Annotated in this window: 35 protein-coding genes; 25 read left to right on the top strand and 10 right to left on the bottom strand. The window is 34.2% G+C overall.

The features are described 5' to 3' along the window. Nucleotides 1-101: 101 nt before the first annotated feature. Nucleotides 102-545: a peptide-methionine (R)-S-oxide reductase MsrB gene (msrB, locus tag HRU49_RS02610; RefSeq protein WP_363146176.1), complete on the bottom strand. Its 444-nt coding sequence runs from the start codon at nucleotides 543-545 to the stop codon at nucleotides 102-104. Between the two features lie 246 nt (nucleotides 546-791). On the opposite strand from msrB, the gene glgA reads away from it, so the two are divergent. The 10 genes from glgA to HRU49_RS02560 all read left to right on the top strand — a co-directional run bounded on the left by glgA (nucleotide 792) and on the right by HRU49_RS02560 (nucleotide 15,836). Next, the gene (gene glgA / locus HRU49_RS02605; RefSeq protein ID WP_296353865.1) at nucleotides 792-2,003 is read left to right on the top strand and encodes a glycogen synthase; all 1,212 of its coding nucleotides are present in this window, start codon (nucleotides 792-794) and stop codon (nucleotides 2,001-2,003) included. Beyond that, entirely contained in the window at nucleotides 2,000-3,268 is a 1,269-nt protein-coding gene (locus HRU49_RS02600; RefSeq protein ID WP_296353863.1) for a glucose-1-phosphate adenylyltransferase, read from the top strand. The genes glgA and HRU49_RS02600 overlap by 4 nt, the downstream gene beginning before the upstream one ends. Before the next feature lie 126 nt (nucleotides 3,269-3,394). Further along, complete coding sequence (locus HRU49_RS02595) at nucleotides 3,395-5,335, top strand: alpha-1,4-glucan--maltose-1-phosphate maltosyltransferase (protein ID WP_296353861.1); 1,941 nt, start codon at nucleotides 3,395-3,397, stop codon at nucleotides 5,333-5,335. Next, nucleotides 5,336-6,970: a trehalose synthase gene (locus HRU49_RS02590; protein WP_296353859.1), complete on the top strand. Its 1,635-nt coding sequence runs from the start codon at nucleotides 5,336-5,338 to the stop codon at nucleotides 6,968-6,970. A 6-nt stretch (nucleotides 6,971-6,976) separates the two neighbouring features. After that, nucleotides 6,977-8,887, top strand: coding sequence for a 1,4-alpha-glucan branching protein GlgB (gene glgB / locus HRU49_RS02585; protein WP_296353857.1), 1,911 nt, complete (start codon nucleotides 6,977-6,979; stop codon nucleotides 8,885-8,887). Between the two features lie 149 nt (nucleotides 8,888-9,036). Then, nucleotides 9,037-10,008 carry a T9SS type A sorting domain-containing protein gene (locus HRU49_RS02580; protein WP_296353855.1) on the top strand — a complete coding sequence of 324 codons (972 nt, stop codon included), beginning with the start codon at nucleotides 9,037-9,039 and terminating at the stop codon, nucleotides 10,006-10,008. Between the two features lie 188 nt (nucleotides 10,009-10,196). After that, complete coding sequence (locus tag HRU49_RS02575) at nucleotides 10,197-12,611, top strand: glycoside hydrolase family 31 protein (protein ID WP_296353853.1); 2,415 nt, start codon at nucleotides 10,197-10,199, stop codon at nucleotides 12,609-12,611. An 84-nt stretch (nucleotides 12,612-12,695) separates the two neighbouring features. Further along, entirely contained in the window at nucleotides 12,696-13,526 is an 831-nt protein-coding gene (locus HRU49_RS02570; RefSeq protein WP_296353852.1) for a M48 family metallopeptidase, read from the top strand. A 68-nt stretch (nucleotides 13,527-13,594) separates the two neighbouring features. Further along, nucleotides 13,595-14,896, top strand: a complete 1,302-nt coding sequence (locus tag HRU49_RS02565; RefSeq protein ID WP_296353851.1) for an MFS transporter — start codon at nucleotides 13,595-13,597, stop codon at nucleotides 14,894-14,896. 19 nt (nucleotides 14,897-14,915) lie between these two features. Further along, nucleotides 14,916-15,836, top strand: a complete 921-nt coding sequence (locus tag HRU49_RS02560) for a hypothetical protein (RefSeq protein WP_296353849.1) — start codon at nucleotides 14,916-14,918, stop codon at nucleotides 15,834-15,836. 69 nt (nucleotides 15,837-15,905) lie between these two features. Here HRU49_RS02560 and HRU49_RS02555 read toward each other — a convergent pair whose 3' ends face one another. The 4 genes from HRU49_RS02555 to HRU49_RS02540 are packed head-to-tail and all read right to left on the bottom strand — an operon-like array spanning nucleotide 15,906 to nucleotide 18,843. Next, entirely contained in the window at nucleotides 15,906-16,622 is a 717-nt protein-coding gene (locus HRU49_RS02555) for a head GIN domain-containing protein (RefSeq protein ID WP_296353848.1), read from the bottom strand. A gap of 35 nt (nucleotides 16,623-16,657) precedes the next feature. Next, the gene (locus HRU49_RS02550; protein WP_296353846.1) at nucleotides 16,658-17,746 is read right to left on the bottom strand and encodes a hypothetical protein; all 1,089 of its coding nucleotides are present in this window, start codon (nucleotides 17,744-17,746) and stop codon (nucleotides 16,658-16,660) included. Continuing rightward, the gene (locus HRU49_RS02545; RefSeq protein ID WP_296353844.1) at nucleotides 17,724-18,281 is read right to left on the bottom strand and encodes a hypothetical protein; all 558 of its coding nucleotides are present in this window, start codon (nucleotides 18,279-18,281) and stop codon (nucleotides 17,724-17,726) included. The genes HRU49_RS02550 and HRU49_RS02545 overlap by 23 nt, the downstream gene beginning before the upstream one ends. A gap of 10 nt (nucleotides 18,282-18,291) precedes the next feature. Next, on the bottom strand, nucleotides 18,292-18,843 hold the full coding sequence (locus HRU49_RS02540) for an RNA polymerase sigma factor (RefSeq protein ID WP_296353842.1): 552 nt from the start codon (nucleotides 18,841-18,843) through the stop codon (nucleotides 18,292-18,294). 229 nt (nucleotides 18,844-19,072) lie between these two features. Between HRU49_RS02540 and lon the strand changes: the two genes are divergently transcribed. From lon to cmk, 4 genes are all read left to right on the top strand, one after another. Beyond that, on the top strand, nucleotides 19,073-21,526 hold the full coding sequence (lon, locus tag HRU49_RS02535) for an endopeptidase La (protein ID WP_296353841.1): 2,454 nt from the start codon (nucleotides 19,073-19,075) through the stop codon (nucleotides 21,524-21,526). Beyond that, nucleotides 21,510-22,298, top strand: a complete 789-nt coding sequence (locus HRU49_RS02530) for a LysM peptidoglycan-binding domain-containing protein (RefSeq protein ID WP_296353839.1) — start codon at nucleotides 21,510-21,512, stop codon at nucleotides 22,296-22,298. Before lon ends, HRU49_RS02530 begins: the two co-directional genes overlap by 17 nt. Nucleotides 22,299-22,371: 73 nt before the next feature. Next, nucleotides 22,372-23,403: a type IX secretion system protein PorQ gene (porQ, locus tag HRU49_RS02525; protein WP_296353838.1), complete on the top strand. Its 1,032-nt coding sequence runs from the start codon at nucleotides 22,372-22,374 to the stop codon at nucleotides 23,401-23,403. Further along, nucleotides 23,387-24,085: a (d)CMP kinase gene (cmk, locus tag HRU49_RS02520; RefSeq protein WP_296353836.1), complete on the top strand. Its 699-nt coding sequence runs from the start codon at nucleotides 23,387-23,389 to the stop codon at nucleotides 24,083-24,085. Before porQ ends, cmk begins: the two co-directional genes overlap by 17 nt. Before the next feature lie 40 nt (nucleotides 24,086-24,125). Here the strand turns inward: cmk and HRU49_RS02515 are convergent, their stop codons facing one another. Continuing rightward, the gene (locus HRU49_RS02515) at nucleotides 24,126-24,503 is read right to left on the bottom strand and encodes a LysM peptidoglycan-binding domain-containing protein (RefSeq protein ID WP_296353835.1); all 378 of its coding nucleotides are present in this window, start codon (nucleotides 24,501-24,503) and stop codon (nucleotides 24,126-24,128) included. A gap of 282 nt (nucleotides 24,504-24,785) precedes the next feature. Here HRU49_RS02515 and rpsA point away from each other — a divergent pair, with 282 nt between their 5' ends. The 5 genes from rpsA to HRU49_RS02490 all read left to right on the top strand — a co-directional run bounded on the left by rpsA (nucleotide 24,786) and on the right by HRU49_RS02490 (nucleotide 29,478). Further along, entirely contained in the window at nucleotides 24,786-26,621 is a 1,836-nt protein-coding gene (rpsA, locus tag HRU49_RS02510; protein ID WP_296353833.1) for a 30S ribosomal protein S1, read from the top strand. Between the two features lie 127 nt (nucleotides 26,622-26,748). After that, nucleotides 26,749-27,288, top strand: a complete 540-nt coding sequence (pyrR, locus tag HRU49_RS02505; RefSeq protein ID WP_296353830.1) for a bifunctional pyr operon transcriptional regulator/uracil phosphoribosyltransferase PyrR — start codon at nucleotides 26,749-26,751, stop codon at nucleotides 27,286-27,288. Between the two features lie 12 nt (nucleotides 27,289-27,300). Continuing rightward, nucleotides 27,301-28,233, top strand: coding sequence for an aspartate carbamoyltransferase catalytic subunit (locus HRU49_RS02500; RefSeq protein ID WP_296353828.1), 933 nt, complete (start codon nucleotides 27,301-27,303; stop codon nucleotides 28,231-28,233). A 3-nt stretch (nucleotides 28,234-28,236) separates the two neighbouring features. Continuing rightward, nucleotides 28,237-28,569, top strand: coding sequence for a ribonuclease Z (locus HRU49_RS02495; protein ID WP_296353826.1), 333 nt, complete (start codon nucleotides 28,237-28,239; stop codon nucleotides 28,567-28,569). Nucleotides 28,570-28,572: 3 nt separating this feature from the next. Continuing rightward, nucleotides 28,573-29,478, top strand: coding sequence for a ribonuclease Z (locus HRU49_RS02490; RefSeq protein WP_296353824.1), 906 nt, complete (start codon nucleotides 28,573-28,575; stop codon nucleotides 29,476-29,478). Here the strand turns inward: HRU49_RS02490 and HRU49_RS02485 are convergent. Then, nucleotides 29,475-29,888 carry a hypothetical protein gene (locus HRU49_RS02485; protein ID WP_296353822.1) on the bottom strand — a complete coding sequence of 138 codons (414 nt, stop codon included), beginning with the start codon at nucleotides 29,886-29,888 and terminating at the stop codon, nucleotides 29,475-29,477. The two genes, HRU49_RS02490 and HRU49_RS02485, sit on opposite strands and share 4 nt — an antisense overlap. A gap of 82 nt (nucleotides 29,889-29,970) precedes the next feature. Here HRU49_RS02485 and pdxH point away from each other — a divergent pair, with 82 nt between their 5' ends. Together pdxH and HRU49_RS02475 are read left to right on the top strand one after the other, a co-directional pair. Next, on the top strand, nucleotides 29,971-30,618 hold the full coding sequence (gene pdxH / locus HRU49_RS02480; protein WP_296353820.1) for a pyridoxamine 5'-phosphate oxidase: 648 nt from the start codon (nucleotides 29,971-29,973) through the stop codon (nucleotides 30,616-30,618). A gap of 200 nt (nucleotides 30,619-30,818) precedes the next feature. Beyond that, on the top strand, nucleotides 30,819-31,316 hold the full coding sequence (locus tag HRU49_RS02475) for a CAP domain-containing protein (protein WP_296353818.1): 498 nt from the start codon (nucleotides 30,819-30,821) through the stop codon (nucleotides 31,314-31,316). A 379-nt stretch (nucleotides 31,317-31,695) separates the two neighbouring features. On the opposite strand, the gene HRU49_RS02470 is transcribed toward HRU49_RS02475, so the two are convergent. The 3 genes from HRU49_RS02470 to HRU49_RS02460 are packed head-to-tail and all read right to left on the bottom strand — an operon-like array spanning nucleotide 31,696 to nucleotide 38,667. Beyond that, entirely contained in the window at nucleotides 31,696-33,600 is a 1,905-nt protein-coding gene (locus tag HRU49_RS02470; protein WP_296353817.1) for an OmpA family protein, read from the bottom strand. A gap of 12 nt (nucleotides 33,601-33,612) precedes the next feature. Continuing rightward, nucleotides 33,613-34,548 carry a type IX secretion system membrane protein PorP/SprF gene (locus HRU49_RS02465; RefSeq protein WP_296353814.1) on the bottom strand — a complete coding sequence of 312 codons (936 nt, stop codon included), beginning with the start codon at nucleotides 34,546-34,548 and terminating at the stop codon, nucleotides 33,613-33,615. A 9-nt stretch (nucleotides 34,549-34,557) separates the two neighbouring features. Beyond that, complete coding sequence (locus tag HRU49_RS02460; RefSeq protein WP_296353812.1) at nucleotides 34,558-38,667, bottom strand: gliding motility-associated C-terminal domain-containing protein; 4,110 nt, start codon at nucleotides 38,665-38,667, stop codon at nucleotides 34,558-34,560. Nucleotides 38,668-38,990: 323 nt separating this feature from the next. Here HRU49_RS02460 and HRU49_RS02455 point away from each other — a divergent pair, with 323 nt between their 5' ends. From HRU49_RS02455 to HRU49_RS02440, 4 genes are all read left to right on the top strand, one after another. Further along, the gene (locus HRU49_RS02455) at nucleotides 38,991-39,479 is read left to right on the top strand and encodes a histidine phosphatase family protein (protein ID WP_296353810.1); all 489 of its coding nucleotides are present in this window, start codon (nucleotides 38,991-38,993) and stop codon (nucleotides 39,477-39,479) included. Next, a complete protein-coding gene (gene ppk1 / locus HRU49_RS02450) occupies nucleotides 39,476-41,530 on the top strand; it encodes a polyphosphate kinase 1 (protein WP_296353808.1) in 2,055 nt (684 codons plus the stop codon). The genes HRU49_RS02455 and ppk1 overlap by 4 nt, the downstream gene beginning before the upstream one ends. Nucleotides 41,531-41,533: 3 nt before the next feature. After that, nucleotides 41,534-42,439 carry an exopolyphosphatase gene (locus HRU49_RS02445; RefSeq protein WP_296353804.1) on the top strand — a complete coding sequence of 302 codons (906 nt, stop codon included), beginning with the start codon at nucleotides 41,534-41,536 and terminating at the stop codon, nucleotides 42,437-42,439. A gap of 107 nt (nucleotides 42,440-42,546) precedes the next feature. Then, the gene (locus HRU49_RS02440) at nucleotides 42,547-43,077 is read left to right on the top strand and encodes a porin family protein (protein WP_296353802.1); all 531 of its coding nucleotides are present in this window, start codon (nucleotides 42,547-42,549) and stop codon (nucleotides 43,075-43,077) included. Nucleotides 43,078-43,091: the final 14 nt, after the last annotated feature.

Here is a 43,091-nt window from a genome sequence, read left to right as displayed (position 1 = left end):
AGCTATAGTTTTATCCCCTAATCTTCTATAATATTCAAACTGTTTTAAAACACTGTATAGAAAAGAGCTTTTCATGTATTGAAAACATTAATTTATAGATGTTATTCTTCGAATTTTTCTTGCCATTGCTTAACAATTTCTGGTAATTCTTTTCCTTCTTCAACAAATATTAATGCAGCAGAATTCATGCAGTATCTCAGTCCTGTAGGAGGGGGGCCGTCATTAAATACGTGGCCTAAATGTGAACCACTACCACTATCAATCACTTCGGTTCTTACCATACCATGACTTCTATCTACAAGTTCCAGAATGGCGTTGTCATCAATTGGTTTATAAAAACTTGGCCATCCAGTTCCAGATTTAAATTTGTGCTCTGAACTAAATAATGGTTGACCTGTAGCAGCAGAATAATAAATACCTTTCTTTTTGTTATTCCAATATTTACCAGTAAACGCTCGTTCAGTTCCGGCTTTTCTTAGAACATAATATTCATTCTCATTCAGGAATGTTTTCCATTCTGTATCCGTTTTACTTATAGGAAATATATCCTGTTCTTTTTTTTCTCCTTTTTGTGCCGTTGAATTACAGCTAAAAAGTATACCGATTGTTAATATAAATACTATCTTTTTCATGTGATGAAGTTACGAATTTTTAACCTAGTAAATAGTCGGTGATTATTTCGAAAACTTACTAAACCGTTTTCGGTTATTTTTATGTTAAGGATTAAGGTTTTTTTCCCTATCTTAAATACCTCTTTTGTTATTTTGTATCCAATTAAAACCAACAACTAAATGAAGGCATTATTCTTAACAAGGGAATTTCCACCTTATGTGTACGGCGGTGCTGGTGTTCATGTAGAATATTTGGCAAAGGAACTGTCTGAACTCATGGAAATTGATGTTAGAGCATTTGGCGATCAAAATGTAAGAAGAACTAATTTAAACGTCACAGGTTATCCTTTCGAAGACGGTCTTTTTGAAAATAGCGATGATAAACTAAAATCGGTATTCAAAACCTTAAGTACGGGACTTCATATGAATGCTGATGTAATTGATGCTGATGTAGTACATTGTCATACTTGGTATTCCCATTTTGCAGGTATAATGGCAAAGTTATGCTATGGTGCCCCTTTAGTTGTTACTACACATTCCTTAGAACCACTGCGACCTTGGAAACGCGAGCAACTTGGCAGCGGCTATGATGCCTCATCTTGGGTTGAGAAAACAGCTATTGAAATGGCCGATTGTCTCATTGCGGTTTCTCAAGAAACTAAGGAAGATGTATTAAAGCATTTTAATGTTGATGAATCAAAAGTCGAAGTTGTATACAATGGTATTGATCTTAAAGAGTATTCAGTGGTAAAAGAAACAGATGTTTTAGATCACTATGGTATTGATAAGAATAAACCTTTCGTATTATTTGTAGGGCGAATTACTAGACAGAAGGGTATTATACATTTAGTAAACGCTGTAAAGTATATTGATCCTGAAACACAGATTGTACTTTGCGCTGGTGCACCAGATACAAAAGAAATTGCGAAGGAAATGGAAGATGCTGTAGAAGAGGCATCAAAAAATAGAGATAACATCTTTTGGATAGATAAAATGCTCAATAAAAAAGATGTAATTCAACTCTATTCTCATGCTTCTGTATTTTGTTGCCCGTCTATATATGAGCCATTCGGTATAATTAATATAGAAGCTATGGCTTGTGAAACCGCTGTTGTTGCCAGTGCAGTTGGTGGTATAAAAGAAGTTGTGGTAGAAGGTGAAACAGGATTGTTAATTGATGTAACGCAACAAAATGAAGCACCATTTGAGCCTGTTGATCCAGATCAGTTTTCTCGTGACTTAGCAGATGGTATAAATCGTGTTATCGCAGATGACGCATTAAGGAATAAAATGGCAAAAGCTGGTCGACAAAGGGTAGAAGCATTCTTTGATTGGAAGGCTATTGCAAAACAAACAAAATCAATTTACCAATCACTAATAAACAACAAATGATTAACGACAAAGTCATATCCATTATTTTAGGGGGAGGTCAAGGGTCTCGATTATATCCATTAACAGAAAACAGATCAAAACCAGCAGTACCAATTGCGGGAAAGTATCGTTTGGTTGATATCCCAATTTCTAACTGTATTAATTCAGACATAAAAAGAATGTATGTGTTAACTCAGTTTAACTCTGCTTCATTAAATAGGCACATTAAAAACACGTACCATTTTAGTTTTTTTAGTTCTGCTTTTGTAGATGTTTTGGCTGCTGAGCAAACCATTAATAGTGATAAGTGGTTTCAAGGTACAGCCGATGCTGTAAGGCAGAGTATGCATCATGTATTACAGCATGATTTTGAATATGTTCTGATACTTTCTGGAGATCAGCTGTATCAAATGGATTTTAACAAGATGATTTCAGCACATATTGAAAGCGGTGCAGCGATATCAATAGCAACACAACCCGTTAATGCTAAAGATGCAACAGCATTTGGTATATTGAAAACGGACGAAAATAATATCATAAGGTCTTTTATCGAAAAACCAGATGCATCATTGTTACCAGATTGGACATCGCCAGTTAGTGACGATATGAAAAATGAAGGACGACATTATTTAGCATCAATGGGAATCTATATCTTTAATAAAGACTTATTAGTGGAATTAATGAAGGAACCTGATAGAGTAGATTTTGGTAAGGAGATCATTCCAGATGCTATTGAAAAGCATAAAACTTTAAGTTATCAGTTTGAAGGCTACTGGACTGATATTGGGAATATTGATTCCTTCTTTGAAGCCAATTTAGGTTTAACAGACGAAATTCCAAAGTTTAATCTGTACGACAACAACCAACGTGTATATACCAACGCAAGAATTTTGCCTACTTCAAAAATCTCTGGGACACTTTTAGATAGAACGGTAATTTCGGAGGGAAGTATTATTCATGCCGCTAAGATTGAACGCTCTGTGATAGGAATTCGGTCGCGTATAGGCGCTGAGTCGACAGTGATTAACTGTTATATGATGGGTAATGATCATTATGAATCCTTAGAAGAGGTTCAAGAAAAGAAGATTAAAATATTTATGGGAATCGGTGAGCGATGCTTTATCAAAAATGTTATCCTCGATAAAAACTGTAGAATTGGTGATGACGTAAGAATTAACGGAGGGAAGCATTTAGAAGATACAGAGACTGATACCTACTTTATAAAAGATGGTATTGTCGTTGTTAAAAAAGATGCTATTATTCCATCTAAAACCATAATTCAATAGATTATTTAATTGTTTTTTAAAGAGTTATCAAATTATAACGTTGTAGTTGTTCTACGAGAAACAATCTATTTTTTATATTCCAATTCTATAGTAATTTCGCAACGTAATTAACATTTATCCATAAAAATGCTGAACCAAAGACGAGTTGTAATTGATGCTGTTAATCCTCAAATTAACGGTGGAGAGTTTTTCATAAAGCGTATTGTAAACGAAATAATTAATGTAGATGCACATATTTTGGTAGATGGCCATGACGTCATTGCAGCTTCAGTGTTATTTAAGCATGAAAAGGAGCGTAAATGGAGTGAGGCTAGAATGCATCATGTTGTTAATGATGAATGGCGCACCACTTTTACGGTTACTAAGCAAGGTTTTTATAGTTATAAAGTTCAAGGTTGGGTAGATCATGCGCTTAATTGGCAACATGGTATAGAAAGAAAGATTGACGACAATCAGCATGTTAAGTCTGAATTATTAGAAGGTATCACTTACATAAAGCCAATGCTTAAAAGCGCTTCAAAAGAAGAAGAGCAATATTTGAAATATTGTATAGACTGTTTTGGGGATGAAGGTAAATATGAAAAAGCAATAGTTGAAGCTATATCATTAAAATTGCGAGAAATTTTCTTTAAATATCCCCAGAAGGATCTTGCGAATGAAACACAGGAATATCAAGTATATGTAGATCGAAAGAAAGCCTTATTTAGTACTTGGTATGAGTTCTTTCCACGATCATCTTCTGAGACCGAAGGCCAACATGGCACCTTTAAAGACTGTGTGCGTTTACTACCTCGTATTGCTGAAATGGGATTTGATACTTTGTATTTTCCGCCTGTGCATCCTATAGGTGAAGTAAACCGTAAAGGAAGAAATAATACAACAGATGCTAAGGAAGGTGACTCAGGATCGGCCTGGGGAATTGGATCTAAGCATGGAGGTCATAAAGATATTCACCCACAACTAGGAACTGTTGAGGATTTTAAAATACTTGTTGAGAAAGCAAAGGATTTAGGAATTGAAGTTGCTATGGATTATGCCTTACAAGCGGCACCTGACCATCCATGGGTAAAATCAAACCCTGAATGGTTTAAATGGCGTCCAGACGGCACGGTTCAATACGCAGAGAATCCACCAAAAAAGTACCAAGATATATTACCAATCTATTGGGAAAGCAAAGATTACAAGAACCTTTGGAGAGAGTGCCTTGATATTCTACTTTATTGGATAAAAGATTGTGGTATTAATGTATTTAGAGTAGATAATCCACATACTAAACCTTACTATTTTTGGAACTGGGCGATATCAGAGGTTAAAAAGAAACATCCTGATGTGATTTTCTTAGCTGAGGCCTTTACTAAACCAAAGGTAATGCAACAGTTGGCTAAGCAAGGCTATACACAGTCGTATACCTATTTTACTTGGCGTAATACCAAGCATGAGCTCATTGAGTATATGACCGAACTGACGGAATCTGATCAGCGTGAATACATGCGACCTAATTTTTGGCCAAATACACCAGACATAAATCCTTACCATTTGCAAGGTGCCAATGAATCAAAATACATTCAGCGCTACGTTTTGGCCGCAACACTAAGCTCAAATATTGGTATTTATGGACCTGTATTCGAACAGCAGATCGACGAGGCAATTCCTGGTAAGGAAGAGTATTATATGTCTGAGAAATTTGAGGTAAAGCATTATGATTGGACCGTTCAGAACAAATTGACTTCAATTATTTCAAAGGTCAATGCTATTAGACATGAGCATGAAGCTTTACAACAAACCAATAATATTAAGTTCTGTCATATTGAAAATGACAACTTAATAGCTTTTTACAAATGGAATGATGCCAAAACGGACGAGTTATTAATTATTGTAAGCTTAGAGCATTATTACATGCAACAAGGAACAGTTCAATTACCATTATCGGATCTGGGTGTTCATGAAGGTCAGCAAATTACAGTGAGTGATCTTGTTACTGGAAGTAGTTATAACTGGCACAATGAGTGGAATTTTGTAGAGTTACACCCAACTTTACCATTTCATATTTTCAAAATAAATAAATAGATGTCAAAGAAAAAGTCCAACACTATCATTAATCCTACGACGCCATTCAATTTTGATGTGAGGTGGGAAGAATTAATGGAAAATGAGGATTTTGTAAAGACATTTTTATCTGATGTACTTGAAAAGTATATTACCAAACAACGCTGGTATGGTGGTAAATCGAGTAAACTTAAATACATCGAATTATCAGAATACTTCAGAATTCAGCAGAATGAAGAAGTGTATTATGGCCTTATTTTAGAGGTTAATTTCTATGAAGCATTTTATCAGCATTACTTTTTGCCAATTGCCTTTGTTTCCGATGAGAGCTTTGCGCAAGATGATCGTATTTTACCAATAAGTATTCAAAGTCAGGAAGGCTATATTATAGATGCCATCAATTTGGAAGCCTTTAGGCGTGTTGTTTTTGAGCGTATTTTAACAGCTGTGCCAAAAGACCGAACACGAGTTCAATATAAACGAAGTTCTTTACTGAAAGATTGTAAATACAAATCATCAAGGTTTATGGGCTTAGAACAAAGCAATACATCTATTATCTATAATGATAAGTTTGTATTAAAGTTCTTCAGACGCATTTATGCAGATCGAAATCCAGACTATGAAATGAGTCGTTTCTTATCAGAAAAGAAAGACTTTAAAAATACACCTGCCTACTTAGGTAGTATGCAAATAAAAGATCAAGAAAACACCAATATAACTATTGCCTTAATGAACGAAATGGTTCCTAATGAAGGCGACGCCTGGGATTATATGCTCAAGGAATTACATAAGGTGTTTTCTAATTTAGAATATAAGAACATAAATATAGAAGCCTTACCAATCGCTAATCGCTTTGAGCGCATGACGATTAGAGACATTTCCCCTCAAATTATTGATTGGGTAGGACTTAATGTATTTACAAAAGTTCAAACATTAGCCAAGCGTACTGCAGAGATGCATATTGCTTTAGGTTCTGAATTTGAGGACACTGCGTTTACACCAACACGTTTTAATGGTGACTATACGGTTTGGTTAAAAAACCGATTACTGTATCAATTTCAGAATCGTCTTAATGCTGTAGAAAATAATTTACATAAGTTAGACGGATTGGCTTTAGAATTGGCTCAGGAATTTCTGGAGAAAAAAAATGAAATTAGAAAGCGGTTTGTAGATTTTGATTGGACCAAACTTAAGGGTGAAAGACTACGTGTGCATGGCGATTACCATTTAGGACAGGTCTTAGTACAAAATGATGATTTTTATATTTTAGATTTTGAAGGTGAGCCGGAAAGTACCATTAGAGATCGAAAAGTAAAACAACCACCACTTAAAGATGTAGCTGGTTTATTTAGGTCCTTCCATTACGCGATATATGCCACAATATTTAATAATCTGAAGAATTATAAGCATACTCAAGATCAGTTGTTTGATGCAGGCGAGGTCTTATATCGCTATCTCAAAAATGTGTTTTTAGGCACATATGTTACAGAAATTCAAAACGCAAATATCAATATTGGCTATAACCAAGAGCGTATTTTCTTATTAAAGTATTCGATGTTAGAAAAGGCAGTATATGAGTTGGGTTATGAACTAAACTCTCGTCCGCAATGGGCTGTGATTCCTTTAAAAGGAATTTCAAATATTATCAACCACTAAAGATTTATGGCAGAAGTTAAAGTACATAGTTTATTTACAGATTTTGATATTAATTTATTTAAATCAGGAAAGCATTACCGACTGTATGAAAAATTTGGATCACACATCACCACTGTTGATGGAGTAGAAGGTACGTATTTTGCAGTATGGGCACCTAGTGCTAAATCAGTTTCGGTAATTGGTGATTTTAACTTTTGGCTAGAAGGAGACCATAAGCTAAATGTGCGTTGGGATGGAAGTGGTATTTGGGAAGGTTTTATACCTGGAGTTGGTAAAGGCAACGTTTATAAATACAAAATCCATAGCCATCATAACGATATAAAAACCGAGAAGGCGGATCCTTACGCAAGACGATGTGAACATCCTCCAAAAACAGCTTCGATTGTATGGGATGACAGTTACAAGTGGAAGGACAATAAATGGATGAAAAAGCGTGAAAAGCACAATGCTTTAGATGCACCTTTTTCAGTCTACGAAGTACACTTAGGATCTTGGAAGAAAAAAGTAGAAGAAAATCGTTTTCTCACCTATGAGGAGTTAGCTGATGATTTGGTGTCTTATGTGAAGGACATGAATTTTACGCATGTGGAGTTAATGCCAATAATGGAATATCCTTACGATCCATCTTGGGGCTACCAGCTTACGGGCTATTTTGCGCCAACTTCACGTTTTGGATATCCTGAAGATTTTAAAATATTGGTGGATAAACTGCACCAGAATGATATAGGTATTATACTCGATTGGGTGCCGTCACATTTTCCAGAAGATGCACATGGATTAGGATTCTTTGATGGATCTGCTTTATACGAGCACCCAGATCGAAGAAAAGGATACCATCCCGACTGGAAAAGTCTAATTTTTAATTATGGCCGAAATGAGGTTAAATCATTTCTTATCAGTAATGCTATTTTTTGGTTAGATCAATATCATGCGGATGGTTTACGTGTAGATGCTGTTGCTTCAATGCTGTTTTTAGACTACAGTAGAGAAGATGGAGAATGGGAACCAAATATGTTTGGAGGACGAGAAAATTTAGAAGCTATTGCGTTTATGCGCGAGATGAATGAAGCTGTTTATAGTGCATTTCCAGATGTGCAAACCATTGCTGAAGAATCAACATCTTTCCCAATGGTTTCTAAACCAACTTACATCGGAGGTTTAGGCTTTGGCATGAAGTGGATGATGGGTTGGATGCATGATACCCTACAGTATTTTGCAAAAGAACCAATTTATCGTAAACATCACCAAAACGATTTGACCTTTAGCATGACTTATGCATTTACCGAAAACTTTATGCTACCATTAAGTCATGATGAGGTGGTTTATGGAAAGCATTCAATTTTGGGTCGTATGCCAGGAGATGAGTGGCAACGCTTTGCGAATTTAAGACTTTTGTACTCATATATGTTTACACATCCAGGTACAAACCTGCTTTTTCAAGGTGCTGAGTTTGGTCAAAGTGAGGAATGGAATTTCCAACAGAGCCTAGATTGGCATTTACTACAATACGAACCACACAAAGGTGTACAAACGTTAATAAAAGACTTGAATAAACTATACAAAAGTGAGCCTGCTTTGTATGAAAAACAGTTTACAGGCGAAGGATTTGAATGGATTGATTATAATGACAATGAGAATTCTGTTTTAGTTTACATTAGAAAAGGATATGATTTTGCGAATGATTTAGTGATTGCTTGTAATATGACACCAGTACCAAGAGAAAACTATAAAATGGGTGTGCCACGTGATGGTAAGCTCAAGGAAGTTTTTAATAGTGATCTCAAAAAATATTTTGGTTCTGGAGCTTATAAGAATAAAATGCAGACGACTAAAAATAACCCATGGCAATTCAGAGATAATTCTATTGAAATTGATATTCCACCATTAGGTATGGTGGCCTTTAAATATCAGAAGTAGTTCAGTCTTGCTAAGTCTGTCTTAATAATTAATTTTATTAACACGAAATCGTTGTAGTAATTAGTTTTCTGTCAGAAAATCAAACAGAATTTTAATTTGTTATCTTTTTTATTAAATTTATAATAAGAACAACTAATTAATAAACGATTATGAAACAAATCTACATTTTCCTTTTTTGCCTTTTTGGCGCAAGTGTTAATGCTCAAAGCGACATAACCTTCAGTGTTGATATGAGCGGTTATAGTGGGTCTTTTACCACGGTTTATGTTAGTGGGTCCTTAAATGGATGGTCTGGTACTGATAACCCAATGACAGATATGGGTAGTGGTATTTGGCAAGTAACGCTCCCGTTAGCGGATGGTACCTATGATTATAAATTTACTATTGATGATTGGACTGATCAGGAAAACTTCAGTGCTGGTGCCGTTTGTACAACTACCAATGGTGGATTTACAAATAGATTCTTAGAGGTTGCAGGTTCTGATATGAATTTGTCTACACCTAATTTTGCTGTCTGTTATGAGGATACGGATGGTATAAATGGACCACACGATGTAACCTTTATTGTTGATATGAGTGGTTATGGGGGCTCTTACACCACCCCTGAAATAAATGGTACATTCAATGGCTGGTGTGGCGGATGTAATGTATTAGTAGACCAAGGAAATGGTATTTGGTCAGTGACACTTCCATTGACAGAGGAACAAATAGAATTTAAATTTGCGCATGACAGTTGGGCAGGACAAGAAAACTTTACTGAAGGAACACCTTATACCGTGACGAATGGTGGATTTACTAACCGTTTCCTCCAAATTGATGGTGACAAAACAGTTAGTTATGTTTGGGAACAAGGGGCAGCATTAAGCATTAAAGATGTTACTTTAAACGATGTAAGTTTAAGTGTATATCCAAATCCAACTGGTAGTAGCTGGAATGTTGAATCGAGCACTGCGAGTATTAATTCTATTGAAGTTTTTGATATTTTAGGAAAACAAGTTCTTTTAGTTCCGGTTTCTGGTAATTCTGTAATTATTTCATCAGATGGCTTAGGTTCTGGAATTTATTTGGCAAAAATAAATACGGACTTTGGTGCAACGACCATGAAGCTCATTAAAGAATAAATTTTTAACAATATAGTTGGAAAGGTGTCTAAATTTAGACACCTTTTTTTTTATTCATTTTAAATTTATTCTGTTCAATTATACCGAAAACGTTATAGTTTACAACTAACTATAAATAGAAGTCTTATCACTTTTTTAAGTTCTATTTTTTGTGTTTTTTTACACGGATTTTTGATAATGGTGATGCTATGATTACAAATACTGAATTAGAAAATAAAGGAAATCAGTTTCCATCTAAAATTATCGGATTCGAAAAGGATGTCGATAAATTATATTTTACTACTAATAACAATGTAATTCTTCAGATAACTGTCGTTAGAGATAGTGTTTTAAGGTTTAGGTACACTACAGTTGGTTATTTTGAAAATGATTTTTCATATGCCATAACTAAATATGCAAGTATTGGATATAATAAGCTTGAAATTGAAGAAAATGAAGATTTATATACGATTACAACAACGAAACTTCGTTGTGAAATCTCAAAAGAGAGTCTTCGTATTGCAATATATGATGCGAAAGACAATACTCTAATTAATCAAGATGAAATAGGATTTCATTGGGAGGAGAGTTACCAATTTGGTGGAAATGTGGTTAAAATGAGTAAGGTTTCTAATGACGGAGAAAGCTATTATGGTTTAGGCGATAAACCACATCATCTTAACCTTAAAGGAAGACGATATACTAATTGGGTTACAGATTCTTACGCTTATGGTAAGGATACAGACCCTATCTATAAATCTATACCTTTTTACACAGGATTACATCATGGAAAGGCCTATGGTATTTTCTTTGATAACTCTTTTAGGACTTCTTTTGATTTTGCACACGAACGCAGAAATGTAACTAGTTTTTGGGCACAAGGAGGAGAAATGAATTATTATTTCTTTTATGGTCCAAAAATGACTGATGTTGTTGAGAGCTACACGGATTTAACTGGAAAGCCTCATCACTTACCACCAATGTGGGCCTTGGGTTTTCATCAATGTAAATGGAGTTATTATCCAGAATCTAAGGTTAAAGAAATTACTTCTACGTTTAGAAAACTAAAAATTCCATGTGATGCGATTTATTTAGATATTGATTACATGGATGGCTTCCGTTGTTTTACTTGGGACAAGAATCATTTTCCAAATCCGAAGCAAATGGTATCCGAGTTAAAGGAACAAGGATTTAAAACCGTAGTTATTATCGATCCAGGAATTAAAATTGATAAGAAGTATGATGTTTTTAAGGAAGCTTTAGATAAAGACTATTTCTGTAAAAGGGCGGATGGGGCTTATATGAAAGGTAAAGTTTGGCCTGGAGAATGTCATTTCCCTGATTTTACAAATCCAGAAGTACGAGATTGGTGGTCAGGACTTTTTAAGGAGCTTATCGAGGATGTTGGTGTTAAAGGTGTATGGAATGATATGAACGAACCTGCCGTAATGGAAGTTCCAAATAAAACGTTTCCAGATGACGTAAGACATGATTATGATGGCAATCCATGTAGTCACAGAAAAGCTCATAATATTTATGGAATGCAAATGGCAAGAGCAACTTATCAAGGGCTTAAAAAGTACTCTTATCCTAAAAGACCATTTGTTATTACAAGAGCTGCATATTCAGGTACGCAACGTTACACCTCTACTTGGACTGGTGATAATGTCGCAACATGGGAGCATTTATGGATAGCTAATATTCAGGCACAGCGTTTAGCAATGTCTGGTTTTGGCTTTGCTGGTAGTGATATTGGAGGTTTTGCAGAACAACCGCAAGGTGAGTTGTTTACGCGTTGGATTCAGCTTGGTGTGTTCCATCCGTTTTTTAGGGTGCATTCTTCAGGTGACCATGGTGATCAAGAACCATGGACATTCGATGAGGACGTAACAGATATTGTTAGAAAGTTTATCGAGATACGATACCAGTTATTACCATATTTGTATACTGCATTTTGGAACTATGCCGATCATGGAACACCAATGCTTAAGTCACTAGTATTGTATGATCAGGACGATGTGCAAACGCATTACAGAACTGACGAATTTATTTTTGGAGAACAAATATTGGCTTGTCCTGTTTTAGAAGCTAATGCTAAAGGAAGACGCATGTACATACCAAACGGTAATTGGTACAACTTCTGGACTGATGAAATGGTTAAAGGTGGCAAAGAAATGTGGGTTGATGCTGATATAGATAGTATGCCAATATTTATAAAGGAAGGTGCTATTATTCCTAAATATCCAATTCAACAATATGTAGGCGAAAAGGAAATTAAAGAGATTACTCTTGATGTTTATTATAAGAAGGGTAAAGAGGAGAGCGAATTATTTAGTGATGCAAATGATGGGTTCGATTATACAAAAGGCCGATATAGTCTGAGAAACTTTACACTTACAGGTCGTAAAAATGAACTTATAATTAACCAGTATAAGGAAGGAAAGTTTATCACCCCGTATGATGCATTTAAGATTATTGTTCATGGATTACCTTTTGACATTACTGAAATACAATTAGACAATGAAACAATTTCATTAGAACATTTAAAATCTAATGGTACCAGTTCATTTGTTGTTAATAAAAACTTTTCAGAATTGCATATTATTGGTGAAGCTTCAAAATAAAGCATGACTAATGCCTTAGTCTAGGTATCTATTAATTGCGAACAGATTTTGTATTTTAGTGTTCTGACATTTAAATTCTAGACTATGCGTTTTATAAAGGCAGTATTAATCATTGGATTTATTGTATTAGTTATATCATGCGCAACCAATCCATTCACGGGTAAAAAAACAATCGCACTTGTATCTAACGATCAGCTGTTTGCTTCATCTTTTGCACAATATGATCAGGTGTTAAGTGATAATAAAGTCTTAACGGCGACGAAGGATTCAGAGATGATAACACGTGTTGGCCAACGTATTGCGGTTGCCGCAGAGCTTTGGTTAAATGCTAACGGATATCAAGGTTATTTGGTTGATTATAAGTGGGAGTACAAACTTATAGAATCAGAGCAAATTAACGCTTGGTGCATGCCTGGGGGAAAGATCGCGTTTTATACTGGTATTTTACCCATTGCTCAAAACGAAACAGGAGTAGCTGCAATTATGGGACATGAAGTAGCGCACGCACTTGCTAATCATGGTCAACAACGCATGAGTTCAGGAATGTTACAACAGGCAGGAGGGGTTGCAGTGGCTGTTGCAAGTGGGAATCAGTCGCCTGAAAATCAGGAATTATGGATGCAAGCTTACGGTATTGGGTCAGCTGTTGGCTTGATGTTACCATTTAGCAGAAGTCATGAATCTGAAGCAGATAAAATAGGATTGTACCTGATGGCTATTGCAGGTTATAATCCAGATGAGGCTGCAGAATTATGGAAACGGATGAAGGCTCATAATGACGGACAAGCTCCACCAGAATTTTTAAGTACACATCCAAGCAACGATTCGCGTATAGCTCATCTATTAGAACTTTCTCCAATGGCTAAAGCTGAAGCTAAAAAGTACGGAGTAATAACATTTAGACCTATAAATTAATATTCATTTAAAGAATAATTGAGTACTTTAGAAGCAGCTCACAATGGGCAGATTTTTTATTTTATACTATGAATCAACTAGAAAAAGGGAGTAAAAAATTGCTCAATGCCTGGGCATTTTATGATTGGGCAAACTCCGTTTATACCTTAACTATTGCCTCTTCTATTTTTCCAATATTTTATTCGGCATTGTTTATTTCTGAAGTTAAGAGCGTCACTGCTTTTGGCTATCAATTTAAAAGTACAGCGCTTATAACATTTGTTACAGCATTTACGTTTTTAGTTGTTGCTATTATTTCACCGATACTTTCTGGTATTGCTGATTATGTAGGAAATAAGAAAAAATTCATGAAGTTTTTCTGTTATGTTGGTTCTGCTGGATGTATTGGATTGTATTGGTTTGATTTAGATAGAATTCACCTGAGCTTGCTATTTTATTTTATGGGCTTAATAGGTTATTGGGGGAGTTTGGTTTATTATAACTCTTACTTACCTGATATTGCATTTGAAGAGCAGCAAGATAGCATAAGTGCCAAAGGTTTTTCCATGGGCTATATAGGAAGTGTTTTACTTTTAATCATAAACCTTGCCATGGTAATGAGTCAAGAAACTGGTGAAGAAAAAATGCAAATGATGCGTTATTCCTTTATTACAGTTGGTGTTTGGTGGGCATTGTTTAGTCAGTATACTTTTTATGTTTTACCTAAAGGAGTTTCATCTGGACATAAAGTAACCAAATCCGTAGTGCTGAACGGTTTTAGAGAATTAATGGGAGTGTGGGAACAGTTAAAAGAAAATCTCCGTTTAAAACGGTATTTGTACGCGTTTTTTGTATTTAGTATGGCTGTACAAACCATAATGCTCGTTGCAGTTTATTTTGGCGAGGAGGAAATTGCTTGGGAAAGTGATGATGCCAAAACCACTGGTTTAATTGTTAGTATTTTGGTTATTCAGCTTGTAGCTATTCTAGGAGCAGTATTAACGTCTAGAACTTCGGCTAAATTCGGAAATATTAAAACACTAATTGGCGTAAATTTTATTTGGATGGCGTTATGTTTTTATGCTTATTTTATGGAAACACCTATTCAATTTTATGTCGCCGCATCATTAGTTGGATTAGTTATGGGTGGAATTCAATCCTTAGCAAGGTCGACGTATTCTAAATTTTTACCAGAAACAGAGGATACAACATCTTATTTTAGCTTTTTTGATGTGGCAGAAAAGATAGGAATAGTCATAGGTATGCTTATTTATGGCTTTATTGATCAAATAACTGGCAGTATGCGTAATTCTATTTTATTTCTGTTTATTTTCTTTTTAATGGGCATCATTTTACTCTTTAAAGTTCCAAAGCAAGAGATTAAAAATTAATGCTTACTTTTATCATGCTATGTTAAAGAACAACTGTAGACCATACATAACTGTTGTACTTCTTTTATTTTTTTCTTGTCAGAATGAGCCCTATGAGGGAGACATTGCATTTGAAGATAACAGTTGTATAGATGCTATTGAATTCACAATTAATGCGGCAATAGACTTCTCTAATGCTACAGAAACAAATTACTCTGTGTTATGCCAAATTTATAGAGATGCTTTACAAAATCAGATTGAAATCTGTGGTGACGAAGATGGCAGTTTACAGCTTATTATAGAAGAATTAGGGTCATGTGCGTCACCGGATGCACTTTGTGCAGAAGCAGAGGCAGCCACTGAAATTGCCAGAACAAATTATGAAAGTGCTTTAATTACTGATTTTACAGAGCTATGCGAATTATATAGAGACGCCCTAGAATATCAAATAGAAGTTTGTGGTGATCCATTTGGCGAGCTGGCTGGTTTTATTTTCGATTTGGGAAATTGCCAACCTGTCTTTGAGGATACTGTGGGCGAATGGCGATTAGTATCATGGCTAAATGATCAAGGTATAGATATAGATAATGACGGAGAAGTAACCTTTGATTACTTGGAAGAAATTGACTGTTATGATAATGAAACCATCGCTTTTAATGCAGATGGTACAGGGATATTTTTTTTGAGATCTATGGCCCAGATAACTTATATTCCAGATGATTCAGGTGGTGAAGACTTCTATGTTGATTGCACAATGATAAGTAACAATATAACTTTTACCTGGATACAAAGCGGTAATAATTCAATAATAATCACATTTCAAGATGGGAGTACAGAAAATTATTTTAGAAATGCAGATAGTTTATTTAAAGTCATTGAGGGTGGATTTACTGCAACTAATGTTTTAAATCCAGATGAGTCCATAGTTGAGCCTGTTACATATGTTTACGAAAAAGAATAAAGACCTACCTAGTATAATAAAAAAGGACAAATCTAACTCGCTTGTCCTTTTTTAGTTTCATATTGGGGCCTAATTAGATATACTTCCTGATCCGCTAACGTTTGTGTCTTTACTTGTGGGATTTCCAGAATATTTCACATCTCCGGATCCCGAAATTTTAACATTAAGAGCACCATGACATACAACATTTACATCGCCAGAGCCTGAAATTTTAACTTCTACATCCTTACTGTCAAGTTTGCTCCCGTCGAAGTCTCCAGAACCTTCAACTTTAGTTTTAAGATTACCTGTTGAACCACTTAGTTGTATATCGCCAGATCCTGCTATGCCGCTTTCTAACGAGTCTGTATCTACATTTAAATCTATATCACCAGAACCTGCTAATGTAACTTTAAAGTCACCTGACTTGATGGTTCCTGAATTTTCAATATCTCCAGATCCTGCAAGAGATACAGACGAAATAGACTGATATGGTACAGTAACAGTTATAGATTTAGTTGGTTTAAGATTAATACCTTTTTTTGATCTTACAACTAGCTTTCCATCTATAACCTCAGTGATAATGTACTCCATTAAATTTGAGTCACCTTTAATTGTAATTAAACCTTCTGCACCTTGAACCAATTTAAAGTCCATTGGTCCTGCAGCATTTAAGCCATCGTAGTCTCCAGTATTTCTACTTGTTGTTGTTATGTTACCATCTCCCTTGACTCTTTTCCATTGGGCCTGAGTTGTAGTAGCGTTGAATAATAATGCAACGACTGTTAGTGATTTTAATAGTTTCATTGTCTTAATTGTTTGATTAATGGTCGTTTTTGATGTTACTGCTTTTTAAAACTAACACTCCCGTGTTGTGAGTTGATTTTTAATGTATTACCAGAATTATTGGATCCATAATAACCTCGGTAGTGTTTCTGATGACGATCCAATTCTTTATCCACAAAGTTAAAACCTTCAGTATCTCGTAGTGAACCAAATTGTAGTTCTAGGTCGAAATTAAAGTTAAAGGAAGCATCGTATCCTATTGAAACACCTGTGAAATTTGATTCTATTTCAATAGAATTAGCCTTAGAACCAATTCGAGTAATCTTTAATGACCCATGAATTGTCCTTAAATCTGCATTTTTAAATAACGTTCCAATTCTTGTGGTTAAATGTGAACTATTACCTTCAATAAGATTTACATTGTCTACCGTTAAAGATCCGTGAGAGCATTTAAAATCTATATTTTCTGCAATTTCAACAACTGACTTTGTGTGTTGTGCTTTAAGCTTTAAGTTTTCAGTTTTTGCAATAGTAAAACTGCTATGAGTCGTAGATATTTCGCCATTCTTAATGTATTCGAAGTAGCTGTCACGTGTATGATTAAAGCTAATATCGTTAGTGTTAGATAACAACTCTTTAGTTGTTATTTTTCCATGGTCGCAACGGATTTTAGATGAGCCTTTTAGTTTATCTAAATTAATGGCTCCAAATTTATTTCGAAGATTAACATTATTAGTCATTGGCATTTTTATGACATAGTCAATCTCCATCTTTAAGTTCATTTTTTTACCCCAATTCCACCAACTGTTTTTGTTCTTTTCTATCTTGGTGATTGCAGAAACTAAATTAGAACTTGAGCTAAACTCTATGTCAATACCCTCTAGTCGTTCTTGGACCTTGTTACCATTGTTTCCACTTACTTTTATGGAAACATTAAATTCTATACGATTTTCATCCCATGTTATAATGTTAACATTACCGAAAGAATTATCCACTTTCAAAGTGGCATTACTGCTTACGTTAAAAGATTTTTTAACCGTCTTTTCTTTTGATATTTTTGTGGTATTAATACCCGTACTACCTGCCGAAATAAATGGAACCAGTAATAGGTATAAGAAAATTTTATATTGTATTTGTTGTTTCATTAGTACCGATATTTAGTTGTTTTAAATTTTCTATTTCTTCAAGGACATTATTTAAAATATCAACCCTACTTTGAAAATTATTAATCATTGCATAAATAATACGTTGGTCATTTCCGTTAGCTGTAAGACTTAATTTTAAGTTCTCGTACTCCGATTCTAAAGATTCTATTGAGTTAAGCGCATCTTCAATTAATGTTTCCGTTACAGGAGACTTTTCTTGATTAATTTTTCTTAATTCAGCTTCAATTGTTGCTGTAAAGAAGTCTTGAGTTTCAGACATTTCTGGTGATACACTTGCTAAATCTATAACGTCAGTACGTGCATTGACAGTGGCAATTACGCTAAGGCAAATCAACAATGAGGCAGCAACGGCTAAAAATGACTTCCAATTAAATCCAGAATTTATCTTAGAATTTAAAGATTCATGAGCTTTGAGTTTCTCTAAAAATCGATCTTGATGACCTGCATTCGGATTTTCAGTATCAAAGCCGCCTTCGAGATTTTTGAATAATTCGTCTAAAGTATCTTTTTGCATAATTATGACATTAAGCTGTTTGCATTAGTTTTTTACGTAAACTCTCTTTAGCTCTGGAAATCATGGTTCTACAGTTAGCGTAGGAAATATCCATTATTTCGCAGATTTCTTCGTAATCGTATCCTTCTATGAGATGAAGCGATAAACCCAAACTATAATTTGGTTTGAGCGTTTTCATAACACCCATTATTTGTTTAACCTTATCAGAATTTTGATTACTCTCGTCAATACCATTATCATTTTCTACTTTGTACATGACTGCGTCTAAAGCTATTTCATGTCGTTTTGTGGCTTTATTGTAGTGTGCAATACTGTTGTTTACTACAATACGTTTTAACCATGCACCGAAGAGTTTGCTGTCCTCTAGAGTATTCAGCTTTGTAAATGCTGTTAAAAATGACTCCTGCATTATGTCCTCAGCTTTAAAAGAATCTTTAACAATTCTTAGAGCTGTGTTATACATGGCTTTGTTATATCTGTTGTAAACCTCTAATTGTGCACGCTGGTCACGAGATTGACAAAGCAACAATAACTGTTCGATATCTTGATTGGTTGATGTCAAAAAAACAATTGCTTTGGTATATAGATGCGACGATTGGTTAAGTGTTACAGTTTCTTTAAAAAACTTTTAATTTTTCTATAAAGCTAATGGCATAACAATTGAAAACATATAAGTGTGAATAACTTTGGATATCTTATAACTAACTGATATTCAGAATAAAGTTAATTATTAATACTTTTAAATACATGTGATTCTGGGTTTTTTAATGACAGAATGACTTAAAAATAATATGGGAAAACAAAAAATATTAGGACTTGACACTTTGTCACTACAAGATTTTGATGAAAATTCAGAGTTAATTCCGTTGATGACTCCAGAAGATGAAGAGCTAATTAATAATGAAGTATTACCAGAGTCACTTCCAATTTTACCATTAAGAAATACAGTTTTATTTCCAGGAGTAGTAATTCCAATTACGGCTGGTAGAGATACTTCAATTAAATTAATAAATGACGCAAATAAAGGCGGTAAGGTTATTGGAGTAGTGGCTCAGAAAGATGAAGCTATAGAAAAACCTTCAGTGCAAGATATATATAAAACAGGTACTGTAGCGAGAATCTTGAAGGTGTTGAAAATGCCAGATGGTAATACGACCGTTATAATTCAAGGAAAAAAGCGTTTTCAAATAAATGAGGTAATTTCTGAAAACCCTTATTTAACAGCAACCATTTCGGACTTGTCTGAGTCAAAACCCGAACAAGGAAATGAGGAGTTTACAGCAATTATCGATTCTATTAAAGATCTTTCTTTAGAAATAATTAAAGAAAGCCCGAATATCCCAACTGAGGCAACCTTTGCCATTAAGAATATTGAAAGTAATTCCTTTTTAGTGAATTTTGTGTCTTCTAACATGAATCTTAAGGTCGAAGAAAAGCAAGACCTTCTCAAGATTAATGATCTTAAAGAGCGTGCCTTACAGACCTTAAAGTATATGAATTTAGAATATCAAAAACTTGAGCTTAAAAATGATATTCAAAATAAGGTGCAAAGCGATATGAACCAGCAACAGCGCGAGTATTTCTTGCATCAGCAAATGAAAACTATTCAAGAGGAATTAGGCGGAGGAGTCTCTTCAGGCCAAGAAATTGAGGAGATGAAAGCCAGAGCTAAAGATAAGCATTGGGACGAAAAGGTAAGCAAACACTTTGAGAAGGAACTTGCAAAAATGCAACGTATGAATCCACAAGTCGCTGAGTATTCCATTCAACGGAATTACTTAGATCTGTTTTTAGACTTACCATGGAATGAATTTAGCGAAGACCAATTTGATTTGAAACGCGCGATGAAAATATTGGGTCGTGATCATTTTGGCTTAGATGATGTTAAAAAGCGGATCATTGAGTATTTAGCGGTTTTAAAGCTTAGGAACGATATGAAGTCTCCAATACTTTGTCTTTATGGTCCTCCAGGTGTTGGAAAAACATCACTTGGTAAATCTATAGCTGAAGCTTTAGGTAGAGAATATGTTAGAATCTCATTAGGTGGATTAAGAGACGAGGCAGAGATTCGAGGACATCGTAAGACTTACATCGGTGCAATGCCAGGACGTATAATTCAAAGCTTAAAGAAAGCTGGAACGTCAAACCCAGTTTTTGTACTAGATGAGATTGATAAACTATCGGCAGGGCATCAAGGTGATCCGTCATCGGCAATGCTAGAAGTATTAGACCCAGAACAGAATAATGAGTTTTATGATAACTTCTTGGAAATGGGCTATGATTTGTCTAAAGTCATGTTTATTGCTACTTCAAATAGTCTTGCAACGATTCAGCCAGCATTAAGAGACCGTATGGAAATTATCAATGTTACTGGTTATACCATTGAAGAAAAGGTAGAGATCGCTAAACGTCATTTATTACCCAAGCAATTAAAAGAGCATGGATTGCATAATGCTCACCTTAAAATAGGAAAGCCACAATTAGAGAAAATTGTCGAAGGCTATACAAGAGAGTCTGGTGTTAGGGGTTTAGAAAAGCAAATTGCAAAGATGGTACGCTATGCTGCTAAGAATATAGCAATGGAAGAGGATTACAATGTTAAGGTTTCTAATGAAGATATTATTAAGGTCTTAGGTAGTCCGAGATTAGAGCGTGATAAGTATGAAAACAATAATGTAGCTGGTGTTGTGACTGGATTAGCATGGACAAGAGTTGGCGGTGATATATTATTCATTGAGTCTATTCTGTCTAAAGGTAAAGGAGCACTTTCTATTACAGGAAATCTAGGTAAAGTAATGAAAGAATCTGCAACGATTGCTATGGAGTATATTAAAGCTAATGCAGATAAATTTGATATTAATCCAGAGGTTTTTCATAAGTATAATGTCCATATTCATGTTCCTGAGGGTGCCACGCCTAAAGATGGTCCAAGCGCAGGTGTAACGATGCTTACATCTTTAGTATCTTTATTTACACAACGTAAAGTGAAAAAGAGTTTGGCAATGACCGGAGAAATTACCTTGAGAGGAAAGGTATTGCCAGTTGGAGGTATTAAAGAAAAAATATTAGCAGCTAAACGCGCTAAGATTAAGGAGATTTTACTTTGTGAGGATAATAAGCGAGATATAGATGAAATAAAGCCAGAATATCTCAAAGGCCTTACTTTTCATTATGTGAAAGATATGAGTGATGTGTTAGATATTGCCATTACCAATCAAAAAGTAAAGCATGCAAAACGATTATAAACGATTAATACTCTCGGTAGTTATAGTTTTATTGGCTGGTCTATTTGCTTTTGGGCAAGAAACTAAAGTAAGATTTAAGGACGTTTTGCTTGATGGTAAACCAGCAAAGCTTAATGTTTTAACTGGCGAGATTACTTTAGTCGATTCTAATGAAACAAGGGTAATAACCATAAAAGATTCTCTAAAACTTGTTGAACAAAGGGGTGAATTACTTCAGGACAATGTAAAAAATACTGATTTTCATGTGGTTAATGGAAATGAAACCTTATTAGACATCGCTAATCGTTATAACACCACCTTAACAAAACTTAAAGAGGTAAATAATTTAGAATCTACATTAGTTAACGATGGGCAGCGTCTAAAGATTCGAAACTTCGATACTACGGTTGAAGAAAATCCTATTACGGAGTCAATAGAAATTGAAGAAAAAGAATCCTTTCAAACCTCAAAAAACGCTGTTGAAATTGAATTTCATACAGTTTTGGAAGGGGAAACCCTCTACAGTTTGTCTAATTGGTATGGTACCACAGTAAACGAACTTAAAACCCAAAACGGTCTTAATTCAAATTTGATAAGAGTTAATCAAATACTTCGAGTTTCAAATTTTAATACCTCCAAGGCGACGGATGACTTAGATTATTGGGTCGTATCAAAAGGAGACACTTTATACAATATTTCGAAGCGAAATGGTATTTCTGTGGAAGGGTTAAAACGACTTAATGGTTTAACAACAAACCTTATTAAAATAGGGCAAAAGCTCAAGCTTAAGTAGAAATACTTCCTTTAAAAAAAATAAAAATTTCATATCATCGTTTTAAGTTTGATTTAGTTATTTTGCAGAATCTATGATTAAGAGGGTTACCCAGTTCTGTTTCATGCTGTTGGCATTACCATTGTTTGCACAATTGGGAGGAGGCTCTACTTATCAATTTCTAAATTTGGTTTCTTCTCCGCGTCAAGCTGCCTTAGGTGGTAAAATCATAACAAATTTTGATTCAGATGTTACGGAAGCTCTTTATAACCCTGCATCAATAAATTGGAAAATGCATAACCAATTAGCTGTTAATGCATCAAATTATCTTGGTGATGTAACGTATGGAACTGCAGCTTATGCTTACACTTGGGATAGACATTTGCAAACCTTTCATTTTGGGATCACCTATATCAATTACGGAACGTTTGATGGTTACGATGTAAATGGCAATCCAACAGGAAGCTTTAGTGGCAATGAAGCCGCAATATCAGCAGGATACAATTATAATATTCCATTTACTGATTTTTATGTAGGAGCCAATGTCAAAGTCATTACATCTTTACTAGAACAGTACAACTCAGTTGGAGGAGCAGTAGATATTGGTATAATGTATATCAACGAAAAACTAGACTTTCATGCCGCATTGACTGTAAGAAATTTGGGTACTCAGTTTACAACTTATGCAGGACAAAATGAGACGTTACCATTTGAAGTCAATTTTGGAATGTCTCAAACCTTAGAGAATGTGCCAATTCGTTGGCATTTAACTCTAGAGAACTTACAAGAATGGCCAATAGGTACGTCTAATCCAGCCAGAGCTATAACAGATTTAGATGGAAATCAAACCCAAGAAAAGGTAGGCTTTTTTAATAATGCCTTAAGGCATCTCATATTGGGTGCAGAATTATGGCCTGAAAAAGGATTTAATTTAAGAATAGGTTATAACTTTAGACGAGCAGAGGAATTGAGAATCGTAGATCAAAGAAATTTCTCTGGAATTTCGGCAGGTATTTCAATTCGACTAAATAAAATGCGTTTTAGTTATACTCATGCAAGATATACAAGCGCATCAAACACTAGTTTTTTTGGGCTTCAAATAGATTTAGATGGCAGAAGACGATAAGCAAAACATAATCATAGCCATTGATGGATTTTCCTCAACAGGTAAAAGTACCATTGCTAAACAATTGGCAAAAGCTTTAAACTATATTTATGTAGATACAGGCGCCATGTATCGCGCTGTTACTTATTATGCGATTGAACAGAATATAATAGGCGAAGGATTTTTTAGTTCAGATGCATTAATAGCGCAACTTCATCATATACATATTACATTTAAGTTTAATGAAGAATTGGGTTTTGCAGAAGTTTATCTCAATAACAAGAATATAGAGAAAGCCATTCGTACATTAGAGGTGTCAAGGTTTGTTAGTCCAGTTGCAACTATTTCTGAAGTTAGACAAAAGTTGGTAGAAGAGCAGCAATTAATGGGCAAGGATAGAGGTATTGTTATGGACGGTAGAGATATTGGTACCGTTGTTTTTCCTGATGCTGAAATTAAAATATTTATGATTGCTTCAGCTGAAACACGGGCTAAACGTCGCTATAAAGAGTTGTTAGAACGAGGGCACCATTTAAGTTATGATGAGGTGCTAGAAAATGTAACAACTAGAGATCGTATAGACTCATCTCGAGAAGATTCTCCCTTAGTGAAAGCAGTTGATGCTATTGAAATAGATAATTCTGAAATGACGATTGACGAACAAGTCCATCAAATTCTCAAGCTGGTAAATTCAAAGGAATAAAAAAAAGCGACTCAAAGGTCGCTTTTTTTTTAACGCTGATTTAAAGATTTGGAATCACTAATTCTTGATCAGGATAAATTGAATCTGGATTTTTGAGTATGTCAGAATTCGCTTCGAATATTTCTTTATATTTCATTGCATCACCATAATAGTGTTTAGCGATTTTTCCTAAAGTCTCACCTGATGCTACTTTATGTCTTGCATAAACTGATTCGTCTGCTACAGTAATGTTAGCCATAATATCAGATGGATTCTCTCCACCGGCAGCTTTAATAGCATCCCAAAGTAAATTTTTCTCATATTGTGTTGCTGCAGTACCTTTAATTTTAAGTACTCCGTTTTCTTCTTTTACGTCTCCATCCTGGACGTTTAATTGTTCCCCAAGATCTAAAACTGCTTGATATTTAGCTTTAACCATGATTTTTAAAATTTTAAATTTAATTAGTGTAGTAAATATACTAAATATATGAGCCAATAAATATTAGTCTAAGCATTATAATTTGATATCTAAGTATGAGACACATCATATAATTTAAGGTCACAGGATAATTGTTTGGTTTTAAATATTAATTATATTAATTTTGCAGACCTTTTTGAGCGATTCGTAGAAAGTAAAAAGGATAACATATTATAAATTAATGACTTCTGTGAGTTTTTCGCGAAACTTTCTAAAACTGCAGAATACAAATTTACTCAGCATATGGCTGACAAGAAAACAAAGAAAGCTGAAGTTGAAGCAACTGAAGCTACTACAGTTGAAGCTCCAATAGTTTCGGAAGCTCAAGTAAATCCAGAAAAATTTTTAAAAGAGTTCGATTGGCACAATTACGAAGAAGGAATTGAGCAAGTTGCGGACAAGAAATTAGCAGAATTTGAAAAACTAGTTTCAGAGAATTTCGTTGATACCTTAGACGATGAAGTTGTTGAAGGTGAAGTGATCCATATCACTGATAGAGATGCTATCATTGATATCAACGCTAAATCTGAAGGTGTTATTTCGCTTAACGAATTTCGTTACAATCCAGATTTAAAAGTTGGTGACAAAGTCGAAGTATTAATTGATGTACGTGAAGATGCTACAGGTCAATTAGTATTATCTCACAGAAAAGCTAGAGTAATCAAAGCTTGGGATCGTGTAAATAACGCACATGATACTGGCGAAATCGTTAATGGATTTGTTAAGTGCAGAACTAAAGGTGGAATGATCGTTGATGTATTTGGTATTGAAGCGTTCTTACCTGGTTCTCAAATTGACGTTAAACCAATTAGAGATTACGATCAATACGTAAATAAAACTATGGAGTTCAAGGTTGTAAAAATCAATCATGAATTTAAAAATATAGTTGTTTCCCATAAGGCACTTATTGAGGCTGATATCGAGGAACAAAAGAAAGAAATCATTGGTCAGTTAGAAAAAGGACAAGTATTAGAGGGTGTTGTTAAAAACATTACTTCTTACGGTGTGTTTATTGATCTAGGTGGTGTAGATGGTTTAGTTCATATTACGGATTTATCATGGTCACGTATCAATCATCCAAATGAGATTGTCGAGTTAGATCAGAAATTAAATGTTGTTATTCTTGATTTTGATGAGAACAAGTCGAGAATTCAATTAGGTCTTAAGCAATTATCTAAGCACCCTTGGGAAGCCTTAGGTGAAGACGTAAAAGTAGGTGATAAAGTAAAAGGTAAAGTCGTTGTAATCGCAGATTATGGTGCTTTCGTAGAAGTTGAAGAAGGTGTAGAAGGATTAGTACACGTTTCTGAAATGTCTTGGTCAACACATTTACGTTCAGCTCAAGATTTCGTATCTGTGGGTGATGAAATAGAAGCTCAGATCTTAACATTGGATAGAGAGGATCGTAAGATGTCTCTTGGTATCAAGCAATTAACACCAGATCCATGGACCGATATTACTTCTAAGTATCCTGTTGGTTCTAAACATTCAGGTGTTGTTCGTAACTTTACAAATTTTGGTGTATTTGTTGAATTAGAAGAAGGAATAGATGGATTAATTTATATCTCTGATTTATCTTGGACTAAGAAAATCAAACATCCATCTGAGTTCTGTAATGTAGGTGATACATTAGATGTAGTTGTATTAGAGCTTGACGTAGAAGGACGTAAATTATCTTTAGGTCATAAACAAACTACCGAAAACCCTTGGGACAAGTACGAAAAAGAGTTTGCTCTTGGTACTTCTCATACAGCGGCCATTACTGAGGTTGTTGATAAAGGAGCAACGATTGCATTTAATGATGATATCGTGGCATTCATTCCTCAACGTCACTTAGAAAAAGAAGATGGTACTAAGCTTAAGAAAGGTGAAGAAGCAGAATTTAAGATCATTGAATTTAACAAAGAATTCAAGCGTGTTGTTGCTTCACATACTGCAGTATTTAGAGAGGAAGAAGCTAAAATCGTTAAGCAAGCTGTGAAAAAGGCAGAAGCTCAGGCGGCTGAAGCTAAACCAACTTTAGGTGATGCTAATGATGCTTTACAAGCACTTAAAGATAAAATGGACGGGAAAAAATAATGTCTCTGAAAGTTTATTAATATTTTAAAGCCTCTCAATTATGGGAGGCTTTTTTATTGAATCTTATATAATTTGAAACTCAAATAAATTAACTTAACTTTGCCAAGCTATAATGCTCGGATATTAAATGAGTCAAAAAGTTTTACTCAATTCTAAAGAAGTCAATATCACACTTCATCGATTGGCTTGCCAACTTATTGAAAATCACGATGATTTTTCCGATACGGTTTTAATTGGAATTCAACCAAGAGGAAAGTATTTAGCCGCTCGATTGGCAGAAATGCTTTCAAATGATTATGAAATAAAAAATGTGCAATTAGGGCATTTAGATATCACCTTCTTTAGAGATGATTTTAGAAGAGGCGATAAGCCTCTAGAAGCTAATAATACAGAAATTAATTTCTTGGTAGAGAATAAGAATGTTGTGTTTATTGATGATGTGCTCTATACAGGACGCAGTATAAGATCAGCATTAACAGCGATTCAATCGTTTGGGCGTCCCAATAATATCGAGCTTTTGACACTAATTGATAGACGATTTAGTCGTCATTTACCAATCCAGCCCAATTATAAAGGTAGACAAGTCGATGCCATAGACAATCAGAAAGTGGTGGTTAATTGGGTTGAAAATGAAGGAGAAGACACAGTTTATTTAATTGATAAATAGTATTATAAAGATATGAGTGAATTAAGTGTAAATCACTTACTTGGAATAAAATATCTTAATAAAGAAGATATAGAACTGATTTTTGAGACAGCCGATCAGTTTAAAGAGGTCATTAACCGGCCAATTAAAAAGGTTCCTTCACTTAGAGATATAACAATTGCCAACTTATTTTTTGAGAATTCAACACGTACTAAGTTGTCATTTGAACTCGCGGAGAAAAGATTATCAGCTGATGTTATTAACTTCTCAGCTTCACAGTCCTCAGTTAAGAAAGGAGAAACATTGATAGATACTGTTAATAATATTCTATCAATGAAGGTCGATATGGTGGTGATGCGCCATCCAAATCCTGGCGCAGGAGTATTTTTATCAAAACATGTAAACGCAAGTATTATAAATGCAGGTGATGGCGCTCATGAACATCCAACACAAGCCTTATTAGACTCCTACTCTATAAGAGAGAAGCTAGGCTCAGTTAAGGGTAAGAATGTGGTAATAGTGGGTGATATTTTGCACAGTAGGGTAGCACTATCTAATATTTATGCGTTGAAGTTACAAGGAGCCAATGTTATGGTTTGTGGACCAAAAACCTTATTGCCAAAGTATATAAAGTTCCTAGGTGTAAGAGTAGAAACCAATCTACGGAAAGCGCTGGAGTGGTGTGATGTGGCTAATATGCTTAGAGTTCAAAATGAACGTATGGACATTAGTTATTTCCCTACGACCAGAGAATACATAAAACAGTTTGGTGTAAATAAAGAATTGTTAGATAGTTTAAATAAAGAAATTGTAATTATGCATCCTGGTCCCATAAATCGTGGTGTTGAGATTACGAGTGATGTTGCAGATTCTAAACAGGCGATAATATTGGACCAAGTTGAGAATGGAGTAGCCGTAAGAATGGCTGCAATTTACTTATTGGCTTCAAAAATAAAACAACAATAGCCTATGATTATTGATAGAGATGGTAACGTTACTATTATTGCTCAAGAAAAAGCTTCTGTTAAAACTTTGGTAAACAATATTGAGCAAGCCTATGATAAATATAAAAGTAACCACCTTATTGTTAGATTATCTAGTCTTGAAAAGATTCAATTAGAAGATATTATTGAGTTTTTAAGATTGAGTAATAATCATAGATCAGATAAAAAATCGTTTGTTATTGTATCTGCCCAGGTTGATTTGGACCAAATGCCAGATGAGTTAGTTGTTGTACCTACTTTACAAGAAGCCTATGATATTATTGAAATGGAGGATATTGAACGCGATTTAGGCTTTTAATAGATGAAACTAACCATTTTAGGGTGCCACAGTGCTACACCAAGAATAAATACCAATCCAACATCTCAAGTATTAGAGATAAAAAATCACATGTTCCTCATTGATTGTGGAGAGGGTACACAAGTAGAGCTTCGTAGAAATAGAATTAAGTTTTCTAGAATTAAACATATTTTTATTTCTCACTTGCATGGTGATCATTATTTTGGTTTAATAGGTTTAATAAGTACATTCCAACTTCTTACTCGGGAAACTGAACTTCACATATATGGTCCGAAAGGTCTTAAGGATATTATTTTATTACAACTAAAGCTATCTGAATCTTGGACGAGTTATAACTTGATTTTTCATGAATTGAATTCGAAAGCTTCAGAATTAATTTTTGAAGACGATAGTGTATCTGTTTATACTATTCCATTAAAGCATCGGATTTACACCAACGGATTTTTGTTTAAAGAAAAATCTAATGAACGCAAATTGGATATTAAAGCTGTGGAAGAAGCTAATATTGATATGGCATATTTTAGAAAATTAAAGCAGGGTGCAGATGTTTTTAATGAAGACGGTGTTTTAATTAAAAATCAAAGTGTAACAAAAGACCCTCAACTACCTAAGAGTTATGCTTATTGCAGCGATACAGAATATACAGAAAGTATAATTCAATTAATAGAGAAAGTAACAGTGCTTTATCATGAGTCAACATTTTTAGATAAAAACGAGAATTTATGCAAGAAAACAAAGCATAGTACAGCTAGGCAAGCCGCGATCATTGCAAGAAAAGCAGATGTTCAGTGTCTTATTTTAGGCCATTTCTCAACGCGCTATAATAATTATGACGACTTTAAAAATCAAGCTAAAGAAGAATTTAACAGTGTACTATTAGCCGAAGATGGGAAGAAGTTTCAGTTTTAAGAAAGCTCATGTAATTGTTGTACCCAATTGATAGCTTCGCCTAAGCTATGTGCACGTTTCAAAGGAATTGATGCCATTTGTTTTTCAATATTTGCACTCAAGTAAGTGGAGTCGCGGTAACTAACAATAGCAGCAGCAATTAAAATGCTATCATCCTTGTCAAAGTAAGACCAGAGAACAGGATCAATAGAGTATGCATTGACCCGATTCGCAATATAGGCCAAGGGCTTGCTAGTTCCATAATATGATCTTAGAGAATCTAGAAGTTTATTGAGTTTATCCCAATTAAAATGTTCACCTTCATTAACTTCCATGATAAAAAAATCATCACATAAATAATAAGATCCAAAATCTAAAACCACTTTGTCATAGGTTAAAGAATTAGAGAAAGGAGAGGCTTCAAAATACATATTTAGGGTTATAGGGAATTTAGAATTCCAAAGCTACACTTTTTTTGATAGAATTAAAATATTGAACTAACTTCGTCAAACTATGGAAAAAGACTTAAGCAATTACAGAAAATCTTATGAGAAAGGAGAGTTGTTGTTAAACAAGGTTCCTGATAATCCTTTAGAATTATTTAGAGATTGGTTTATTGAGGTAGATACACATTTTAATATAGAAGAAACTAATGCTATGACAATTTCTACAATTGGCTTGGATGGTTATCCTAAGAGTAGAGTAGTGTTATTAAAAAAGTATACACATGAAGGCTTTATATTTTATACAAATTACAACAGTGAAAAAGGTAAAGCGATAGGGTCTAACCCTAGTGTGTGTCTTTCCTTTTTCTGGCACTCTGCTGAGCGACAAGTTATTATAAAAGGTAAAGCAGAAAAGATTGCAGATAATCTTAGTGATGGATATTTTGAGTCAAGACCTAGAGGAAGTCAGTTAGGTGCCATTGTTTCTGATCAAAGTGAAGTAATTCCAGATCGAAATACGCTCGAATTAAAATTGAGAAACTTAGAAGAGCATTACCACGAAAGAGAAATTAAAAGACCAAGTCATTGGGGTGGATTTATAGTAAAACCTGTGGAATTCGAATTTTGGCAGGGAAGACCTAATCGTTTACATGATAGAATCCGATATCAATTACAAGATGATTTCAATTGGAAAATTGAACGCCTGTCACCATAAATCTGTTTGGAATTTTTATCGATTAAATACTATTAAATACGATAATAGGCGATAAATCACTCTTGAATTGTGCATTTCATCGATGTTTTACATTTAAATTCGATGAAATGCATGTTTTTTATCTATTTTAACATTTATTTAACTATTAAGCGCGTGGAGCCTGTTAAATTAGTAATCCCAAACCTAAATTTAACCTACTTATGAAAGCTTCAAAGCTCTTAGCGTCTATAGCTATTATTGCCTTTTTGGGCCTAACATCTTGCAGCACAGATAGTGTTGCGGAAGATGCAGTAGACGCTATCGAAGTTCCAGTTGCCCCGCAAGCAAAACAAATTGAAATTGAAATAATGGAACTTATTAATACGCATAGAATATCACAAGGCTTATCACCGCTAAATGACCACAATACAGTTAAGGCTGTTGCATTTACGCACACAGATTATATGATAGAAGAAAATAACGTCTCTCATGATAATTTCTTCCAGAGAAAACAAAGTTTACAGCTTAATGCTAATGCCAATATAGTTTCAGAAAATGTTGCTTATGGTTTTAATTCGGCTGATTCTGTAGTAAATGCTTGGTTAAACAGTCCTAGCCATAGAGAAAATATTGAAGGAAATTTTACAGATTTTGATATTTCTGCTGAGAAGAATAATCAAGGGAAATGGTATTTCACTAATATTTTCATTAAACGTTAAATCCCATTAAAAGTTAATTAGTATTAAGAAGAAGCCACTACTCAAGTGGCTTTTTTTTATCAAAATTTTAATTATGCATATTGATTATCACTCATAAACGCTGTTTCTAGCCTATTTTTCAACTAAAAGAGATTGATTTACCGCCTAAAATAGTCTTTATGTCATCATGGTACTTTAACTAATGCTAATTTGTTGAGTTTAACATTCTAGAATCAATTTGCATTAATATAAAGTATGGCTTTAACCTTGTTTTTACATAAGATTTTACGGATGGTTTTAAAATTGTTGTATCGTATATTTAAAATTCTATATAAATTTTTTTCTAAAAGAAGAAGTAAGCCAATTTGGCTTGCACTTAAATATAATTTTAAGGATAGAATCATTCATTAACAATATAGAAGTAAGAACGTCTATTTAATTGATGCTCTTTTTCACTACATTTCACCCGATTGCTACACTCATTAAGTAATTGAGACTCTCCATAACCGATTGCACTTTCAATTCGCTTAGGATCTATACCGCGTGATATTATATAATCCCTTGTAGATTTAGCACGTCTATCGGACAATTTCATATTATATCTATCGTTTCCGCGACTGTCGGTGTGAGATTCAATTTTTATTACCATCTCTGGATGTTTGCGCATGACATCAACAATATTTTCAAGTTCATATTGCGCATCTGTTCTTATATTCCATTTGTCAAAATCAAAGAAAATTGGATTAATTACAATTTGATTGTCTATAATGAGTGGTTCTAAATTCAGATCAAACTTATTTACTTTTTGGTTGTCTGATGATGTGGTGATATTTCTTTGGTTCTCTTTATAATCAGGTTTACTTCCAACTATAGTGTAAACTTTATTACAATCTACTATAAACTCATAAGCTCCTCCATCTTCAGTGAAAAGCTCTTCAATTATTTTACCAGTTTCATCAATCAATTTAATGGTAACTCCAGATAGAACAATATTGGTTTTAGAATCCCTGGCAATCCCCTTAATTTGTTCTTTACATTGTTCTGCATTGAAACTATATATATCATCACTTCCCTTTCCGTCAGGACGGTTAGATGAGAAATAACCTTTCTTTGTATCAGTATTAATAAAAAATGCAAAGTCGTCATAACCACTGTTGTAAGGTGATCCGATATTTTCAGGCTCTGATCTAACACCTTTAAGTAAATCAGATTTAAAAATATCCAACAAGCCTAGATTTAAGTGACCATCTGAAGAAAAGTATAAGGTGCTATCCTTGGCAATAAAAGGAAACATTTCCCTTCCTTCCGTATTAATTTTTTCACCAAGATTTTCAGGCTCACCATAAGTGCCATCATCATAAATTGTAACAGAATAAATATCTGACTGACCAATACCACCTTCTCGATCTGAAACAAAAAATAAAGTTTTGTTATCAGGACTCAATGCTGGGTGACCAGAAGAGTACAGGTCGTCATTAAATGGTAATTCAACAATATTTTCCCATTGATTGTTTACTAACGCAGCTTTATATAACTTAAGATGAGTTGTACCTTTTTTGTCATATCTAAGTCTATTTCGCTTGTTGACATTATCTCTTGTAAAATAAAGAGTCTTGCCGTCATTGGTAATAGCGATTGAAGCTTCATGATATTCTGTATTAATGGATTCAGAGGGAAGTTCCGCTGTAGAGCCATATGAAATAACCCCATCATCATCCATCATTTCTACTTGATAAAGATCTAGAAATGGTTCCTTGTTCCAACTATACACTTTGCCATCATCATTTCTTGAAGATGCGAAGTAAAGAGTGTTATTAAAAATAAATGATCCAAAATCCGAATTTGAAGAATTTAGTTCTAAATTCTCTACAGTCACAATAACGTCGTTCTTAGAAGTTAATTTATCAAATAAATCAACTTCATCAGGATTATATCCTTTTAATCTGCTGTCGCCTTTTTGGGCAGCACTTAACTCTTTAAACCACTTGTCTGCTTCTTCATAGTTTCCAATACTTCTTAAAGATTGAATGTATTTATATAGATATTCGGCATCAATGTTTTTATGCAACTTTAAAGCTTCTCCATACCAATAGGCGGCTTTTTTTGAGTTGGAATTATTATAATAAGCATCACCAAGTCTTGTTAAGACATGGGCACTATCGTCTCCATTTTCTACAGCATTTTCATAGAGTTCTATAGCTTTTATATATGCGTAATTATTAAAGAACTTATCTGCCAACTTCGTTTGAGCATATGACAAAGAAGCGCAAAAAATTAGGATAAGAGGTAATATTTTAAATTTCATAATGCGTTTCATTTAGAAGTATCTTGGGGATTTAATACGTTTACTTTTAAATACTTCAAACATAAGTAAAACTTCATGAGTTCCACTTGTGTAAGGTCTCAAATCAGAAATTGGGTATTCATAAGCATAACCTATTCTTAGCTGTTTAGAAATTTGAAAGTCTGCAATACCTCCAATGGCAGCTGCATTCTGATTTATTCTGTATCCTCCGCCAATCCAGAATGTTTCATTAAACAAGAAATTAGCAGAAATATCAAAAGACAATGGAGCACCGTTAGTTGCTTTTAATAGAACTGATGGTTTTAATTTGATTGTTTCACTAAGATCAAAAACATAACCACCAGTGATGTAGTAACTAATACGTTCTAAAGCTACATAATCTAAAGTCCCTTGTCCGCCGTTGTTATAATCAGTATTAAGTATTCTTGGAGCAGATAATCCAACATACCATCTTTGTGAATGCCAGTATAATCCGGCACCAACATTTGGACTCCATCGATTTGATACATCATTAAAAAATGGATCATTGACTACAGAGGGGTCATTTAATAATTCTTCATCCAGATTATAGTGGGTAAAACCTCCCTTTATTCCAAAAGCTAATTCAGAATTAACACCTGTCTGAATGGTATAGGAAAAGTCAGCATATAAATAAGAGAAATTTTCATATCCAAGTTTGTCATTAATAAATGAGAATCCTAAACCAACTTTATCATTTCTTAAAGGTGAATGAATTGATAAGGTTTGTGTTTCTGGTCCACCTTCTAATCCAACCCATTGGCTTCTATGTAAGCCTACGACGCTGAATGTTTCTCTACTTCCAGCGTATGCCGGATTAATTGAGATGGTGTTAAACATGTATTGTGTAAACTGAGGCAACTGCTGTGCTAATGCAGTTGAAACACTCAATACAAAAAGAGCAATACTTAATTTGTTTGATAACTTCATCGGTTAAGTTTATTTATCAGTTGCTACGTAAATTGGACCAGCAAATGGTTTCAATCCACTATTTCTTAAATTAATTACATAATAGTAAGTTCCGGTTGGGACTTTTCCAGAAGCACCTACTGAAGATCCATGAGCATCACCATTCCAATCATTTTGATAATTATTATTCTTATAGATTTCAGCTCCCCATCGGTTGAAAATCTGAAGTTCTACAATAAATCCACAATCTTCAACTCCTGTAATAGTAAAGAATTCGTTGTAATTATCACCATTAGCTGTAACTGTTTTAGAGATTACAACATCTTCAGATCCACAAGGTAAAACTTCGCAATCATCGTCTATTGTAATATTTACTTCAAAACCAGTAGGACATAATCCATCCGTAATTGAATACATAAAAGTGTATATGCCAACATCTACAGAAGATGGGTCAAATAAACTACCATTTAAGGTTGCATTACCTGATACAACACTCCAAATACCATTCATATCAAAATCACCAGATAGTAAGTTAAATAAATCAAATTCAGTATCCAGTACACAGCGATTAGAAGTAAAGACATTAATCAGATTGCTTATTTCAACAGAAATATTTTGAACAAATTCAGCAATATTACCACAATCATCAGTAACAGTCCAGGTTCTTATTAATTGATAATCTTCAAAATTATTTTGTTGTGTTGATACTTCTTCAAAGTCAACAGCAATGTTGTTAGAGCATTCATCCTGAAATACTAAATTTGGCACATCTGGAATGTCATCACAAGCCACAGTTATATTTTCCTCCAATGGTGTTACAAGTGCAGGTGCAGTTGTGTCTTGAACAGTTATGATCTGGGTATGAACTGCTTCATTACCACAACTATCCGTTGCGGTCCAAGTTCGTTCTATAATATAGTCTCCTATACAAGCTCCATTTGTAATTTCTTCTTCAAAGGTTATTGTTGCATCACCACAATTATCTGAAACTGTTAAGGCTTCTGCTTCAGGAACTGCATCACATTCTGCATCAATATCTGCAGGAAGTGACTCGTTAAAAGTAGGTGGAGTGGTATCGACCACTGTAATGGTTTGATCAGCAGACACTGAATTACCACACTCATTAGTTACTGTCCAAGTACGCACAATAGTTTTAGTATTTCCACAAGCAGCAGTCTCGACATCGGATTCTGTAATGGTTACTGTCCCACAGGTATCCGCACCAGTAGCGACACCAGTATTGGCAGAGGACTCATCTTCCGAACATTCAATCGTAATGTCTGCAGGCACAGCGATTGTAGGTGGAGTGGTATCGACCACTGTAATGGTTTGATCAGCAGACACTGAATTACCACATACATCGGTAGCTGTCCAAGTACGCACAATAGTTTTAGTATTTCCACAAGCAGCAGTCTCGACATCGGATCCTGTAATGGTTACTGTACCACAGGTATCAATACCAGTTGCAGAAATAAATTCTGGGGCGACCTTTTTAAAAGTAATTGTATGAATTAAATAATCATGACCTGAATCTTCAGAGGTAAAAGGTGCAGTAAATTCAATACGATCAAAGGCACTGTTATCATCTGTCGTGAATAAAATAGGATTATTTACACTATCATTTCCACCATAATGTCTTTTTGACGTACCTATCTGTTGATTATTTAAATAAAATGTTATTAATGCGTCTTCATTTGGATTTTTCCATCCAAATGTAACATCAATATATAATTGTGGGTCATTAAAATCTATTCTAATCACCTCTGTTCCGGTTTCGTTTGCGCCTAATTCACCTGATGCACCAGAGACATTTCCGTCTACACCAAAACCTAAATTGTTTGGAATAGTTATATTTCGAGGTTCATAGTTATTGGTATTAGCAGGTTTAAACCAAGCAGATACTTCATATTCTGAATTTGCAATGAAATAATTATTACTATTTATAATGCTCTCGCTTTGAATAATATCATTAATTGGTGGGATATCTTGATCGCATTCAACTGTAATATCCTCAGGAATTGTTAACAAGGGAGCTGTAGTGTCTTGAACAGTAATTGTTTGTAGCGTTGTTGCTGAATTACCACAAGAATCTGTTACAGTAAATGATCTAATAACAATAACTGGACAATCATCAGATGATGTAATGATGTCATTATAGGTTATACTGTCAATGTTTAAATCGTCTGAAGCATTGTAATTAGGGTTTGATGAAAATATGGATTGAACATCATCTGATCCATATTCATTTAAATCAAAAACTGCACTCGAACTTGTAATATCAGAAGCAGAACAACCTTCGATTGAAATTTCCGAAGGAACCGATATTATAGGATTTTCATTATCTAATAGCGTTATTTCAGCTATGACACTTGTGGTGCAATTATTAATATCAGTAACAAGTACATCATAGAAACCATCACTTAAGTTTTCAAATAATCCAGTAGATTGAGTTGTTAAACCACTATCTAAAGAATATTGGTAAGGGCTTGTTCCGCCTTCAGCATTAATTGTAAAACTTCCATTTGTATCATCTGAGCAATCAACATTTGTTGTATTAGTAACAGTTGCTGATAATTCCTGAGGCGGTTGACTTATACTGAATTCCTCAGAAATGATACAACCGTTTACATCTGTAACAGTTACTTCATAAATCCCAGCAACTACATTCGTTAAATCTTCAGTTGTTGCTGAATTACTCCATGAATATGAATATGGTGTCGCGCCACCAGAAACAGTTATATCTATCGAACCATTAGCTTCTGAACTACATTGTACGTTTGTTACAGATCCACTTATCTCGAGATCTTCAATAATGATTGGATTGCTTCCAAACGACGTAGGACATTCAAAAAATTTGTTACGCACAATTAAATTATAGGTTCCTTGTGATAAATTAGAAAACTCAGGTTCATCTTGATAATTGTTTCCTCCGTCAATAGAATATTCATAATCTGTACCTAGTGGACTTTCAACTGTTAATACAAATACGTTTGTATCACTACAACTAATGTTAAAGGTTGGGTTAGATGGTAGATCTATATATGATATGGTGACCGTACCGGTATCACAAACGCTTGTATTTGGTGCTGGTAAACAAACTTCATAATCAAATACAACATCACCGACAAAACCAGGAGTAGGCACATAATTATATGAACCATCAGCGTTTAAAGTGAATGACTGACCAGCTGGTGTAGGCCCAGAAACTAAAGAATAGGTAGAACCACTTGGTACATTGTTTTGTTCATCAAGATCATCGCTATATGTTTGATCGATGCAGTTTACCTTATTCTGATCAACAGCATATTTTTGTAAAATGAAAAATTTACCATCACCATGATCATTTGTGGCAGCGACAAATTCAATTCTTGTTATTTTAGAACCTGTTGGTGCAACATCATCAAGATAAAATAATGCTATACCGATAGTTTGGCCATTCTCGTTACACCGACCAGATTGCCAATAATCTGATCCTGCACTTGGAGGGCCAAATACACACCCTTGGTAATTCCCGGAATTACGGACAAATGTCTCCCCAAGTTTTTGTTCGGTGCTATCACCCATTGGCGTTCCCCAAACTTCAATATAAAAACAATTATTACCACCACGTTCAGTTACTGCAAAAACACCTCCTTCGTTTGAAGGTATTGCTGGGCTGTAAAAGATAGTTTGTTTTTGAGGACCATCTCCATCTTCCCATTCTTCTGCAATATCCTCTAGCTCATCAAAGTTATTACAGAAGTTCTCTCCATTACTAATTGATTCAAAGTAATGGTTTAAATTTTTATCTTGAAATGCAGACGTGGCACTTGATACCCAGTTAGCAGAATCACTATTGTTTACCGTAACAACACCATTAAGTCTTATATTATTTCTGTTTGGCCCGTCATTACCAACGATAGTCATTTCATAACTTGTTGGTACAACAAAAGTATTGTAGATGGTACCATCGATAGTTACAGACTGAATGTTTGCAGGACTACTATTGTTGGCTTGATTATCTGCCCATTCAAATGTTACACCTGTTTGAATAGAAGGAGACTGTTGTGCTGATACAAAATTTGATAACATAACAATTAAGGCCAATAGTATAGCCTTAGTTATGCTGGAGCCAGTAATACAATTGTATTTGTTTCTCATACTGTACATAATAACTTATAATATCAATGATGCACTAAATCTAGTAGGATACTCAACACAAAAAAATGATGTGTTATTAATCATTCAAAATTTAGGCACCACTAATTGTTGTGTTAATCGCAAAAAAATAGAGGGAAGTATTATTAACGTAAATGAAATGTTGTATGGATTAATATATTTTTTATTCGTGGTCATTTACATTAGTTTTATAAAAAATCACACCTTAAGTTTACACTTAGATAAAGCTTTAGTTGGCAAAATACTCGTTAAAACGTAATTATGCAACATTTTGTCGATAAAAAAATACATTTAATCGGAAAAGTATGAAAACACTGATACTTGTTAGACACGGTAAATCATCTTGGGAATTTAATGTTTCAGATCTTGAAAGGCCTTTAAAATCAAGGGGTTTTACCGATGCACACTTAGTAGCTTCTGAATTTTTGAAGAGCCATGACTTACCCGAAAGAATTTTTTCTAGTCCCGCAAAAAGAGCACTGACGACCTGTAAAGTCTTTACAAAAGTGTTTGGTTTGTCCGAAGATATGATTTCAATTAGTGATAGGTTGTACGATTTTGGTGGGGAAAATGTCATTAATTTTCTTAAAAATCTTTCGAATAACATAAATAGTGTTATGATTTTTGGACATAATCATGCTTTTACATCAATTAGTAATATTTTTGGCTCTAAATTTATGGACAATCTGCCAACGAGTGGATTGGTAAAGATTAATTTGGAGATAGATGATTGGTGGGATTTAAAACAAGGTAAAACAGAGGTAGTTATTATTCCAAAGGAATTAAAATTATGACAAAGGATAAAAATATATACATTAATAGAGAGTTAAGTTGGTTACAATTTAATGCGCGCGTACTGCAAGAGGCAGCAGACAAAAACGTTCCACTCATTGAACGTTTACGATTTTTAGGGATATTTTCTAATAACTTAGATGAGTTCTTTAAAGTGAGATATGCCACTGTAAAGCGTATTTTTGATGCTGGAAAAGGCGGGAAAAGTGAGTTAGGTGGTATTAAAGCTGGTGAATTATTGGAAGAAATTACTCAAGTAGTTATTAATCAACAAAGTGATAGTTTAGAAATTTTAAATGGTATCGAGCAGGAGTTAGAAAAGGAGAATATCCACATCATTAACGAAACTGAAATTGACGAAGAGCAGCATGATTTTATTAGATCTTATTTCTTTCAAGAAATTAGTCCTGCTTTGGTGGTCATGGTTTTAAATGAAGATATTGCATTACCTAAGCTTAAAGATAGTGCTGGATATTTAACTGTAAAAATGTCTAGCAAGGATGGATCAGTTCAATATGCGTTAATTGAAATTTCTAAATCCATGGACCGTTTTGTGGTTTTGCCAAATAAAGGCGAAAGCAGCTATATTATTATGGTTGACGATATTATTCGCTATTGTCTCAATGAAATATTCAACATTTTTGATTATGACAATATCACTGCCCATATGATTAAAATCACTAGAGATGGTGAATTAGATTTTGATAGTGATTTTAGTAAAAGCTTTATAGATAAATTATCGGCAAGTGTTAAACACAGACAGAGTGGAGATCCAGTAAGATTTGTTCATGATAAGCATATTGATAAGGACACTCTAAATTTTTTACTGGAACGCATGCATATCGATAAAAAAGATAGTATAATTCCTGGTGGTAGATATCACAACCGCAGAGATTACATGGGTTTTCCAAGTTTGGGAAGAACAGATTTAATGTACGATAAAATAAAACCGCTACCTGTTAATGGTTTAAGTTTAGAGCAAAGCATATTTAAAACTATTGCCAATAAAGACTATTTAGTATATACACCTTATCACACTTTCTCATATGTGGTTAAATTTTTAAGAGAAGCAGCTTTAGACCCTAAAGTAAGAACTATTAAAATTACAATTTATCGATTAGCCCAGATTTCTCATGTTGCCAGTTCTTTAATTAATGCTGCTAAAAACGGCAAAAAGGTTACTGTGTCTATAGAATTACGTGCGCGATTTGACGAAGCAGCTAATATTGATTATGCTAAGCAAATGCAAGATGCAGGTGTAAATATGTTATTTGGTGTCTCTGGTTTAAAGGTACATTGTAAAATGTGTGTTATTGAAAGAGAGGAAGATCAGAAGATGGTGCGTTATGGATTTGTAAGTACTGGAAATTTTAATGAATCAACAGCTAAGGTATATACCGACTACACCTTGATGACGGCAAACCAGAAAATACTAAAGGATGTCAATAAGGTATTCAACTTTTTTGAAGTAAATTATAAAGTACATCGCTATAAACATATTATTACATCACCGCATTATACGAAAACTAAACTTTTTGCGCTCATTGATACTGAGATAGAGAACGCAAAACAAGGAAAGTCTGCTTATATAAAGCTAAAAATGAATAGTATAAGCAGTTATAAAATGGTTGACAAACTTTATGATGCAAGTCGTGCTGGTGTGAAGATTCAAATGATTGTAAGAGGCTTGTGCTGTCTGGTTCCTGGAATTAAAGGCATGAGTGAAAATATAGAGATTATAAGCATAATTGATAAATTCTTAGAGCACACGAGGCTCTACATTTTCTCCAATAACGATGATCCAAAGTTTTATATTTCTTCAGCTGATTGGATGACACGAAACATTGATAATCGTGTTGAAGTGAGTTGCCCAATTTACGATAAAGATATTCAACAAGAATTACAAGACTCCTTTGATATTTGTTGGAACGATAATATTAAAGCAAGGCTAATCAATGAAATTCAGGATAACACCTATCGCAGTAATGATGAGCCAAAAGTAAGAGCACAGTTCGAAACTTATAACTACTATTTAAGTAAACATAAGGCCTAATCAATGCTCAAGATTCAGAAATATGGCGCCATAGATATTGGATCAAATGCTGTTAGGCTATTAATCTCTAATATTATTGAGGAAGAAGGCAAACCAGCTGTTTTCAAAAAGAATTCACTAGTAAGAGTTCCTATACGATTGGGTGCGGATGTATTTGTTAAGGGAGAAGTATCGGCCTATAATCAGCAACGATTACTTGATACTATGATGGCTTTTAGTTTGTTAATGAAGTCCCATGGGGTGGTGCGCTATAAAGCCTGTGCAACTTCTGCAATGCGTGAAGCTGCAAATAGTGAAACATTGGTAAATAAAATCAATGACCTTTGTAATGTTACTATAGATGTAATAGGTGGTGAGGAAGAGGCTGCTATAATAGCGGAAACCGATTTACATACATTCATTGATCCAAACAAAACATATCTCTATGTAGATGTTGGTGGAGGAAGTACTGAGTTTTCAATTATCCACAATGGCAAAACGATAAGATCTAAATCTTTTAAAATAGGTACTGTAAGGCTCTTGAATGATATTGTAGATAATGGAACATGGGTTGAACTTGAACAATGGATTAAAGAAAACACATCGCAATACTATAAAATAGCACTTATTGGTTCAGGTGGCAACATCAATAAAATTTTTAAAATTTCTAGAAAGGATATCAATAAACCCTTATCCTATTTTTATTTAACAAATTACTATAAGACCTTACAGTCCTATTCTTACGAAGAACGTATAACACAACTAAATTTAAACCAAGATAGAGCGGATGTTATAATTCCGGCAACACGAATTTATCTTTCAGCCATGAAATGGAGTGGTGCTAAAGATATTTTTGTCCCAAAAATTGGGTTGTCGGATGGAATTATTAAGAGTATATACCATGGTACTGTTTCTAGTACCATCCTTTAATATGAAAGAAAAAGATTACATTCTAGTGTAAATCGTCTATTTAAATTATTTGAATGATTAGAAATTCAAATTTTTAGATTTATATTGCCAATCTCAAATTGAATATTATGAAAAAAATTCTACTTGTTTTAATTCTAGTATGTTTCACGACCGTATGTCTTGCGCAAGATATTAAATATGGTGTAAGAGCTTCACTCAATGTTTCAAATTTAGATTTTGAACCGGATGCCACGTTTGATAATAAGCACAGAAACGGATTTGCATTTGCTGGGTTTGTTGATTTTGGTTTATCTGAAGATGTAGCTTTAAGAACTGAACTGCAATGGTCTGCAGAAGGCGGTAAGGAAAAAGCCATAAGAGCAGATTACATTCAACTTCCAATTATGTTAAGGCTTAATGTTTCTGAGCGCATGTCATTAGGTGCAGGACCGCAGATTAATTTAAAGACTTGGGAAAATAACGATGGCTTTTCAACTTTTGCCTTTTCGGGAGTTTTAGGTGCTGAATATATGATAACAGATGAATTGTTTCTAGATGTAAGGTATTCGTTAGGTTTGACTAATATATTAGATAAAGATTTAACCGATCTTGAGGCTAAGAATCATGTGATACAATTTGGTTTCGGAATAAAGATTTAAAACACATCGTATGA

The organism is Winogradskyella sp., assembly GCF_013213975.1.
Lineage (GTDB): Bacteria > Bacteroidota > Bacteroidia > Flavobacteriales > Flavobacteriaceae > Winogradskyella.
The sequence above is the reverse complement of the archived record's forward strand: the minus strand, read 5'-3'. Positions and strand labels throughout refer to the sequence as shown.

Bases quoted from the DNA above. Each gene is read 5' to 3' on its own strand.
- glgA (WP_296353865.1), top strand. From the start codon at position 792: ATGAAGGCATTATTCTTAACAAGGGAATTTCCACCTTATGTGTACGGC.
- HRU49_RS02600 (WP_296353863.1), top strand. From the start codon at position 2,000: ATGATTAACGACAAAGTCATATCCATTATTTTAGGGGGAGGTCAAGGG.
- HRU49_RS02595 (WP_296353861.1), top strand. From the start codon at position 3,395: ATGCTGAACCAAAGACGAGTTGTAATTGATGCTGTTAATCCTCAAATT.
- HRU49_RS02590 (WP_296353859.1), top strand. From the start codon at position 5,336: ATGTCAAAGAAAAAGTCCAACACTATCATTAATCCTACGACGCCATTC.
- glgB (WP_296353857.1), top strand. From the start codon at position 6,977: ATGGCAGAAGTTAAAGTACATAGTTTATTTACAGATTTTGATATTAAT.
- HRU49_RS02580 (WP_296353855.1), top strand. From the start codon at position 9,037: ATGAAACAAATCTACATTTTCCTTTTTTGCCTTTTTGGCGCAAGTGTT.
- HRU49_RS02575 (WP_296353853.1), top strand. From the start codon at position 10,197: ATGATTACAAATACTGAATTAGAAAATAAAGGAAATCAGTTTCCATCT.
- HRU49_RS02570 (WP_296353852.1), top strand. From the start codon at position 12,696: ATGCGTTTTATAAAGGCAGTATTAATCATTGGATTTATTGTATTAGTT.
- HRU49_RS02565 (WP_296353851.1), top strand. From the start codon at position 13,595: ATGAATCAACTAGAAAAAGGGAGTAAAAAATTGCTCAATGCCTGGGCA.
- HRU49_RS02560 (WP_296353849.1), top strand. From the start codon at position 14,916: ATGTTAAAGAACAACTGTAGACCATACATAACTGTTGTACTTCTTTTA.
- HRU49_RS02555 (WP_296353848.1), bottom strand. From the start codon at position 16,622: ATGAAACTATTAAAATCACTAACAGTCGTTGCATTATTATTCAACGCT.
- HRU49_RS02550 (WP_296353846.1), bottom strand. From the start codon at position 17,746: ATGAAACAACAAATACAATATAAAATTTTCTTATACCTATTACTGGTT.
- HRU49_RS02545 (WP_296353844.1), bottom strand. From the start codon at position 18,281: ATGCAAAAAGATACTTTAGACGAATTATTCAAAAATCTCGAAGGCGGC.
- lon (WP_296353841.1), top strand. From the start codon at position 19,073: ATGGGAAAACAAAAAATATTAGGACTTGACACTTTGTCACTACAAGAT.
- HRU49_RS02530 (WP_296353839.1), top strand. From the start codon at position 21,510: ATGCAAAACGATTATAAACGATTAATACTCTCGGTAGTTATAGTTTTA.
- porQ (WP_296353838.1), top strand. From the start codon at position 22,372: ATGATTAAGAGGGTTACCCAGTTCTGTTTCATGCTGTTGGCATTACCA.
- cmk (WP_296353836.1), top strand. From the start codon at position 23,387: ATGGCAGAAGACGATAAGCAAAACATAATCATAGCCATTGATGGATTT.
- HRU49_RS02515 (WP_296353835.1), bottom strand. From the start codon at position 24,503: ATGGTTAAAGCTAAATATCAAGCAGTTTTAGATCTTGGGGAACAATTA.
- rpsA (WP_296353833.1), top strand. From the start codon at position 24,786: ATGGCTGACAAGAAAACAAAGAAAGCTGAAGTTGAAGCAACTGAAGCT.
- pyrR (WP_296353830.1), top strand. From the start codon at position 26,749: ATGAGTCAAAAAGTTTTACTCAATTCTAAAGAAGTCAATATCACACTT.
- HRU49_RS02500 (WP_296353828.1), top strand. From the start codon at position 27,301: ATGAGTGAATTAAGTGTAAATCACTTACTTGGAATAAAATATCTTAAT.
- HRU49_RS02495 (WP_296353826.1), top strand. From the start codon at position 28,237: ATGATTATTGATAGAGATGGTAACGTTACTATTATTGCTCAAGAAAAA.
- HRU49_RS02490 (WP_296353824.1), top strand. From the start codon at position 28,573: ATGAAACTAACCATTTTAGGGTGCCACAGTGCTACACCAAGAATAAAT.
- HRU49_RS02485 (WP_296353822.1), bottom strand. From the start codon at position 29,888: ATGTATTTTGAAGCCTCTCCTTTCTCTAATTCTTTAACCTATGACAAA.
- pdxH (WP_296353820.1), top strand. From the start codon at position 29,971: ATGGAAAAAGACTTAAGCAATTACAGAAAATCTTATGAGAAAGGAGAG.
- HRU49_RS02475 (WP_296353818.1), top strand. From the start codon at position 30,819: ATGAAAGCTTCAAAGCTCTTAGCGTCTATAGCTATTATTGCCTTTTTG.
- HRU49_RS02470 (WP_296353817.1), bottom strand. From the start codon at position 33,600: ATGAAATTTAAAATATTACCTCTTATCCTAATTTTTTGCGCTTCTTTG.
- HRU49_RS02465 (WP_296353814.1), bottom strand. From the start codon at position 34,548: ATGAAGTTATCAAACAAATTAAGTATTGCTCTTTTTGTATTGAGTGTT.
- HRU49_RS02460 (WP_296353812.1), bottom strand. From the start codon at position 38,667: ATGAGAAACAAATACAATTGTATTACTGGCTCCAGCATAACTAAGGCT.
- HRU49_RS02455 (WP_296353810.1), top strand. From the start codon at position 38,991: ATGAAAACACTGATACTTGTTAGACACGGTAAATCATCTTGGGAATTT.
- ppk1 (WP_296353808.1), top strand. From the start codon at position 39,476: ATGACAAAGGATAAAAATATATACATTAATAGAGAGTTAAGTTGGTTA.
- HRU49_RS02445 (WP_296353804.1), top strand. From the start codon at position 41,534: ATGCTCAAGATTCAGAAATATGGCGCCATAGATATTGGATCAAATGCT.
- HRU49_RS02440 (WP_296353802.1), top strand. From the start codon at position 42,547: ATGAAAAAAATTCTACTTGTTTTAATTCTAGTATGTTTCACGACCGTA.